General features: G+C 34.2%; 53 protein-coding genes (1 of these 53 running past the window's edge). 23 read left to right on the plus strand and 30 right to left on the minus strand.

Annotated elements, in window-relative coordinates; translation table 11 throughout:
* Positions 1-298: 298 nt before the first annotated feature.
* Both ASG22_RS03275 and ASG22_RS03280 read right to left on the minus strand, forming a co-directional pair.
* The gene (locus ASG22_RS03275) at positions 299-910 is read right to left on the minus strand and encodes a DUF6705 family protein (RefSeq protein ID WP_055980538.1); all 612 of its coding nucleotides are present in this window, start codon (positions 908-910) and stop codon (positions 299-301) included.
* Positions 911-923: 13 nt separating this feature from the next.
* A complete protein-coding gene (locus ASG22_RS03280) occupies positions 924-2,525 on the minus strand; it encodes a hypothetical protein (protein ID WP_055980541.1) in 1,602 nt (533 codons plus the stop codon).
* Between the two features lie 215 nt (positions 2,526-2,740).
* Between ASG22_RS03280 and ASG22_RS03285 the strand changes: the two genes are divergently transcribed.
* On the plus strand, positions 2,741-3,124 hold the full coding sequence (locus ASG22_RS03285) for a helix-turn-helix domain-containing protein (RefSeq protein WP_055980544.1): 384 nt from the start codon (positions 2,741-2,743) through the stop codon (positions 3,122-3,124).
* Between the two features lie 95 nt (positions 3,125-3,219).
* On the opposite strand, the gene ASG22_RS03290 is transcribed toward ASG22_RS03285, so the two are convergent.
* The 9 genes from ASG22_RS03290 to ASG22_RS03330 all read right to left on the minus strand — a co-directional run bounded on the left by ASG22_RS03290 (position 3,220) and on the right by ASG22_RS03330 (position 10,574).
* The gene (locus tag ASG22_RS03290; RefSeq protein ID WP_055980547.1) at positions 3,220-4,095 is read right to left on the minus strand and encodes a pirin family protein; all 876 of its coding nucleotides are present in this window, start codon (positions 4,093-4,095) and stop codon (positions 3,220-3,222) included.
* Between the two features lie 361 nt (positions 4,096-4,456).
* A complete protein-coding gene (locus tag ASG22_RS03295) occupies positions 4,457-5,041 on the minus strand; it encodes a Crp/Fnr family transcriptional regulator (RefSeq protein ID WP_055980550.1) in 585 nt (194 codons plus the stop codon).
* A 10-nt stretch (positions 5,042-5,051) separates the two neighbouring features.
* Positions 5,052-5,363 carry a hypothetical protein gene (locus tag ASG22_RS03300; protein WP_055980553.1) on the minus strand — a complete coding sequence of 104 codons (312 nt, stop codon included), beginning with the start codon at positions 5,361-5,363 and terminating at the stop codon, positions 5,052-5,054.
* Positions 5,364-5,397: 34 nt separating this feature from the next.
* Positions 5,398-7,008 carry a Na+/H+ antiporter gene (locus tag ASG22_RS03305; protein ID WP_055980556.1) on the minus strand — a complete coding sequence of 537 codons (1,611 nt, stop codon included), beginning with the start codon at positions 7,006-7,008 and terminating at the stop codon, positions 5,398-5,400.
* 198 nt (positions 7,009-7,206) lie between these two features.
* The gene (locus ASG22_RS03310; RefSeq protein WP_055980560.1) at positions 7,207-7,584 is read right to left on the minus strand and encodes a hypothetical protein; all 378 of its coding nucleotides are present in this window, start codon (positions 7,582-7,584) and stop codon (positions 7,207-7,209) included.
* A gap of 64 nt (positions 7,585-7,648) precedes the next feature.
* Positions 7,649-8,269 carry an alpha/beta hydrolase gene (locus ASG22_RS03315; RefSeq protein WP_055980563.1) on the minus strand — a complete coding sequence of 207 codons (621 nt, stop codon included), beginning with the start codon at positions 8,267-8,269 and terminating at the stop codon, positions 7,649-7,651.
* Between the two features lie 3 nt (positions 8,270-8,272).
* Entirely contained in the window at positions 8,273-9,226 is a 954-nt protein-coding gene (locus ASG22_RS03320) for a VOC family protein (protein ID WP_055980565.1), read from the minus strand.
* Between the two features lie 59 nt (positions 9,227-9,285).
* Complete coding sequence (locus tag ASG22_RS03325; protein ID WP_055980568.1) at positions 9,286-9,582, minus strand: GNAT family N-acetyltransferase; 297 nt, start codon at positions 9,580-9,582, stop codon at positions 9,286-9,288.
* Positions 9,583-9,641: 59 nt separating this feature from the next.
* Positions 9,642-10,574, minus strand: coding sequence for a ring-cleaving dioxygenase (locus ASG22_RS03330; RefSeq protein WP_055980571.1), 933 nt, complete (start codon positions 10,572-10,574; stop codon positions 9,642-9,644).
* A gap of 661 nt (positions 10,575-11,235) precedes the next feature.
* On the opposite strand from ASG22_RS03330, the gene ASG22_RS03335 reads away from it, so the two are divergent.
* The 4 genes from ASG22_RS03335 to ASG22_RS03350 all read left to right on the plus strand — a co-directional run bounded on the left by ASG22_RS03335 (position 11,236) and on the right by ASG22_RS03350 (position 16,488).
* Positions 11,236-12,264 (plus strand): methionine ABC transporter ATP-binding protein, encoded by a 1,029-nt coding sequence (locus tag ASG22_RS03335; RefSeq protein WP_055980573.1) that lies wholly within the window; start codon positions 11,236-11,238, stop codon positions 12,262-12,264.
* Positions 12,257-12,913, plus strand: a complete 657-nt coding sequence (metI, locus tag ASG22_RS03340) for a methionine ABC transporter permease MetI (RefSeq protein ID WP_055980576.1) — start codon at positions 12,257-12,259, stop codon at positions 12,911-12,913. Before ASG22_RS03335 ends, metI begins: the two co-directional genes overlap by 8 nt.
* Positions 12,914-13,124: 211 nt before the next feature.
* On the plus strand, positions 13,125-13,937 hold the full coding sequence (metQ, locus tag ASG22_RS03345; RefSeq protein ID WP_055980579.1) for a methionine ABC transporter substrate-binding lipoprotein MetQ: 813 nt from the start codon (positions 13,125-13,127) through the stop codon (positions 13,935-13,937).
* A gap of 289 nt (positions 13,938-14,226) precedes the next feature.
* Complete coding sequence (locus ASG22_RS03350; protein ID WP_055980582.1) at positions 14,227-16,488, plus strand: glycoside hydrolase family 3 C-terminal domain-containing protein; 2,262 nt, start codon at positions 14,227-14,229, stop codon at positions 16,486-16,488.
* Between the two features lie 76 nt (positions 16,489-16,564).
* Here ASG22_RS03350 and ASG22_RS03355 read toward each other — a convergent pair whose 3' ends face one another.
* The 3 genes from ASG22_RS03355 to ASG22_RS03365 all read right to left on the minus strand — a co-directional run bounded on the left by ASG22_RS03355 (position 16,565) and on the right by ASG22_RS03365 (position 19,385).
* Positions 16,565-16,951 carry a hypothetical protein gene (locus tag ASG22_RS03355; RefSeq protein ID WP_055980585.1) on the minus strand — a complete coding sequence of 129 codons (387 nt, stop codon included), beginning with the start codon at positions 16,949-16,951 and terminating at the stop codon, positions 16,565-16,567.
* Between the two features lie 265 nt (positions 16,952-17,216).
* On the minus strand, positions 17,217-17,765 hold the full coding sequence (locus ASG22_RS03360) for a DUF2652 domain-containing protein (RefSeq protein WP_055980588.1): 549 nt from the start codon (positions 17,763-17,765) through the stop codon (positions 17,217-17,219).
* A gap of 234 nt (positions 17,766-17,999) precedes the next feature.
* A complete protein-coding gene (locus ASG22_RS03365) occupies positions 18,000-19,385 on the minus strand; it encodes an MFS transporter (protein WP_055980591.1) in 1,386 nt (461 codons plus the stop codon).
* Between the two features lie 143 nt (positions 19,386-19,528).
* Between ASG22_RS03365 and ASG22_RS03370 the strand changes: the two genes are divergently transcribed.
* From ASG22_RS03370 to ASG22_RS03380, 3 genes are all read left to right on the plus strand, one after another.
* On the plus strand, positions 19,529-19,999 hold the full coding sequence (locus ASG22_RS03370; protein ID WP_055980594.1) for an Lrp/AsnC family transcriptional regulator: 471 nt from the start codon (positions 19,529-19,531) through the stop codon (positions 19,997-19,999).
* A 169-nt stretch (positions 20,000-20,168) separates the two neighbouring features.
* Positions 20,169-21,152 carry an aldo/keto reductase gene (locus ASG22_RS03375; RefSeq protein WP_055980597.1) on the plus strand — a complete coding sequence of 328 codons (984 nt, stop codon included), beginning with the start codon at positions 20,169-20,171 and terminating at the stop codon, positions 21,150-21,152.
* A gap of 17 nt (positions 21,153-21,169) precedes the next feature.
* A complete protein-coding gene (locus ASG22_RS03380) occupies positions 21,170-22,018 on the plus strand; it encodes an NAD(P)-dependent oxidoreductase (RefSeq protein ID WP_055980600.1) in 849 nt (282 codons plus the stop codon).
* A gap of 425 nt (positions 22,019-22,443) precedes the next feature.
* Here the strand turns inward: ASG22_RS03380 and ASG22_RS03385 are convergent, their stop codons facing one another.
* A complete protein-coding gene (locus ASG22_RS03385; RefSeq protein WP_055980603.1) occupies positions 22,444-23,052 on the minus strand; it encodes a response regulator transcription factor in 609 nt (202 codons plus the stop codon).
* Entirely contained in the window at positions 23,045-26,026 is a 2,982-nt protein-coding gene (locus ASG22_RS03390) for a sensor histidine kinase (protein ID WP_185113783.1), read from the minus strand. Before ASG22_RS03390 ends, ASG22_RS03385 begins: the two co-directional genes overlap by 8 nt.
* Before the next feature lie 827 nt (positions 26,027-26,853).
* Between ASG22_RS03390 and ASG22_RS03395 the strand changes: the two genes are divergently transcribed.
* The 4 genes from ASG22_RS03395 (at position 26,854) to ASG22_RS03410 (ending at position 32,028) form a co-directional block, all read left to right on the plus strand.
* Positions 26,854-27,552, plus strand: coding sequence for a hypothetical protein (locus ASG22_RS03395; RefSeq protein WP_055980609.1), 699 nt, complete (start codon positions 26,854-26,856; stop codon positions 27,550-27,552).
* A gap of 105 nt (positions 27,553-27,657) precedes the next feature.
* Positions 27,658-28,788: a serine hydrolase domain-containing protein gene (locus ASG22_RS03400; RefSeq protein WP_055980612.1), complete on the plus strand. Its 1,131-nt coding sequence runs from the start codon at positions 27,658-27,660 to the stop codon at positions 28,786-28,788.
* A gap of 139 nt (positions 28,789-28,927) precedes the next feature.
* Complete coding sequence (locus ASG22_RS03405; RefSeq protein WP_055980615.1) at positions 28,928-30,652, plus strand: FAD/NAD(P)-binding protein; 1,725 nt, start codon at positions 28,928-28,930, stop codon at positions 30,650-30,652.
* 440 nt (positions 30,653-31,092) lie between these two features.
* Positions 31,093-32,028 carry a hypothetical protein gene (locus ASG22_RS03410; RefSeq protein WP_055980618.1) on the plus strand — a complete coding sequence of 312 codons (936 nt, stop codon included), beginning with the start codon at positions 31,093-31,095 and terminating at the stop codon, positions 32,026-32,028.
* 182 nt (positions 32,029-32,210) lie between these two features.
* On the opposite strand, the gene mnmE is transcribed toward ASG22_RS03410, so the two are convergent.
* Together mnmE and ASG22_RS03420 are read right to left on the minus strand one after the other, a co-directional pair.
* Positions 32,211-33,596: a tRNA uridine-5-carboxymethylaminomethyl(34) synthesis GTPase MnmE gene (gene mnmE, locus ASG22_RS03415; protein ID WP_055980621.1), complete on the minus strand. Its 1,386-nt coding sequence runs from the start codon at positions 33,594-33,596 to the stop codon at positions 32,211-32,213.
* A 392-nt stretch (positions 33,597-33,988) separates the two neighbouring features.
* On the minus strand, positions 33,989-35,758 hold the full coding sequence (locus tag ASG22_RS03420; RefSeq protein WP_055980624.1) for an aminopeptidase P family protein: 1,770 nt from the start codon (positions 35,756-35,758) through the stop codon (positions 33,989-33,991).
* 391 nt (positions 35,759-36,149) lie between these two features.
* Here ASG22_RS03420 and ASG22_RS03425 point away from each other — a divergent pair, with 391 nt between their 5' ends.
* Together ASG22_RS03425 and ASG22_RS03430 are read left to right on the plus strand one after the other, a co-directional pair.
* Complete coding sequence (locus ASG22_RS03425; protein ID WP_055980627.1) at positions 36,150-36,587, plus strand: DUF6526 family protein; 438 nt, start codon at positions 36,150-36,152, stop codon at positions 36,585-36,587.
* A 204-nt stretch (positions 36,588-36,791) separates the two neighbouring features.
* Positions 36,792-37,895, plus strand: coding sequence for a DNA topoisomerase IB (locus tag ASG22_RS03430; RefSeq protein WP_055980630.1), 1,104 nt, complete (start codon positions 36,792-36,794; stop codon positions 37,893-37,895).
* Positions 37,896-37,910: 15 nt separating this feature from the next.
* Here the strand turns inward: ASG22_RS03430 and ASG22_RS03435 are convergent, their stop codons facing one another.
* Positions 37,911-38,411 (minus strand): hypothetical protein, encoded by a 501-nt coding sequence (locus ASG22_RS03435; RefSeq protein ID WP_055980633.1) that lies wholly within the window; start codon positions 38,409-38,411, stop codon positions 37,911-37,913.
* A gap of 139 nt (positions 38,412-38,550) precedes the next feature.
* On the opposite strand from ASG22_RS03435, the gene pruA reads away from it, so the two are divergent.
* The 4 genes from pruA to ASG22_RS03455 all read left to right on the plus strand — a co-directional run bounded on the left by pruA (position 38,551) and on the right by ASG22_RS03455 (position 42,637).
* Positions 38,551-40,176: an L-glutamate gamma-semialdehyde dehydrogenase gene (gene pruA, locus ASG22_RS03440; RefSeq protein ID WP_055980637.1), complete on the plus strand. Its 1,626-nt coding sequence runs from the start codon at positions 38,551-38,553 to the stop codon at positions 40,174-40,176.
* Positions 40,177-40,371: 195 nt separating this feature from the next.
* Positions 40,372-40,587 (plus strand): cytochrome C551, encoded by a 216-nt coding sequence (locus ASG22_RS20670; protein ID WP_082504936.1) that lies wholly within the window; start codon positions 40,372-40,374, stop codon positions 40,585-40,587.
* A 138-nt stretch (positions 40,588-40,725) separates the two neighbouring features.
* Positions 40,726-40,983, plus strand: a complete 258-nt coding sequence (locus ASG22_RS03450; RefSeq protein ID WP_055980643.1) for a hypothetical protein — start codon at positions 40,726-40,728, stop codon at positions 40,981-40,983.
* A 484-nt stretch (positions 40,984-41,467) separates the two neighbouring features.
* On the plus strand, positions 41,468-42,637 hold the full coding sequence (locus ASG22_RS03455) for a thioredoxin family protein (RefSeq protein ID WP_055980646.1): 1,170 nt from the start codon (positions 41,468-41,470) through the stop codon (positions 42,635-42,637).
* A gap of 53 nt (positions 42,638-42,690) precedes the next feature.
* Here the strand turns inward: ASG22_RS03455 and ASG22_RS03460 are convergent, their stop codons facing one another.
* Together ASG22_RS03460 and ASG22_RS03465 are read right to left on the minus strand one after the other, a co-directional pair.
* Entirely contained in the window at positions 42,691-43,854 is a 1,164-nt protein-coding gene (locus ASG22_RS03460; protein WP_055980649.1) for a tail fiber domain-containing protein, read from the minus strand.
* 254 nt (positions 43,855-44,108) lie between these two features.
* Entirely contained in the window at positions 44,109-45,131 is a 1,023-nt protein-coding gene (locus ASG22_RS03465; protein ID WP_055980651.1) for a 3-oxoacyl-ACP synthase III family protein, read from the minus strand.
* Between the two features lie 71 nt (positions 45,132-45,202).
* On the opposite strand from ASG22_RS03465, the gene ASG22_RS03470 reads away from it, so the two are divergent.
* The 4 genes from ASG22_RS03470 to ASG22_RS03485 all read left to right on the plus strand — a co-directional run bounded on the left by ASG22_RS03470 (position 45,203) and on the right by ASG22_RS03485 (position 48,853).
* Positions 45,203-46,102, plus strand: coding sequence for a CorA family divalent cation transporter (locus tag ASG22_RS03470; RefSeq protein WP_055980654.1), 900 nt, complete (start codon positions 45,203-45,205; stop codon positions 46,100-46,102).
* A gap of 208 nt (positions 46,103-46,310) precedes the next feature.
* Complete coding sequence (locus ASG22_RS03475) at positions 46,311-47,897, plus strand: patatin-like phospholipase family protein (RefSeq protein WP_055980657.1); 1,587 nt, start codon at positions 46,311-46,313, stop codon at positions 47,895-47,897.
* A gap of 29 nt (positions 47,898-47,926) precedes the next feature.
* Complete coding sequence (locus tag ASG22_RS03480; protein ID WP_055980660.1) at positions 47,927-48,304, plus strand: hypothetical protein; 378 nt, start codon at positions 47,927-47,929, stop codon at positions 48,302-48,304.
* Positions 48,305-48,355: 51 nt separating this feature from the next.
* Positions 48,356-48,853 carry a DUF2199 domain-containing protein gene (locus ASG22_RS03485; RefSeq protein ID WP_055980663.1) on the plus strand — a complete coding sequence of 166 codons (498 nt, stop codon included), beginning with the start codon at positions 48,356-48,358 and terminating at the stop codon, positions 48,851-48,853.
* Positions 48,854-48,964: 111 nt separating this feature from the next.
* On the opposite strand, the gene ASG22_RS03490 is transcribed toward ASG22_RS03485, so the two are convergent.
* The 4 genes from ASG22_RS03490 to ASG22_RS03505 all read right to left on the minus strand — a co-directional run bounded on the left by ASG22_RS03490 (position 48,965) and on the right by ASG22_RS03505 (position 52,122).
* Complete coding sequence (locus tag ASG22_RS03490) at positions 48,965-49,483, minus strand: antibiotic biosynthesis monooxygenase (protein ID WP_055980666.1); 519 nt, start codon at positions 49,481-49,483, stop codon at positions 48,965-48,967.
* A 77-nt stretch (positions 49,484-49,560) separates the two neighbouring features.
* Positions 49,561-50,112 (minus strand): DNA-3-methyladenine glycosylase I, encoded by a 552-nt coding sequence (locus ASG22_RS03495; protein WP_055980669.1) that lies wholly within the window; start codon positions 50,110-50,112, stop codon positions 49,561-49,563.
* A 129-nt stretch (positions 50,113-50,241) separates the two neighbouring features.
* A complete protein-coding gene (locus ASG22_RS03500) occupies positions 50,242-51,159 on the minus strand; it encodes a helix-turn-helix domain-containing protein (RefSeq protein ID WP_055980671.1) in 918 nt (305 codons plus the stop codon).
* Positions 51,160-51,315: 156 nt separating this feature from the next.
* Positions 51,316-52,122: an SDR family oxidoreductase gene (locus ASG22_RS03505; RefSeq protein ID WP_055980673.1), complete on the minus strand. Its 807-nt coding sequence runs from the start codon at positions 52,120-52,122 to the stop codon at positions 51,316-51,318.
* 164 nt (positions 52,123-52,286) lie between these two features.
* Here ASG22_RS03505 and ASG22_RS03510 point away from each other — a divergent pair, with 164 nt between their 5' ends.
* Positions 52,287-52,796, plus strand: coding sequence for a hypothetical protein (locus tag ASG22_RS03510; protein WP_055980676.1), 510 nt, complete (start codon positions 52,287-52,289; stop codon positions 52,794-52,796).
* A 52-nt stretch (positions 52,797-52,848) separates the two neighbouring features.
* On the opposite strand, the gene ASG22_RS03515 is transcribed toward ASG22_RS03510, so the two are convergent.
* The 5 genes from ASG22_RS03515 to ASG22_RS03530 form a co-directional block, all read right to left on the minus strand.
* Complete coding sequence (locus tag ASG22_RS03515) at positions 52,849-54,426, minus strand: DHA2 family efflux MFS transporter permease subunit (protein WP_055980679.1); 1,578 nt, start codon at positions 54,424-54,426, stop codon at positions 52,849-52,851.
* A gap of 302 nt (positions 54,427-54,728) precedes the next feature.
* Entirely contained in the window at positions 54,729-54,863 is a 135-nt protein-coding gene (locus tag ASG22_RS21445) for a hypothetical protein (protein WP_262483941.1), read from the minus strand.
* Between the two features lie 82 nt (positions 54,864-54,945).
* The gene (locus ASG22_RS03520; RefSeq protein ID WP_055980682.1) at positions 54,946-56,049 is read right to left on the minus strand and encodes an HlyD family secretion protein; all 1,104 of its coding nucleotides are present in this window, start codon (positions 56,047-56,049) and stop codon (positions 54,946-54,948) included.
* A gap of 18 nt (positions 56,050-56,067) precedes the next feature.
* Positions 56,068-57,381 (minus strand): TolC family protein, encoded by a 1,314-nt coding sequence (locus ASG22_RS03525; protein ID WP_055980684.1) that lies wholly within the window; start codon positions 57,379-57,381, stop codon positions 56,068-56,070.
* Positions 57,365-57,671: the 3' end of a TetR/AcrR family transcriptional regulator gene (locus tag ASG22_RS03530; RefSeq protein WP_055980686.1), read on the minus strand. It continues 320 nt past the right edge of the window; 307 of the gene's 627 nt are visible here — the last part of the coding sequence; the start codon falls outside the window, past its right edge — the gene reads right to left on this strand; it ends in the stop codon at positions 57,365-57,367. Before ASG22_RS03530 ends, ASG22_RS03525 begins: the two co-directional genes overlap by 17 nt.

Genomic DNA, 57,671 nt, shown 5'->3' on the forward strand with positions numbered 1-57,671 from the left:
ATATATATATATATATGCCTTGAAATGGATCTAACAAATTATTTGTATCTTGTTGATAGTAGCCATTTGGCTTTCCAAAGCCAGGTTCTTCAATATCTATTACAACACTTTGAGATTTTAACGATATAGATATTATTAATAGAAAAAAAATGATGTTTTTCATAATTTATGATTTTAATTACAATTAGTTGAGTTTACAATTGCTGTATCAGAGTCTTCATTAATAGAAAGTTTGCTCCAATTGGTTAAAAACATCAGTTTGTAAAAAATAAAGCGACTCATTTGTCGCCTTATTTTGTTATTGTTTTATCATTGTAAACTCTCCTATTGGCAAAGCAAAATCAGGTTGCGGAGGTTCTGGATTATTTACGTTTATTGATTTGCTGCTAATGCCTTGGATGTTCGCCTGCATTACTTCTTGTCCGTTAACAACAGTTCTTCTCATGAAAAAATCGGCACTTCTACCTGAGGTTTTATCTCTTATTAAAACCCCAATCCTTTTTTCGTTGGAACTACATTGTGGGCATGGCCATAATCTACTGGTTATTTTTGTTATAATACGATTTCCTGCAATAGAGTGTTTAAGAAATTGATTAGGATATAATATATTAATATTAGCAAGAGTATTTACCTTTTCTATACCATTTTCAATATATTGATATTCACCGATAATTATATCCTCATAGTTGTTCCCATCTGGTTGCATTATCATTTTTTTTAATAAGATTTTAAAGATTTTATTACCATTTGTATAAATATAAGTTCCTTCAAATGGGTTTAATAAGTTATTTAAATCTTTTCTATAATACCCATCAGGCTCTCCCAATCCAGATTTAGTGATATCAATAGTTACGCTTTGTGATTTTATTAAGGTTGAAAATAGTATTATTAACAAGAAGATATTTTTCATTATTTTTTATTTTTTAATTACAATTAACTGAATTTACAATTGCCGTATCGGAGTCTTCATTAATAGAAAGTTTACTCCAATTGGTTAAATCACTATTAGCTTTGTATAAACCAATATTAGTACCGAAATTAAATTGGAGAAAAACTCTTTCATAATTAGGGTTATCTTTATCAATTTCTTCATCATATGCGATTTTTAATTTTTTATCCATATCTTCTCTAATTTCATCAATAGAACATCCTGCGTATTTAGGATTATTTAAAATATCTTCCATCATAGTTCCTAAATTTTCAAAAGCAATGGCATAGGTTTGTTTAACTCCGTTTGCATCTTCACATACCAGCAGAAAAGTTGCGCCATGGTTAAAATAAGTAGCATTTTCTTCCAACTGATAAAGATTATAGATGTCTGTCCAGGAAAACATAGGATAAGCATTATTAGGATGTGTATGGACAGCAGAATAATATAACGCACTAGACTTTACAGGAACTTCTTTTTTATCTGTGAATGGAGCAATTTCCGTAGTAATGTTCCCTGCACTGTCTTTTTGAAGATAGATGCCTGTTTCTCCTATGCTGCTGTTATTAATATAGCTATACATTCCGCCTGTAATAAGAGGTTTTAAATTGGCTTTTGTAGGATCTAAAAGATCTTTTAATTTTCTACATGGATTAGGTGGGAGATCTATTCCTCCTCCTGTTCCCAAACATCCTGTATTCAGTCTGTAGAAAGCTGAGGCAGAAGCACAGGGATCTTTAGGCTGTCCCGGCCCCGGATTTGTTGGGCCTTCTCCTGTACCCGTACCTGTACCACCCCCTCCCGTACCGGGAGTATCATTACCGGTAGGAAAATCAGTGCCTTCATCAATAAATATCGGAATTGAGTTAGTTGTACACGTCGTCGTTTCACATACACTGCAATGATCGCAACTTCCTTCCCCATGATGCGTACAGTGGTAAACAGTAGTACAGGTAGTAGCATCTATAACCATCATTTTACTATTCTCATCCTGTACTAATGTACCGGTATAGTCACCCCGATTCCCTCCGTAGGCAAGTCTGTCCGAATCTTCAATCTTATGACCTATATATAAATCTCCAGGAATGTTTCCAAACAGTGTATTTCCAAAAACTTCATAATCCATCGTTATAAAATTGTTCATTAGTTTTTCTCTCAAGCTCTTAGAATAATCAGCATTATAAACAATTGCTTCCAGACGTGTATTCGTAATATTGTTAGTTCCTTTAACTTCGTTTTTAGAATCTAAAATTACAAAAAGTAATGAGCTCAGCTCTTCACTATTAAAAGAAAGAGGAATGATAAGACCTGTAGCATCTTTGGCATCAACAATTTTCATCTTTTCCCAGATTGGCATCCCCTGTTGGTCAGGCATCTGCACAAGAAAATCTTTTTCTTTGTTATAAGCTTCTAAAATGTCAACATAATCAACTCCCGCTCGTGCGTTCGAATTGTTGTTTTTCGTGTGCTTAAAGAAATTCTGATTGTTCCGTAACGGATTTTTATCAGATTGTAAAAAGTCTTCATTCCTGCAGGACCATAATAAGGTGAGGGAGACTATCAGAAACGATAGCCGGAGAATCATTTTTTTTCTCATGTACGTTTGTTGTTTTATGGGTTAAATATACTTGTTTTTTATTATAGATGCATTATTTTATGTTTTGGTTGGAAAGGAGGTGAAAAAAATTCTTTTTAGTGATTTTTATTACTCAACAAAAGTGTGAAAAATAAATTAGTTTGCAATGCCCTATTTTTGATGCACATTTATTTTTAGAAAAAAATTATATTTGCTCTGTTCAAATTGATAAGACTATGAACTCAACTATTGGGAAAAGAATAAGAAAGTACAGAGAAGAAAAAGGATTCTCTCAGGAAGAGCTTGCAGAAAAACTGCATATCTCCCGCTCCACCTATCAGAGGATAGAAAACGGAGAAACCAATTCTTGGATTAACCATATTGAAAATATCTGTACTTCTTTGGAGGTCAATATGGATGACATTTTAAAACCGGAAGAAGGATATACACAAATCAATAAGGAAAATACTTCTAATGAAAATTCCAGCAATAACATGATTCAAAATCAAACCAATAATTATAATTCTTCAGAAAAACTCATCGAGCAATACGAAGAACGCATTCAAGAACTGAAAGACCAGGTAGAATTCTGGAAAAATAAATCGGAAGGCAGTAAGTAGTCTTTGCTCTTTTGCCAGTAAAGAAAAAGCCCTCTTTTTTAAGAGGGCTCACCAACAATATTAATGAAACAAGTTTCATTCACTAACTTAATTTATTACATCGTCATTGGAACTTCCATGAGAAGAATTTCCGTGTTGTCTGCCGTTGTTTTGATATTCAGATCTGCAATATCCCAAACTCCGAAACCGTCTCTGGTCTCTAATTGCTGTCCTTCAATTTCTGCGCCTCCTTTCAAGATAAATGCATAGACTCCGTTTCCTTTTTTCTTAATCTGATAATTGGTTTCTGTAGTATTTTCAAAATTACCTAAGTGAAACCATGCGTCCTGATGAATCCATACGCCTTCATCGTCGGCATTCGGGGAAAGGATCTGCTGAAATCTGTTTTTACTTTTTGTTTTGTCGAGCGTGATCTGATCATATCTTGGCGTAACGTTTCTTTTATTCGGATACACCCAGATTTGCAAAAATTTGGCTAAACTATCCTGATTTTTGTTGAATTCGCTGTGCATAATTCCTGTTCCGGCGCTCATCACCTGAATATCTCCACTTCTAATGATGGCAGAATTCCCCATGCTATCTTTGTGCTCCAGATCTCCTTCCAACGGAATACTGATGATTTCCATATTGTCGTGCGGATGGGTTCCGAAACCTCTTCCACCTTCTACTTTATCGTCGTTTAAAACTCTCAATATGCCAAAGTGCATTCTTTCAGGATTGTGATAGTTGGCAAAACTGAAGGTATGATTGCTCACCAACCAGCCGTGATCTGCCTTACCTCTGGAATCTGCTTTATGAATCACAGAATTGTCTTTAATTTTTGAATCTGTATTGGGTAAATGATTGTATCCGATGGGTTCTAATGGTTCGATTTCGTCGATGTCATTTTTCATGGTATTGCCCAATGAAGCAGATGCCACAAACATTCCTGTTCCCAATAATCCTTTCTTTAAAAAATCTTTTCTGTCCATATCTATTTGTTATTTATTCGTTTTGATAGGACAAATTTCGGAAGATTGGAATTGATGTGCATTTAACTAGTTTAATAAATTCTTTTTTTGATTAAAAATAATTAAGTCCTTTTGTCTTGAAACAAAAGGACCAAAAATTCAAGACTTGGAAACTTCCGCTAAAAATATATTTATTAACGCTTCATTTTCCGAGATTACTTTGTTATGTGAAGAAGTTCTCCTTCTCCGAAGGGGTGGATTTTTGTGAAACAAAAAGACGGGGTAGTTTTTAATGCTAATAAACCACCCCGACAAAAATTCTTTGAATTTTCGCCACCCCTCCGATGGAGGGGAATTTTGTGTATGTTTTCTTTTTGGGAATTTATTTTTCTTTGGAAGCAAGGCGTTTTCGGATCGTGCTTACGAATTCTTTGGAGACACCAAGATAAGACGCAATGTAATATTGCGGAACTCTTTGCGGAATGGATGGATATACTTTTACAAATTCTAAATATCGGTCGGATGCTGCTTTGGAAATGGTGTTGACCAAACGGTTTTGTAATGTCGAAAGATTTCTTTGCACCAGCATTCTGAACACTCTTTCGAATTTTGGAATTTCGGTTAATAATTTTTCTTTTGTGGTAGGATTCAGCATATAAATTTCTGAATCTTCCAGTGTTTCGATATACAATCGGGACGGTTTCTGATCCTGAAATGATGCAATATCACTAATCCACCAGTCTTCGATAGCGAATAAGATCGTGACTTCAAAACCGTTATCATCGAGATAATATACTCTTACACATCCTTTTTGGATATAGCCTTCAAACTGGCAGATTTCACCTTCTCTCAACAGAACCGTTTTTTTGGGAAAGGTCTGAAATGTTAAAGAATCCGTGAAAAATTTCTCTTCTTCTTCGCTGAGGTTGATAAATCGTGTTACATTTTCAATTATATTGTCAGACATAGATTGCAGTTTAAGGCTGCAAATTAGGGAAAAGTGCGTAAACTTCGTTCTTTAATAATCCACTTCCTCCTCCGTAATGGTCGATAACCTTTACTTCTTTATCTAAATTCTCGCAAAAAACTTTAATTTCTTTTTCAAACTGTTCTTCCAATCCTGAACTCAGCAGTACAATATCTACCTGATTTTCTTTGATATAATCATAACAGCCATTTTCATCATTTTGGATTTCGGCGTTCCAGCCTTCGTTGTTTTCGATGATTCTTTTTAACGTGTCTAATATTTCCTTATTTTTTCCTATGACTAAGAAATTTAATGTGTTCATCTTGTTTTATTTTTAAGTTGTGATTTTATTGACATTACAGATATTTGTTGCCTGTAATCTTTAGTTCGTTTAAGTCTAATTGAGATTCTGCTTTCCTTATTTCATCGTCTGAAAAGTGTTTTTCTCTTTTCATTGTAAACAATTCTTTCCTTTGCATTGCAAAAATATCAAGCATAATTTTATGATATTCTTTGAGGTCATCCTGCCTGTTGGAGCACATTTCCAAAGAACTTAAATGGCTTTTATTCAATTTAATATCATTTTCAATACTATGTTTCAAATTTTCAACCAAACTGTTGCTTTGTAAATCTGATGTATATTTTTCATTCAATCTGTTAATTGCCAGATTATCCAGTCTGATCTGAATGCCTGCCTGCTGTTCGTGAGACGGTAAAATATTATCTATTTCTCCAATTTTAGTTAATTTAATAATCAAAGGAAGTGTCAACCCCTGAAAAACCAACGTCACAAAAATCACAATAAACGTAATAAAAATAATTAAATTCCTGTGCGGAAAAGCCGATTCCTCATTCATCATTACCGGAATAGAAAGTGCTGTTGCCAGAGAAACTACGCCACGCATTCCTGCCCAACCGATAATTAAAGGGTTTTTCCATCCCGGACTTGGGTCTTGGCGTATTCTTTTACTCAGCCATCTTGGAATATGCGCCACCGGATAAATCCACAACAGACGAACAAGAATAATAATTAAACTGATAATTAAGCCATATTTAATTCCATCAATTAATGATGTTTCACCCAAACCGTCGATAATATCCGGAAGTGCAAGTCCTATTAATACGAAGACTAAGGCGTTCATCACAAAAATTAATGTGTTCCATACCCCCGTCATGTTCACTCTCGTTGTTCCGGTTTTGAAAATTTCATGCGAACGAAAAGACATAAATAAGCCACCGCTGACTACTGCCATCACCCCCGAAAAGTGAAAATGTTCTGCCACTAAGAATAAAATATAGGGCGTCATTACGGTTAACGCTGCATCTATCGCCGGTGTGGTGGGCAAAAATTTATGTATAAGATAAAAAATATGAGCTCCAACAATTCCTACTACAATTCCCATTCCTGCCACCAGAAAAAATTGCCCCGCTGCTTCCTGCATTGAGAAAACTCCGGTCATTACAGCCGCCAGAGCAAATCTGAAAACAATTAATGATGATGCATCGTTAATTAAACTCTCGCCTTCCAGCATGGTAATGGTTCTTTTTGGAACTTTTAATCCCTTTAAAACAGTTGTTGCTGCAACAGCATCCGGTGGTGAAACAATTCCTCCCAACAAAAATCCCATTGCCAATGTGAATCCCGGCATCAAAGCTTGTGAGGCAAATGCCACGACAATAGACGTTAAAAATACCAATCCGAAAGCCATTAATCCAATGGTTCTTTTCCATTTCCAAAAGGCATTCCACGAGGTGTACCAAGCGGCATCGTACAATAATGGTGGCAAAAAAATTAAAAATATAATTTCAGGATCGAGCTTTAAAACGGGAACTCCCGGAATTAAACTGATTCCCAATCCCGCCAATACCAAAAATATGGGGTAAGCGATTTTAATGCGTTGCGCCAGCATGACCAACATCATGACGATGAGTAATAATCCTAATATTAAAAGTAGTTGTTCGTGCATAGTTTATATTTTTCTTTTGTCTTGACACAAAAGAAACAAAAAGTCAAGACTTGGAATCTGAATGCTAAAAATAAATTTTATTCTCTAAAAATTCTAAAACTTGCGCAAATTTGTAATGAGTTCTTCGATTCTAAATTTGTCTTGCGCTTCAAACAGTAATTTTTTTTTAACGTTCACAAAATTGATTTTCTTAACGCTTCAGCTTCCTATGTCGATTAATTCTTTACTATATAAATGAATGAAAATTGAAGTACGTTCTCTCTTTTCAAGATTTTTGGTTTTGTGACCTTTTCCTGAAGTATCTTCGACTAAAAGAATTTCTCCAGCTTGAAACTGTCGGATTTCTCCTAATGAAGTTTCGATCTCGACACCGCCATCCAATAATACAATATATTGTTTTTGTGGTGCGTGATGAAAATCGTAATCGTAATCCGCAGAAACCTTCCTGAACTGTAATTTTCTGACGTTAATGTCCTCTGACAGAAATCCTATTTCACCTTGGTCTATCAAAGGAATTTCTACATCTTCGAAATGAGATTCGCCTTTTTCGTCGCTGAATATTTTTGTGATTTTCATTATACTTTTATTTTTTGCCACGAATTCAAAAATAAATTATTAATGGATTCGTGGCTATAAATTATTACTTAAAAACAATCGAATTCGCAAGTTCAATTTCTTGCTGATTAATGGAATGTCCGAAATTCGGATATACTTTTTCGGTAACATCAGCATTCATTTCCTTTAAAATATTTGCCGTTGCGTACACTCTCTCTACCGGAACATGAAAATCCGGATTGCTTGTTCCTAAAAAAATTGGAGTTTGGACAAAATCGCCTTTATAATTTTCACGATTTATTTTTTCACCGATTACTCCGCCGATAATTGCTGCTGCACCACCGAACTTCTGAGCATTTCGGGCTAAAAATTCCAAGGTGAGACAAGCGCCCTGCGAAAATCCGAAAAAGTAAATATTTTCTACTTTAATTCCTGCATCTAAAGCAGTTTGAACAGTTTTACCAATTGTTTCAATGGCGGACGATAACCACGGTTCGTTTTGCTCAACCGGAGCAATGAAAGAGACAGGATACCAGGTTCCGTTGGTCGCTTGTGGAGCCAACAAAGCATAATCTTCTACATTTAAATGTTGTGATAAGCTCAAAATATCCTGCGCACTTCCGCCACGCCCGTGAATCATGATTAATGCTTTTTCGGCTTCATTCACTGATTTTCCTCCTGTTTTTATATCTAAAATATGACTCATTATTTATCTGTATTTTTCTGTTGGATAGTTAATTTCTGAAAGAACTTCATCCAAATGTTCTCTCTTTTCTTCAAATTGTGATGGTAAACTTAAACTTTCGCCTAAAGATGCCAATTCCTCATCGATATCGAACCCCGGACCTGAAGTTGCAATTTCAAACAAAACACCACCCGGTTCTTTGAAATATACGGAAGTGAAATATTTCCTGTCTTTCACTTCAGTATGTTCCAAGCCGAATTTGTTGAGTTTTTCAATCATTTCAAGCTGAGTTTCGGCATTTGGTGTTGCAAAAGCGACGTGGTGAACTGTTCCTCTTCCTGCCAATCCTTTTAAGGCATTTGGTGTACACAGCAAATCGACATATTTTCCCGGAGCATCTTCTACACCAAGTCTAATTCTGTCGGAACTTTCGGCAATTAATTTGTGATCCATCTGAGTCGTCAACAAAGCAGCTGTTCTTTCATAAGCATCCAGCCAGATTTCAACATGATGAATTCCTTTGATGGCATAATCTTTTGGAATAAATCCGTTGTAATACCCTTTTCTATCGTCTTTATCATTAAAAACCAACTCTAATCCCAATCCATCAAAATCTTCCAGATAAATAAAAGCTTCACCCGAAAATCTTTGCTGAGGTTGCTTGAAAGGAATATTAAACTGCTCCAAACGGTTCGTCCAGTAATCCAGTGCATCCATAGATACTGAAAAAGCGGTTGTATTCAGCATACCTTTTCCATGTCGTCCATTTACCAGACCTTTTCCATACGGGAAAGTCGTCATAATGGTTCCCGGAGTTCCAAATTCATCCCCGAAATAAAAGTGATATACATCTGAATAATCAAAATTGACGGTTTTCTTTACCAATCGAAGCCCTAAAACTCCTGTGTAAAAGTCTATGTTTTCCTGTGCATCGCCCGTGATGGCGGTTACGTGGTGAAGTCCTGTTATTAATGACATTTTTGGTTGTTGGTATTGGGTTAATTGTTGATAGTTTTTGGTATTTAGTTTTCAGCTAATTAAGCTTCTTCTTTAAACCAAACATCCTTATATTCTTCCGGATTACGTTTGAATTGTGCGTGAACATAAGGACACAACGGTACAATTTTCAAATCGTTTTCTCTTGCATAAGAAACCAGTTTTTCAAGTAATATTTTAGCAAAACCTTTTCCTGCATATTCTTCATCAACTTCGGTATGGTAGACGGTTAATTTGTCTTTAATGACAGAAATATCCATTTTTCCTGCTTTTTTATCGTCTGAGAAAAGTTGAATTTCTCCTCTTGCGTTTCCTAAAATTACTTTTGTAGTTTCCATTGTTTTGATTTTTAATTGATTATTTAAATTTATGAACTTTCTGAAAATTGAGTAATACCCTATGATAATTTCGGTAATACTTCTTCGATTTTCTCACGTAATCCTTCGTGTTGTTTTGGAAGTTTTAAATTAGTTCCCAATTCGTTCAAAGGCTCATCGACTGTAAATCCTGGATTATCGGTAGCAATTTCAAATAAAACGCCGCCCGGTTCACGGAAATACAATGAGTAGAAATAATCTCTGTCAATTTTCGGAGTGATACTTAATCCTGCAGACATTACTTTTTCACGGAATTCCATTAAAACGTTGTCATCTTTTACCCTGAATGCTACGTGGTGATTGGTTCCTGCTGCGTTTCTTCCCGCTACGATTTTATCGTTTTCAATAATATCAACAAGATTTGCTGTTTCAATCGCATCGGTTGCAAAACGGTATCTTTCGCCTTCATGTTTTTGCAAATCATAACCGAAAATATCAGTTAAAACTTTAATTGTCGGATCTGCTTTCTTCAACGTTAACGTAATATTGTGGAAACCTTTCAAAGCATTTTCATCTTTAATATCATCTGTTGTCCAAACTTTTCTGTCGTCCGGCGTTGATGATTCAATAAACTGTAACTGTAAACCATCAGGATCATTGAATGAAATTAATTTTTCACCAAAAATTTCGCTTTCTTCAACATTTACACTAAAATTTTTCAATCTGTTTTTCCAGAATTCCAAGCTTCCTTTCGGAACGGAATATCCGATGTGTGTTGCCAAACCTGAACCGTTTGTACCTTTACCAATGCCTTCCCAAGGAAAGAAAGTTAAGATCGTTCCCGGTGTTCCTTCTTCGTTTCCGAAATAAAAGTGATACGTTCCCGGATCATCAAAGTTCACGGTTTTCTTTACTAATCTTACGCCTAAAACCTGAGTATAAAAATCTAAATTTCTTTTTGCGTTGTCTGCAATCGCTGTGATATGGTGCAGTCCTAATATTCTATTTTCCATTTTGTCTGTTTGTTTAATTTTGATATGACAAATGTATGGCGATTGAGAATCCTGTACATTTAACTAGTTTAATAAATGATGTTTTCGCATTAAAAATAACCTTAAGGTAAAATTTTGTAAAACCCACTGTAATCCTAATCTCGATTCCAGCTTTGTTTGAGCTCATTTCTTGATTTTTGGCTGCGGCGGCTTTGCCGCCGCAGCCAAAAATCAAGAAACAGTGAGTGCAGAAAACAAGAAATAGCTTCTTATAAAATGTTTGTGATTGAAAATAAATATCTATTTGTTGGAATAATTGATTCTTTTTTCTTCAGAATGACAATTAATTGTTTTTATTTTCTACGATATTTTTTTTAAATTAATCATATAAAAATCAAACACTTAAACACCCATTTTAAAAACAATACATAAAAAGTCTACTTTTTTAGTGGACTAATAAAAATTTATGCTTTATATTTGCAAACGTATTCAGGACATAAAATAAAATGAAAACAGAATTTACATACAACTCTACAAGAAAACATACCATCAATACCATGATGATGTATTGCTGTATGCCTGTATTTAGTTCCTGCTGTGGTTGACCTTACTTTTATTATGACATATTTATAAAGGCTTTACCACTCGGTAGAGTCTTTTTTATTAACAGAATTTCAAAATAATGATAGAAATAAAGAATATTTCAAAAACCTTTCATCAGAAAAAACAGTCTTTCAAAGCACTTGACGATGTAAGTCTGAATATCGAAAAAGGTGATATTGTCGGAATTATCGGATTTTCAGGAGCAGGGAAAAGTACTTTGATCCGAACGGTGAATCTTCTTGAAAAACCTGACAACGGTGAAATTATTATTAACGGAAAAGATTTTACGAAATTAAATTCCAAACAATTAGCCAGCGAAAGAAAAAAAATCGGAATGATTTTCCAGCATTTCAATCTTCTTTCTTCAAGAACGGTTTTTGAAAATATTGCGCTTCCATTGGAATTGGACAACATAAACAAAACCGAAATCAATAAAAAGGTTAATGAATTATTGAAAATAGTAGGGCTGGAAGAAAAAGCTAATGATTATCCTAAAAGCCTTTCGGGCGGACAAAAACAAAGGGTTGCAATTGCAAGAGCTTTGGCAAGTGATCCTTATCTCCTGCTTTGTGATGAAGCGACAAGTGCGCTCGATCCGGCAACCACTCAATCGATTTTACAGTTATTGAAAGATATAAACCAAAGATTGGGAATTACCATTTTGCTGATTACCCACGAAATGGAAGTCATCAAAACAGTCTGCAACCACGTTGCGGTGATCGACAAGGGAAAACTATTAATTAAAGGAACTTTAAGCGAGATTGTCTCCAACAAAGAGAATCCTATTATCAAACAATTTTTAAAATCTGGTGTTATGACTATACCACAGGAACTGAATAAAAAACTACAAAAAGAACCACAAGATGGATTATTTCCATTGGTTGAAGTTGAAATCGATGAACATATTTCTGTTGAAGAATTACTTTCAATAGTTTATGATAAATATAAAATTCCTTACAAACTTTTAAAAGCCGATGTTGAATATCTTGGAGATTCCAATTTTGGAAAATTACTTTTGCAGCTTCAGGGTGAAGAGGAGGAAAACCAGCAGGCTATCTATTATTTTAATCAGAATAAAATTCAAAATACAGTAAGAGGATATGCTTAGTGATACGGTAATTTCTCTTTTGTCGAAGGGGATTTGGGAAACAGTTTACATGACATTCGTGTCAGGATTTTTTGGATTTGTTTTGGGTTTGCCTGTCGGAATTTTATTGTTTTTTACAAGAAAAGGTCAGCTTTTGGAAAATATAATATATAACAGGATTTTATCTGTTTTGGTTAATATTTTTCGTTCCATTCCTTTTATTATTTTAATTGTCTGGATGATTCCTTTTACAAGAAGTCTGGTCGGAACATCGATCGGAATGAATGCAGCTTTAGTTCCGTTAAGCATCGGTGCGGCACCTTTTATCGCAAGATTAGTCGAAAACAGTTTACTGGAAGTTCCTTACGGACTGATTGAAACTGCAAGAGCATTGGGAGCAAGTCCGTTTCAGATTATCAGAAAAGTTTTATTACCCGAAGCACTTCCTTCATTAATTAATAATGCAACAATTACCTTGATCACATTAGTTGGATATTCTGCAATGGGTGGCGCTGTCGGAGCCGGTGGATTGGGACAAATTGGGTATCAATACGGCTATATCGGTTATGATGCGGTGATTATGAATCTGGTGTTAGGATTGTTAGTTGCGATCGTTTTTATCATTCAGTTTTCTGGAGACAGATTGGCAAAGAGATTTGATCATCGCTAATTTCTACTATTGAACAATAAGAGAGTTTTAGCGTGTAGTGCTTTAAAATATAATTATAATGTGAATGTGAAATAGTGTGGTGGTATGAAAATTTTCAGCCATCGATTCGGCGAAAAAATAGCAAAAAGGTGTATGCCATATTTTATTTATTAAAGAACTTTAGAATGTAACCTTTTTGCTTTTTCGCCCTTTTAAAAGAAAATAATTTACAATGAAAAAAATAAAGATTTTAGGTTTGTTAACGGCTGGTTTATTAGTATTCACCGCTTGTAATTCGTCGAAAAAAGAAGATCCGAACTATATTAAAGTTGGCATCACTTCCGGTCCGGAACAAGAAATTGCAGAAACAGCCAAAAAAGTAGCGAAAGAAAAATATAATCTTGATGTAGAACTGGTTTCTTTCAATGATTATGTCGTTCCAAACGAGGCTTTGAATAACGGAGATATTGATGCCAATGCTTTTCAGCACGTTCCTTATTTGAATGAGCAGTCGAAACAGAGAGGTTACAAACTCGCGGTTGTCGGAAATACTTTTGTCTATCCGATTGTCGCATATTCAAAAAAGATTAAGAATATCAGTGAACTTCAAAACGGAAGCACAATTGTTATCCCAAATGATCCGACAAATGGTGGTCGTTCCTTATTACTTTTACAGAAAAATGGTTTATTAAAATTAAAGGACGGCATCGGATTATTACCCAAAGTGACCGACATTGCTGATAATCCGAAACAGTTAAAAATCCTTGAAATCGAAGCTCCACAATTGCCAAGAGTATTGGATGATAAAGAAGTGGTAATTGCCATCATCAATAATAATTTTGCGGCACAAGCCGGATTGGATGCTGAAAAACAGGGGATTTTCAAAGAAGATAAAGATTCGCCTTATGTGAATGTAGTGGTTTCAAGAGAGGATAATAAAAATGATGAAAAAGTAAAGAACTTTTTAAAAGCTTATCAATCTGATGAAGTTGTGAAAAAAGCCGAAGAAATTTTCAAAGGTGGCGCTGTGAAAGGCTGGAAATGATTGGATGAATGAGTGAATTGTCCATAGTTAATTCCTAAATACGTCTGAAAATTCCCCTTCCGTGAAGGGGTGGATTTTTGCGAAAGCAAAAAGACGGGGTAGTTATAAAAATTCTATTATTATATATTTAGACATCCTTTCATTTTTTTGAAATGGTGTCTTTTTTATTTTTTTACTTACTATAAAAAAGCTGGTTATAATTAACCATTTATTTAAATTTTACATTTTCTCAATTTGAGATAATAAATATTTTTGCTATTTTTGTTACCAATCAATAAAAAGGCTTTTTATGTTTAAGAAAACCGCCATTGTAAGTTTATTTACTCTTATTTCTGCTTCGTATATGGCTCAAAATACTACTCTACCCGTTTATTTAGATGAATCAAAACCTGTGGAACAGCGTGTGAAAGATGCACTTTCAAGAATGACGCTGGAAGAAAAGGTGGCGATGCTTCATGCACAGTCAAAATTCAGTTCGCCGGGCGTTCCAAGATTGGGAATTCCTGAATTCTGGACGACAGATGGTCCTCACGGCGTTCGTTCGGAAGTAAAATGGGACGAATGGGATCAGGCAGGTTGGACAAACGACTCCATTATTGCTTATCCTGCATTAACAGCTCTTTCCGCAACCTGGAACAAAAAAATGTCATGGAATTACGGAAAAGCGCTTGGTGAAGAAGCTCGTTACAGAAAAAAAGATATCCTTTTGGGACCTGGAGTGAATATCTACAGAACCCCACTCAACGGAAGAAACTTCGAATACATGGGTGAAGATCCTTATTTAACATCGAAAATGGTCGTTCCTTACATCAAAGGCGTTCAATCAAACGGTGTGGCAACTTCAGTAAAACATTTTGCCTTAAATAATCAGGAAATGTTTCGTCATACAAGCAATGTAAAAGTAGATGACAGAACGTTGTATGAAATTTATCTTCCGCCGTTCAAAGCTGCCGTAACCGAAGCAGATTCATGGACGATTATGGGAGCTTACGATATGTACAAAGGTCAGTATGCAAGTCAGAATCAATATCTCTTGAATGATATTTTGAAAGGCGAATGGAAATACAAAGGTGTTGTCGTTTCCGACTGGGGTGCGGTAAATAATACCGAACAGGCTATCCACAACGGGTTGGATCTTGAATTCGGAAGCTGGACCAACGGACTTTCGGCAGGAACAAAGAATGCATATGACAATTATTATTTGGCAAAACCTTATTTAGATTTAATTAAATCTGGAAAAGTGGGGACAAAAGAGCTCGATGATAAAGTTTCAAGGCTTTTAAATCTAGCTTATAAAACAACGATGAACAGAAATAAGCCTTTCGGAAACATTGCCTCTGAAGAGCATAAAGCTGTGGCTAAAGAAATTGGTGAAGAAGCAATCGTTTTGTTGAAAAACCAAGGAAATGTACTTCCGATCGACATTAACAAAGCTAAGAAAATCGCTGTAATCGGTGAAAACGCCATCAAAATCATGACTGTTGGTGGTGGTTCTTCTTCATTAAAAGTAAAATACGAAACGCTTCCTTTAGACGGAATTAAAGCAAGATTCGGTAAACAGTCTGATGTACAATATGCAAGAGGTTATGTAGGAGACATTGGTGGAGAATATAACGGGGTACAATCTGGACAAGATCTGAAAGAAACCCGTTCTGCAGAAGAATTATTGAATGAAGCCGTGGAATTGGCAAAAAAATCTGATTATATCATTTTCGTTGGAGGTTTAAACAAATCTGATTTCCAAGATAGTGAAGGAAACGATAGAAAAAGCTACGGATTGCCTTACAATCAGGATCAAGTGATTGTTGCGTTGGCAAAAGTGAATAAAAATCTTGCGGTTGTTTTGGTATCAGGGAATGCAGTAGCAATGCCTTGGATTAAAGAAGTTCCAACGGTTTTACAATCTTGGTATTTAGGTTCGGAAGCTGGAAATTCTATCGCTTCTATTCTAGCAGGAGACGCAAATCCATCAGGAAAATTGCCGTTCACTTTCCCCGTGAAACTGGAAGATAATGCTGCCCATCAATTGGGAGAATATCCCGGACAAAAAGACGAACTGGCAGCAGGAAAAGGAAAAGATCAGAAAAACCCGATCAATATTACCTATAACGAAGGAATTTTTGTGGGATACAGATGGCATGACACTAAAAAAATTAAGCCGTTATTCAGTTTCGGACATGGGTTGAGCTATACGACTTTTGAATTCGGAAAAGCTAAGGCGGATAAAACAACAATGTCTCAGGACGATAAAATTACCTTTACTGTTTCTGTAAAAAATACAGGTAAAAAAGCAGGTGCAGAAGTTGCTCAGCTTTATATTTCTGATTTAAAATCTTCTGTGGAAAGACCTACGAAAGAATTGAAAGGTTTTGAAAAAGTATTTTTAAATCCTGGTGAGGAAAAAGAAGTGACTTTCACAGTTGATAAGTCAGCTTTAAGTTATTTCGATGCTCAGAAGCATGACTGGGTAGCCGAATCAGGAGATTTTGAAGCACAAATCGGAAATTCTTCTGATGCCATTAAAACAAAAGTGAAGTTTACTTTGAAGTAATCTTACTTATATTTCTAAAACGAAATGCCCGAATTTTATTCGGGCATTTTTATTTTCGAAGCTTATCAAACTAAACTTATTTTTTACGGATAAAGCTCAATTCTGAACCTAAAATAGTATACGTTAAAGTTGTTTTTGTGACTTTATACGGACAACATTGAAAATCATCTTCCACTTCATTTACGCAAAGTTTTCCACTTTCCATTTTCCATTTCGTTTTTTTCGTAGAACGTCCTTGCTTACTAATTAATACACCGCCAGGAACAAATGTTTTTGTTAAATCATTATCTACAACATTACCATCTATCTTATGGATTTTCCAAGTACCTTCCACACCGGTTCCCACATTTGTTTCCGTTAAAGAAATTGGAGTAATTGTAATAAAAGATTTTTGTCCAAATAAGGCAGCCGTTCCTAAAACTAATCCGACACCAACAATTAAATTGAATGTTACTTTTTTCATGGTTATTTTTAAAATTTAAATAAGTGTAAATATATGTCGAAAAATAATACTTGTAAAGATTTATTTCCAAGTAAAAAATATTTGAACTGAGATCTCTACCGGATGACAAATTGTTTGGAAATATAAATGATTGAGATTGCTTCGCCACTTCGTTCCTCGCAATGACCTAAGCCCTAGCCACGATTGCAACGACATCCTTTTGTGTAGCGAAGCGGAACAAAAGATATAGTGGAAAGCGGGGAAAAGCTTCAAAAAAAATATAAATTTAAGTCTCGAAATAATGAATCACTCCAACTTCCGGATGATGTTTTTTCTCTGAATTAAAATCATTCTCATCGTTCCGACTGTTTTCCAGAAAAGAATTGCTGAACAAAACGTATGACGGATTTTCTGCAAGTCCGTTTTTCAACATCTGATGCGCTTCCACAATTGTTTTTCCATATAATTTCTTGAAATTTCCGATCTTGTATTGCGAAAATTTACCATAATGAACGATAAATTTTAATGATAAATCGATCGCTGTGCTTAATGATGTGCTCAATTCTTTAACTTTACGGGTGAACGCACTCTGCATATTCCTCATCATTTTTGATATTTTTTGGTACGATGGTTTCTCATCATATCGGTAAAATAAAATGGCATCGCCTTCTATTTCTGAGATCTCAAAATACTCATCATTCAAATCAATAAGTGTAGAAAGTAGTTGTCTTACAATATATTCTCCTGTATAAAGTTTAGTATTGAATACAAATTCCGTAAACCCGCTGAAATCGGGAATAAGGATAATGCCATCTTTAATGTCTGTATTCTCCATAATATTTTGTGCTAAAAAAAACCTGTTACATCCTTAGACGTAAAAGGTTTTATTTTACTTTATAGATTTCGCAAAATTAATTTTATTATTTCTTGCTCGTTTAAATCTCAATAATTAATTCTTTATCGTATCCATTATGCTTTTCATCAATCTTTTGGGAGTATGAATAAAAAAAGAATCGACAAATTAGATGTCGATTCCTTTAAATATTGATTTATATGAATTTCTTCAATATTATGAAACAATTATTTCTGCCTGTTTTGACTTTAAATTTTTAATGATAAACCATAATAACATGGCTAATGCAAATACGGCGTATCCTATTAAAATGATTAAACTTAAATTTCCAACTGCAAATTCTGACGGGAAAATCTGGCTCATTAAAGTCATAAAAGACAATCCAATTCCGGCTCCTAAAAAGTAACTTGTAGACCCAAGACTTGAAGCGACACCGTAATCAGAAGCTTTAGCATCCCGAATTCCCAAAACAGATAATGCGGTAAAACAAAACGTCATCCCAATTCCAGAAATACAAGCCGATCCAATTAAAACTAAGGTTAAAGGATGCCCGATATACACTGAAATTAATAGCGAAACAGCTCCCGACAACATAAAAATCCAGCCAAAAATACCCATCTGAGCAGAATTTAGCCTTTTAGAAATATGAGGTAAAACAAATTTCGCCACCAAGGCAGACATTATGCTGAACGGAACCAATAATAATCCCGCTGAAGCCGCCGATTGTCCCATATCTTTCTGTAGCATTAAAGAAATTAAGAATAAAAATCCGATAAAAAATGCACCCAACGCTACAAAAGCAAAGCTGGAAATCACTAATGACCGATGTTGAAATAATTGTAAATCAATCAAAGGTTTTGACATTGATTTTAATCTGTAAAATACTGATGTTAAAAGTAAAACAGCCAAAATGAATGATGCGACTACCATGAAGGTTTGCTCTTTGATATGAATTAATTCGTGCGTTCCGTAGGTTAAACTTAATAATCCTAATACCAATAAAATTCCTGATGTGATGTCGGTTTTTGGCGATTTTTCAGAGATTTCATCTTTTGGTAAATATTGATAGGCAACAATGAGTGTTACTAAAAGAATAGGAACATTTATCAGGAAAACCCAATGCCAGCTAAGATAGGTACTAATAATTCCACCTAATGAAAGTCCGCTTCCTGAACCAATCGCTGCAAATGAACTGAAAATCCCGATTGCACGGTTTCTCTCCTGATCTTTTTGAAAAGTATGGGTAACAATCGACATCGCAGAAGGCATAATAAATGCAGCTCCTAATCCCTGCAAAGCACGGAATACAGCTAAAGATTCGAAAGTTGTCGCCAACCCAGCGCCCAAGGAAGTCAACATAAAAATAAGTGAACCTAAAAGGAACATTTTTTTGCGTCCGATCTGATCTGAAAGTTTTCCGCCAATAATAAGAAAACCTCCGAAAAACAACACATATAATGTCTGTAACCACTGAACTGTTTCGGCTCCAATAGTAAATTGCTTTTGAATAGAAGGAATCGTCAGATTAATGATGGCAATATCCAAAGCCTCTACAAATGTTCCCACCGATGCTACAATTAATATCAAATTTCTCTTATCCATAAATTTTAATTACACTGCAAAATTAAAATTTATAGAACATTTGTGAAAATTACTCATTAAATTTGGAACAATATTTATATTAATTAATAAAATAAAGAACATTTATTCTTCTATTTAAAATTAAACCCTCACAAACAGAACAAATGGCAACAGAAAATTACATTCCCGACGAAAAAGATCTTTCTATTTTACGTTTACTTCAGAAAGATTCTAAGTTGAGCATACGTGATATTGCAACGAGAATCAATCTGAGCGCAACACCTACACACGAACGAATAAAGCGTATGGAGAAATTGGGAATTATTAAAGAATACACAACCGTTGTCGACCGTAAAAAGGTGAATAAAGGCATGATGGTAATCTGTATGATCGCTCTGAATGTTCACAATAAAAAAACTGCCGGAAAATTCATTGAAGAAGTCAGTAAATTAAAAGAAGTCGTAGAATTCTACAACATAAGCGGAGATTTTGATTTTATGCTGAAAATTCTTGCTCCCAATATGGATGAATTCCATGAGTTTTTCATCAACAAATTATCCGAAATCGAAGGTATTGGGCAGACCAAGAGTATTTTTGTAATGAACAGTATTAAGGAAAGTGCGCAGATTTTGTGATTTTAGGATAAATGCATAAACTAATATTTTACTTTAAATTAACTGTTTTTTATATGTAATAAAACAATATCTGGTTAAATTTTTGATGTAAAATAGGTCGAAAAGAAACGAAGTAATTTCAGAAAATAGTACTCAATACTGAAATAAAAAAACATTTACAAAATAAATTATGGAATATAGAAAATTAGGAAACAGTGAATTAGAGGTTTCGGCAATTACATTTGGAGCATGGGCAGCCGGTGGCTGGATGTGGGGAAGTACAGACAGAAATGACGCTATTGAAGCCATAAAAGCATCTTACGATGTCGGGGTAACTTCTATTGACACCGCTCCTATTTACGGACAGGGAACAAGTGAAGAAATTGTAGGTGAGGCAATTAAAGGAATTTCACGGAATAAAGTTCAGATTTTGACAAAATTTGGAATGCGATGGGATCTCGCTAAAGGAAATCTCGCCATGCACAGCAAAAATAATGATGGAGAAGATATTGATGTTTATAAATACGCTGGTAAAGACAGCATTATTTACGAATGTGAGCAAAGTTTGAAAAGATTAGGAACAGATTATATTGATTTGTACCAAATTCACTGGCCGGATCTTGCTACTCCGATTGATGAAACTTTTGAAGCCGTTTCAAGGTTAATCGAACAGGGAAAAGTTCGTTTTGCAGGAGTTTGTAATTATGATGCCGAGCAAATGGCAGAAGCCGATAAAACAATCAAATTAGTTTCTAATCAGATTCCGTTCAGTATGGTAAACCGTGGAATTGAAGAAAAAACGGTTCCTTACTGCATTGAAAATCACAAATCTATTTTAGCATATAGCCCTTTGGAAAGAGGTTTATTAACTGGAAAGATTACTTCTGACTATAAATTTCAGGATGGTGATCACAGAGCAAGTCACAAACATTTTCAGCCTGAATTCATTGAAAGAACAAATACACTTTTAAACAAAATCAAACCGATTGCAGAGAAACACAATGCAACTCTGGGACAATTGGTTTTACGATGGACAATCGAAAGACCTGGAATTACTATTGCCTTAGCCGGAGCCAGAAATTCAGAACAGGCGGTTCAGAATGCAAAAGCAATTGACATCAATCTTTCAACAGAAGAAATTGAAGCCATTAACGAATTGGTTAATCATTTTTAATTACAATCAATAAAAAAATGAACGAAGAAAAAATAGGATTTATTGGTCTCGGAAATATGGGACATCCGATGGCAAAGAATCTCGAAAAAGCAGGATTTCAACTATCCGTTTACAACCGAAGTATTGATAAAGCGGAAGATTTTAAAGAAAAATCAACAGTTTACGATAATGTTTCAGAATTGGTGGAAAACAGTGATATTATTTTCACAATGCTTACAAACGATGATGCTGTTAAATCCGTCTATGAAGAAGTTTTTACTCTAAATATCGCCGAAAAACTATTCGTCGATATGAGCACTATCTCTCCCGAACAAAGTGCTAAAATTGCCAATGCTGTTAAGATAAAAGAAGCTTCTTTTATTGACGCCCCTGTTGCAGGAAGTACAAAACCCGCTGCCGACGGAACTTTGATTATTATGGCAGGAGCAGAAGAAAATGATCTGAAGAGAGCACTTCCCTATCTTGAAAAATTAGGAAAACAGATTAAACATCTGGGCGAAAACGGAAAAGGAATTGCAGCTAAACTGTCGGTTAATTATTTCATTTCCATCATTTATCAGGGGTTGGCAGAAACGATTTTACTTTCCGACAAACTGGGAATAGATCGTAAAGATATGCTTGAAATCATCAATGAAAGTGCAAGCGGAAGCGGCGCCACAAAAGTAAAAACACCACTCTTAACTGAAGATAATTACAAACCGGCATTCGCACTAGATCTTATGCTGAAAGATATTTTATTAGCTAAAAATGCAGGTGCAGATTTTCCTTTATCGCAAATATTAATTGAAACCTATCAGGAAGCTCATAACGAAGGATTTGGTAAGGATGATGTGATGGGTATCATTAATTATTTAAAGAACAGATAAATAATCAACATCGAAATCCCGTAATGATATTATCAAAAATTTAAAAAAGCGATTTCAAAAATATTCTATTTATAATTACTTTGTAATAAAAACCTGTCATATAAATATTACAACTCTATAATATTTATATGACAGGTTTTACAGTAGAAAAACAAATCAAGTTGTATACTTTTGCATTAAAGTTTTAAAACACTGAGGTCGCAAAACATACAGACACTTAGTTAATAATTGTTTTTATTCATCCCTGGATCTGTCAGGAGTAGTTACCTGACAGATCATTTTAAAAATTAATAAAAAGTCAATACCATAACTATTCTAAAAATAGATTTAGAACATTTTTAAACTGAAGATATTTACTTTTTGTAAGTATCTTTATATTTAGCAATCAGGTTTGCAGATCTGGTATTTATACATCATTAAAGATTCTAATTACGGTAATCTTTCAGAAGATCAACGAGATTAGATACATTCAGCTTTGTAAAAATTCTTCTTTTATACGTGCTGGCAGTTGCTATGTGAATATTCAGAATGTTGGCAATTTCAAGATTTCCATTGCCTTCCGATAAAAGTTTAAAAACCTGAAATTCTCTTTCCGATAAAATATCTCTTACTTGTTTTTTAGAAGAGCTGCTGGCAAGCTCATAAGCCAACTTGGGAGAATAATAATATCCGTCTTCAAAAATAGCTTTTACGGCTTTAATGATATTTTTTTCACTCCCCAATTTATTCAGATACCCTTCTGCTCCCTCACGAATATAATCGACGGCCTCAGATTCGTCTGAAGAAGAAAACACCAAAATCATTAGATCCCGTTGAATTTTTTTCAGTTCTTTAACCATATATTTGAAAAGGCTTCCTTCCATATCGATATCAAGAATGATAAGGTCGAATTTTTCAGATTTAAGTTTAGATTCTACTTCATCATAGCTTTCAGCGTAATCGATTACAATGTTTTTAAAATGGTTTTCTAAAACGATTGCAGTTCCGAATCTCACTACAAAATGATCATCGGCAATTAAAATTTTTTTATTCATTATTTGTGGTTTTTAAGAAAATTTTTACAATTGTTCCTGTAGGTTTATGAACCTGAAAACTGATTTTTGCATTAATTTTTTGGCTCAGTTGGATCACCATGTGTAATCCCAAACCATAATTTTTAAATACAAAATTTTCAGTTTCTATTTTTTCACAAACCTCAGAATAATAGTCAAGCTGTCTTTGAGACATTCCTTTTCCGGTATCAAAAATACCAATTTCTATTTTATCATTTTCTTCATCGACTTTTATCAGGATTTCTCCTGAGTGGGTATATTTCACCGCATTGTCGATAAGATTATGTAAAATTGTTGAAAGTATTTTTTTATTAGCTTTTATTTTTAATTCAGGGTCACAAAGATTTTTTATTGTGGTATCATTATTTGTCGCTATCGGCTCAAAAAGAAGCCTTTTAGTTTCTATAATTTCGTGCAAATAATACTCTTCTTCCTCTACAATCTTCTCTTCTTTGTACAATTCGCTATACCCTTTCAGACCTAAAGTGAATTTATATAACTGTTCGGATGCTTTATAGAGTCCGTCGAAATATTTCTTCTGAGACAGCGGATCTTCTACTTCCGTAAGTTTCTGAGATAATAGGGTAATAAATTTTACAGGAGTTGTAATATCATGACTGATGCTTTCCATCATTTTCTGCTGATATTCAGATTCGTTTTTGAATTTATTTTTTGCCATCTCAAGATTATCAGCAGTTTCTTTCAATTGTTGGTTTCTGCTGTTGAGATTTGTTTTTAATGTTTTAACTGTTCTTTTAAGAAAATTAGTCCGCATCTGAATGACAAGGAGGATCAACATAATTACTAAAAGAACTCCCAAAGTTTTAAACCACATCGTCTCATAAAAGAAAGGTTCAATTTCAATAAAAATCTTTTTATAGGCAAAATCTCCGTTTTCGGAAATTAAAAATCTTACAGTAAGCGTATAATTACCGGGAGAAACATGGCTTAATATATATTTTCGGTCGCTTTTAGCATCTTCCCATTTGCTGTTTTCTCCATTTTCAAGCTTAGTCCCGACATAAATATTTTCAATATTGTGGTAGTAAGGAATATCAAAGTAAATCTCCACATCTTTATAATCACTTCTTAATCGAAGGGTATCTTTAAAACTAATAGTATTTTTAACATTTTTGGCCCTTTCAATAAATATCTGGTTCGGCTTTGGATAATGGGTTTTAATTTCTTTTGGCTTGAAAAATACAAAACCTTCCATAGATGGAAATACAAAATCTCCGTTTTCAAGAATATTTCCCGAAGGATTGGCACTTCCGTTAAATTCATTATTCAGAAAACCGTCGTCTGTTGTATATCGGTAATAAGTAACTTTAGAATTTCTGTCTTTAACATAATTCAAAAGCATTTTTTTAGAAACTTTGAAAAGTCCGTTGTTAGATGAAATCCACAGAGAACCGCCAGAATCTTCCAACATATGATGAGCATTAGCAATTTCCCCTGTTTTATCATATGGCATTTTAATAATTTCCGTATTTTTAAGAAAGTAAATACCATTATTATAGGTGGTGAACCAAAATGTTCCATCATCTAACTTCTGAATTTCTTTAATAATTAAATCTTTTGCAAAATGTTTTATTACTTTTTTCTTAGATAAAGACAAAAGATATATCCCTTCGCTGGTTCCTACATACAGAAGATCGTCTGTGTATTGTTTAACGAAATTAATACTGTTGCTAAACTTAAAAATATTTTCAGCTTTTTTAAATCGATCATCAGAAAATACATACAGAAAATAATTTTTGAAATTAAGATCGGTTACCCCTACAATAAAATTTTTATCTGTTTTAAATATATTTTGAACCTGTTTTTGATGAAATTCTACAGACTCATTTTTTTTATATTGTGAAGATTTTAATTTTCGCTGTACTTTATTGAATTCTGTATAGAGTATATTATCTGAATTATCGTATAGTAAAAACCGTCGGTCGTTCCTAACACTTGTGGGAAAATTTTTCTTTACTTTATCTCTGGAATATTCAAAACCAAACTTTGTAATCACTGAATTTTCGCTAAATGGCATAGCTTCATACGTAACCTCTCCCATATAAGGAATGTTTTTTTGAGGAATATAAAAGTTGGAGAGGTTAATAACATTCAAGCCTTTTACTACATTTCCGAAATACAGCTTCTGGTTTTCTTCATCATAGAATATACAGTACAAAAATTCTTTTTCAATTTCTTTATATTCTATAAGAAAAGTAAGTGTAGGAATGCCATTTACTACTTTACTTATATAAATACTCCCATTATTGATTACAAAAACCTGTTTGTTTCCTTGATGCCAATATATCCTAGATTTAGGATCATTATATAAAGATGTATCATTCAGATAAGATTTCAATCCCTTGTTGAGAGCTATTATTCTTTTATTTTGAATATCAGCTATATAAATAATACCATCATGTTCAAAAACATTTCTCAGGTTTTTTACCTTAAAATTTGAAGTTATTATTTTTTCAAATCCCTTTTTATCCTTATAAATAATTTTTTTATCTCCAAAAAAATATATTCCTGAATTGGTTTCTATGAAATAGCCATAAACTTCTGGAGAGAAATAATAATCGAAACTGTTTTTATAGAATCTTTTATAAACATTCTTATTAAATATTGTATAATTTTTGAATGCACCTTCAGAAGGTAAAACTTTTACATTGCGACCTACAATTAGAACACTATTTTCATCATTATTATTAAATGAAATAAAATCATTATTCTCATTACGTAAAAAATCTTTAAAACTTACATTCTTTACTTTAAAATCATTAAATAATAAAAAATTTTTTCCATCATACCTTAAAATACCATTATCTGTCGTCATCCATAAAAAGCCGTACTTATCTTTGATGATGTCTTTAATGCTATTTTGAGGTAAACCTTCATTCATCCCATATCGCTGAGAGGTGTAATGTTGCGCATGGAACATTAGTGAACAGAGCATAAAAAGGACGGAAAATAACCTCATTAATCTCGATTGTTAGTTTTTATTGTAGCAAATATATTACAAGTTTGTAGAATTTATTCTATAGAGATGTCAAATTCCTATTACATTTTAATAAATATTTATTTTAAATTATCTATTATACATTATGTTAAATGCATAAAATCATTAGAAATAATAAAAACAAAGATTAATTTCATTAAATTATTGATAATAAAAAAATAACATATTACATAATTCACAAAACGCTTATTAATTTTTTTAACAAATTTTTAGCAAAATCTTTCATTGTAATTAAAATACTACAGCTTTGTAATATTAATATTACAAACTTTATTCTTTCAATCAATAATAAATCGAATATATTTGAAACAAGAAAATGAATACTATTTAACTAATAAAAACCATGAAAAACAAATTATTTCTCTTAACCATAACAGGATGTTACTAACAACCATTTTCCCAGGTTGGAATTAGCACCAATAATGTACTTTCAAATACTTAAAAATTATCTCTTCCAATTTGTAATGATCTTTATTTTCATTCAAAATTATTTAGAGTTTCAAAAAAATTTAAAATATTAATTAGTTAGTAGTTTATTTAATTTGACCTGCAGAGTTTGACTTTGTAGATCGTTTATCAGGCAAAAGATCCTAAGACACAAATTTATGATGATGACTATCACATTAGATTTTTTCTAATGTGATTTTTGCAATAGATTATCAGGCAACAATCACAACAATGCTGAAATAAAAGTTTTAATAAATTAAAAGAATGATATTTGTTCATTATTTTTGCAACAAATCACTAATCTGGCATTTGTAAATATGACTGGTAAATTTTCTGAAAGCAATCAAATTGAAGTAGTTTCTAGCTTTTATGAGCTTATTAATACTGCTTTTCAAAGCACAAAGAACACCATATGCTGGGAGAGAAATTTGGCTGGGGATTTTGAAGAAATTGTATCACAACTTCAATTAAAAGAGAATATTACAGAAGTTTTGATTGAAGATCTTTTAGTTCTGAAACTATCAGAAAAAGGTAATATGGCACGGGAAATTATCTTAAATGATTTACAGTTACTAACTGATTTTGGGGCTTTACCTTCCCTTAATTTACTCAAAAATTACGACCGAGACAATGAGTTTGATTTCATTTCTACCGATGTTTATTCATACCATGTGGATCGTTCCCCCGTTGGAACGGATACTTTTTTATGTACTTATCATGGTGCTGCAAGTGATATTCTCCCCAATGACCAGGTCACACAAAAAATTTTGATTCCTGAAATCAGGGAAAAGCTGAGGGCATTACATGACGGTCCTGAAATAGAATTTGAAGGATTTTTAAAAGAATATTTTTTCGATTTACATTACCAACCCAAACCCAATGCAAAACCTGTTAACTTAGGATTAGGTCATCTTTGGCGTCTGGCGGTCGATCATCCTACACAGAAAGTTTTACCTTGTGTTCATCGGGCACCAAGAGAAAATGATGGTGAATATCGGTTGCTATTAATATGTTAATTTTAAAATTTGATTAACGCTTTTTAGGTGTTGACATCATACAAAAGAGTTGAAATTTTTATTTAGTTTTATATATTAATCAAAGATTGGCAATCATAACATCATATGAAAAAGATATTAACGGCATTTACAGTAGGAACATCAGCAATAGTTGCTGCTATTTATCTTTCAGGATACGGATATATTTTTAAAGCGGCAGCCCTCAATTTAAAAAAAGGTCCTGCAACCCCTTCTACTGATGATGAAGAAAAATTTCCATCCCGTTTAGTTTCTAATTTTAAACCCAAACTCTGGGAAAAAGACATTGCTTATAATAGGAATACCCTATCAGAAACAATTATCAAAGACCTAAAAAAAACCAGAACATCTTCTCTGCTTATTATTCGTGATGGGAAGCTATTACATGAACAATATTGGAAAAACCATACTTCTTCTTCTCTTACGAATTCATTTTCCATGGCAAAAGGTATCCTGTCAATGCTTGTAGGTTGCGCTATCGACGACGGTTATTTAAGTTCTGAAGACCAACTCATATCAACTGTACTTCCCGAATACTCTGAGAATCGTTATGGAAAACATCTTACCTTTCGACATTTAATGACGATGCAGGCAGGATTGGATTGGAATGAAGAATACCGTCATCCTTTTGAGGAAAACTCTAAACAATACTTCACAGACGATCTTACCGCACAACTTGCCGAGGTTGATTTTAAAGAAATGCCAGGAGAAAAATATGAATACCAAAGTGCCGCCGCACAGCTTTTGGGGTTGGCTTTAAAAAAAACAATCCGTACACATCTTGCCACTTACCTATCCGATAAAATCTGGAAGCATCTTGGAATGGAGCATCCTGCTAAATGGAGTACCGACGAAAAAGGAATGGAAAAAGCTTTTTGCTGTATTCACGCAACCCCCAGAGATTTTGCAAAAATAGGACAGCTCATCTTACAGAATGGCTACTGGGAAGGTAAACAGCTCATCAATGAAAGCTATTGTAAAAGAATGCTTACTCCAACAAAGGCAAATGATGCCTTCTGTTTCACCGTATGGGCTGATGACGAAAGCGAAATAAAATACCGCTTCTTCTACGGGTTTCTGGGACAGTTTATCATAATTATTCCTGAAAAGAAGATGGTTATCGTAAAAACAGGATTATATAACGGACTTGATGTTGACAAGAAAAAAAGACCTCTCCAAGTAAAATTACTGGTTGAAGAACTTTCTGTTATAAGCTAATTAATATCTTTAGAGTGTTTTTGAAGATGTAATTTTTTTTTCAGTAAACAGGCATACTTATTGCAAATTGTGAGGTAGACTAAATGAGATGAACAAAATAGGCATTTGATTTAGTTTCACATCACAAAATATTCATTACATGAAAAAAATCGACAGCATCGCTATTATCGGAGGAGGACCGGCTGCTTTGTTCCTAATTAAACATTTGATCTCCGAGCAGGTATTTCCTGATAAACTTTTTATATTCGAAAAAAGCAACAGACTTGGAGCAGGAATGCCTTACAGTGAAAGAGGGGCTAATATTGAACATGTAGCCAACGTCTCTGCCAACGAACTTCCTGAGTTACCAGAAACTTTTTTATCATATTTACAACGTAAACCTGATGAGGATGAAACACATTTTATGTATCAAGGAAACATTAATGCTTTTAAAGTCATGCCAAGACTTCTTCTGGGAAATTATCTTGAAGAACAATTCAATATTTTACTGAATCAGGCAATAAAGCTTGGTATTACTGTAAAAGTGTATAAAGAAACTGCTGTGACGGATATTCGAAAGAAAGACGATATTTTCGTCATCATTACAGAGAGCGGAGAGGAAATAAAGTGCTCAAAAACCATTATCTGCACAGGACATCACTGGCCAAAAAATCATGAGGAAAAAGTAAAAGGCTGGTATGATTCACCCTATCCACCTTCGAAGTTCACACATTCGACAAATTATCCGGTTGCCATTCGTGGAACTTCATTGACGGCCATTGATGCCGTAAAAACGCTGGCAAGACTCAACGGAAGTTTTACAGAAAAAAACAATGAACTGATCTATACCTTGAAAGACACGAGTGAAAATTTTTCAATGACTCTTTTTTCAAAGAACAGTTATTTACCTGCTTTAAGATTTCACTCTGAGGGAAGTCCCTATTCGGAAGGATGGATCATGTCACAAGAAGAAATTTTTGAATACAAACAAAATAATGGTGGTTTTGTAGATCTCGATTACATCTTCGAACGTAACTTTAAAAAACCGCTTCAGAAAAAAAACGAGAAATTTTATCATGAAATAAAAGATCTCACTATTGAGCAGTTTGTAGAAAAAATGTTGAGTATAAGGAATGAATTAGACAGCTTCGAATTATTTAAAGCAGAATATTATGAAGCTAAGAAATCCATAGAAAGACACCAAACAATTGCATGGAAAGAAACACTTTCAGCTTTCAGCTATGCCATTAATTATCCCGCAAAACATTTTTCAGCAGAAGATATGCTGAGAATGCGAAAAACACTCCTTCCGCTTATTTCAGTTATTATTGCCTCTCTTCCGCAATCTTCTTACAAGGAAATTATTGCATTATACAATGCGGGAATAATAACACTCACCAGTGTGGATGAGCAAAGCTATATCCAACCAGATGAAAAACAAGGCATTACCTATCATTACACCGACACCAGCGGAAACAAAAAATCTGAATACTTTAAATTATATATCGATGCCATCGGTCAGCAGCCCATTCAATTTAATGAGATTCCTTTTGAAGGTCTTCGTTCAGCAGGAAGCATAAGTTCAGGTTACTTAAAATTTAGAGATAAAAATGAAGCAGAAGTTGCCCTAAAAAAAGGTAATGACAATATTCTGAAATTGGAACCCGATTATTTTTATCTGAGAGTAAATGGTCTCAATATCAATGACAATTTCCAGGCGTTGGATTATTACGGTGAAGCAACAGACAGCCTATTTATCATGTCCGTTCCCTTCATTGCAGGTCTAAACCCCGATTATTCCGGACTTGATTTCTGCGATACTGCTGGTAAGAGAATTGCTCTTGCATTAAAACAAAATTCCGGTGAAGATCAGTTGGTATCATAAAATAATAATGAAAGTAGGAATAAAGTGTTTTTATTCCCTCTGTGATTGAGCTAAACTAATTGAAGTTAATATTAAACCCGTTTAAACTTTTTTAGAAAAGAGTTTAAACAGGTTTTTAGTTTGTTTTGTACTGATTAATTTCTCTTATTAATATTAAAAAAATGCCGATTGTTATCACCCTCTGATTCACCAAAACTGGAAGATAAAATATATAACAATTTGTAATTTTATCTCCTTCCCCTGCAAAAGATTTGACAGTCTAACATGATCTTTAAGTTCAGTTTGATAGAGCTGGGATTATGATTAATCTATTCAATATAGCTCCATTATCAAATTTAATAACGTTTATATGAAATCATTAAGTAAAGTAAACTATTATAAAAAAATTTAATATAAATATTTTTCATAAAATGAGTATTTTGCAGAATTAAAATTAAATTATGCTACTTAGAACATTTATTTCGTTCTGTGTGTTTGTCTCTATGATCACAGTTAATGCCCAAGATATAGAATGGATTCCATTTAAATGGACTGGGGATACAATTTCTGGAAAATATTTTGAAAAGTCTGCAATAGTTATTCCTTTAAAAATAGACAATATTCCTGCCAGCTTTAATATGCAGTTTGATTTAGGTGCTGTTCGAACTGTCATTTACGGAAATTCAATCCAGCCTTATTTAGATGCATATCCTGACCTGAAAAGCAAAATTGACACCTCCAAAACGTTTCTAATTCAAGGTGTAAACAATCCTATGTTTGTCAATACAACACTAAAAATGGGTACTACTTCTTTTAAGGGGGTTGATGTAGGTTACTATAAAAATTACGGTAGCACCATAAGCAAAGAATCGATGCTAGTCGATACTGAAAAACATATTGGGACACTCGGGCCCGATATGTTCCAAAATAAAATCCTTATTATTGATTATCCAAACAAAAGAATTGGGGTCTGCGAAGTTTTGCCAAAACAATATGAATCGGCAACTTTTCAACCATTTAAGAGCGATGACGGAAGACCAAAAATCCCACTCAATATCAATGGTAAAAGCCAAGATGTTATGTTCGACACCGGTTCAAGTCTTTTTACATTGACAGCCACTAAAAAAGACGCGCTTGAAGCATCTACCCCTAAAATAGTTGATTCTTTAAGCGTATCTAGTTGGGGTAAAATGCTTACATACTATGGAGTGAAGACTAAAAAGCCTATAAAATTTGGCAATAAGGTTTTAAACGGTTCGCTGGTCTACTATGATGAAAAGGAGACCTTTCAGGATTTTTATAAATTTGCTAAAATTTGGGGTCTTACAGGTAATGTTTTTTTCCTTAATAATACCGTTATCATTGATTATAAGAAGAAAATTTTTGGAGTGCTGTAGATATTATAGGTCTTACAATTAGTGCAATTTAGAAGATGTCATTAGAATCTTAAAATTTACTTTCGAAGAAATTTACAGTTTTGAAATCTGAACCAAACAACACAAAATATTTATTAATATCAAGGTATAAAAAAAGGCTTTTAATATCTTTTATAGTTTATTACTGATTTGTTTTGTGCTGATTACTTTCCGATACAAAACTTAGAAAAAATATTCCCCAAAACTTCATCATTTGTTACTTCACCAGAAATCTCACCAAGATGTTCTAAAGCATTTCTCAACTCATAAGCTAATAATTCAGTAGAAATCTGAACTGTAATTGCTTCTTTCACTTTATGAATTGCGTCTAAAGACTTGTGTAAAGCTTCGAAGTGACGTTGATTTGTGATGATAACATTATTCTCAGCTGATTTTAACTGTTCGACATAAGAGGACAATTCGTTTTTAAGATCCTGAATATTTTGATTTTCGACAGCAGAAATTTTAATAAAATCAAATTCATGAGCAATTTCAGCTCTGAAAACATCTTCTACTTTTTCATATTGAGTGGGTACAACTTCGTCGATTTTTGTAGCACAGATAATTAATTTTAAATCATTCCTCAACAAAGACTTGATCATTTCAATATCTTCAGAAAAATCCTCAGTTGCAGAATCTGCCAGGTAAACGAGAATGTTAGCATTCTCAACTTTTTCTTTCGCTTTTCTTACTCCAATAGCTTCAATTTCGTCGACCGTTTCACGCAAACCTGCTGTATCAATTAAACGGAAGGCATGACCTTTAATATGCAAAACCTCTTCAATCGTATCCCTCGTCGTTCCGGCAATGCTGCTTACAATTGCTCTTTCTTCTTTTAATAAAGCATTCAAAAGGGTTGATTTTCCGGCATTTGGTTTTCCAATGATGGCAACGGCGGTTCCGTTTTTAATAGCATTTCCGTATTGGAAACTTTCAATCAAAGAATTTAATTTGGTTTCAATTTTATTCAACAATTGATTTAGAGCTGATCTATCCGCAAATTCTACATCTTCTTCTGCGAAGTCCAGTTCCAGCTCAATTAATGAAACAAAATTCAGCAAATCAGTTCTTAAAAATGATATTTCATTGGTAATTCCGCCTTTCAGTTGATTGATGGCAACTTTTCTGGAAGCTTCATTTTCAGACGCAATAACATCCGCAATTGCCTCTGCCTGAGAAAGATCGATTCTTCCATTAATAAAAGCACGAAGCGTAAATTCTCCGGCTTTTGCCATTCTCGCTCCGTTTTTAATAAGGGTTTCGAGAATACGTTTTCCAATGTGTGGTGAACCGTGAAATGCAATTTCCACAGAATTTTCGGTTGTAAAACTTTTTGGAGCAAGAAAAATAGAAAGCATCACCTCATCAATTGCCTCTTCTCCATCCACAAAATATCCGTAATGAATTGTATGAGATTTCTGTTTTTCCAGATTTTTTGTCGGAAAACTCTTCTGAACTACTGGTAGAGCATCGTTTCCGGAAACTCGGATAATCCCCAAAGCTCCCACTCCATTGGCAGTAGCCAGCGCACAAATGGTATCATTATTCATGTTGCAAATTTACGTTTTTTAATCACAAACTATCATATACACTGTCTATTCTCATTATTTTTCAAAACAAATTTTATCATAAACCATGAGTAATGATTCATTTTTTGAGGAGCTGTTTCCTGCTCTTCGCAGTCGATATTTTGAATAAAAAAATCACCTCAAGAAATGAGATGATTTACTGCTTTGAATTTACTAAGTATATAAAGAAAGTGATTAGTGTTATTTGTTGTTGATACAAAGATAGATTCAATCGCTTTTAAAAATTTCAGGAGAAACCCTACAATTTTCTCCGTAAAAATACGGTTGTACAATAAGAAAAGCCTTGTAATGAGACTTACAAGGCTTTCATTTATATGAAACTCAAACTTGAGTTAATTGATTTTTAAATTGATTTACAGCGGGCTCACCAGTTCCAGGAACCAGTCTTTAACTTCTCCTTCCAAAAACGGAGCAATTTTTTCTTCGCACGTTTTATGATAACTGTTCAACCAATCGATTTCTACTTCAGAAAGAATTTCTTTAACAATGGTATCCTTAAAGAACGGACAGAAAGTTAATGTTTCAAACTCATAAAAAGTACCGTGAATAGTCTCTTCTGATTCCTTTACTGCAATCAAATTTTCATGACGGATTCCATATTCTCCTTCCAAATAATAACCCGGCTCGTTGGAACAAACCATTCCAACCAATAATTCCTGCGGATTAAGATCTTTTCTGATATTTTGCGGACCTTCATGAACATTCATGAAACTTCCCACGCCATGCCCGGTTCCGTGGTTATAGTCTTTTCCCTCCATCCACAAAGGCAATCTTGCAATAGCATCAAGCTGAACACCCCTCGTCCCTTTTGGGAATTTCACCATCGATAAACGGATCAAACCTTGTAAAACTAAAGTAGAGTTTCTTTTAAAATCATCCGAAACCGCTCCCAAAGCCAAAGTTCTCGTAATATCGGTCGTTCCTTCAAGATACTGTCCTCCTGAATCAACTAAAATACTCGCGTCGTTAGTAACTTCTTTGCTTCCTTCGCTTTTTGCAGAATAATGCATGATCGCACCATTATCTTTATATCCAACGATGCTTCCGAAACTTTCTCCTACAAAATTTTCACCTTCCGCACGAAAAGCTTTTAATTTTTGACCGATAGAATATTCGTTCATGGTTTCTTTTCCAGCATTGTGTGTTAACCAATACAGGAATTTCACCATCGCAACACCGTCTCTCACCATTACTGTTCTAAAGCCTTCCAACTCAGTTTCGTTTTTCTGAGCTTTCATTAAATTACCAGGAACAGCCGCTTTTAAAAATTGGTTATTCTCTTTTAAAGTTTCAAAAATAGATTGGTTACTGTTCGGTGAAATTAAAATTCTTTCATTTTTGCAAGTCGACAAATGATTGTAAAATTCTTCATAAGGCATCATTTTTACCCACGCTTCATCCATTTGCTTTCTAGCTTCAACTTCCATTTTTTCAAGATCTGTGAACAGAATTGCATCATTTTTAGTGATGATAATGTATCCTAAAAACACAGGATTACTCTCCACATCGCTTCCTCTCAGATTCAGTGTCCATGCAACATCATCCAGACTTGAAATAATATGAACCGTTACTTCCAGTCCTTCCATTTTCTGACGGATTGCAGCAACTTTATCAATCACAGATTTCCCCGCTCTTTCTACCGGATGTACATATATTGGATTTTTTGATGGAGTTCCTCTGTCTTTCCAGATTTCCTTCAAAAGAGGAAGATCTACTAAACTTATGTCTTTAGGAGTTAATTTCTGAGAAAGTAGTTCCCAGTTGGCATTAGACGTTGCAATACCGTTTACCGCTACTTTCCCGTTTGCCGGAATTTCAGAGATAATCCAGTCGATATAATCCGGAGTTCCCTCCATTCCGTCTTTGAAAAGATCGATTCCTGATCCTGCCAATTCGATAGGAGCCTGAGTAAAATACCGTCCGTCTGTCCAAAGTCCGGCTTTATCTTTTGTGACTACCACAAAACCCGCAGAACCTAAAAATCCCGAAAGCCAAGCTCTTTCCTGCCATTCCTGAGGCAGATATTCACTCATGTGCGGATCTGCAGAATATACTATAAATGCATCAACATTATTTTTCTGCATTTCTTCACGAAGCGCAGCTACTTTTTCCTTTGAAGTCATTTTTTAATGATTTTTAAAGACGGGAAGTTACGAATTTTTAAGACTTAATATTTTGAATCGGTTTAAATTTTTCTTAGTCCTAATCTTCCCATGAATTCATTTTATTAATAATTAATACGCATTGTGCATTTTGAAAAATTTTAACGTTAGATAAGTCAATTCGAGTGTTTTTTCGTAATGAAGTGGAGAAAAAATGTATCGAGAATAGATTTGTCTTCAAAATTACAAACTTCTCGATACGATTTTTTTCAAAAATCTACTCGAAGTGACGAAAGTACATCAAAATGCACAACGGGTTAATTAATAGAAAATATAACATCATTCAGATACCACAAAGTTGAATTATTATTAAAATTTAACATTTTGGAAAGATTATTGCAATGTACAATAAATGGAAAGTCAGAATTATAAAAATCACAGGAAATTTTATGCTCCTCATCATTTCATTTTTCTTCCATTACTGTTGATTTTAGAAGGGATTGGAATTTATAAAATTTTTAATGATGAACAAAACCAACTTTTATGGATTTTGTTTTCTGTTATCATTTTTCTGATTTTTTATCTGGCAATTATGGTTCGGCAACATTATGCACTCGGACTTCAAAACAGAATGGTAAGATTGGAGTTTAAACAAAGATATTTTGAAATATTCAATCTCAGGTCTGATGAGGCGGAAGCAAAATTAACATTCAGCCAAATTGCAGCTTTGAGGTTTGCGTATGATGATGAATTTAAAATTATTCTGGAAAAAGCGTTGAAAGAAAACATTTCCGGAGATGAAATTAAAAAATCAATCACCAAATGGAAAGCAGACCGACACAGAATTTAAAATAATAAACATCAAAAAATATTTACTATGAAAAAAATAACCTTATACAGTCTTACAATATTCAGTTTATTATTGTTGACTAGTTGTGAAGCAGTAGAAACAATTTTCAAAGCAGGAATGTGGTGGGGAATCATATTAGTAGTAGGCGTATTAGCCGTTATCTTATGGCTATTTTCAAGGGGTAAGAACTCTTAACCAGATTTTATGGACAATTCAGATTTAGAAATCATCTCACACCTGAAACCTTCAAAAATTGTTAAAATTATGAAAGATCCGGTAGCATCTGCAAAGGCGGTACATCTCGTATATACTTCCGATGCAGAAACTTCCGGAATTATCCGTAAGAAAAAGGGTAAAAAGTTTTCCTATTTTAAAGACGGAGAAAAAATTAAGGATAAGGAAGAAATTAAAAGAATCAATGGATTGGTCATTCCTCCCGCTTGGGAAAACGTGTGGATCTGTACATTAGACAACGGACATCTTCAGGCAACCGGATTTGATATTAGAAGAAGAAAACAGTACCGATATCATCCGCTTTGGAGCGCATTGAGAAATCATACAAAATTTTACAGAATGCTACAGTTTGGGTATGCTTTACCTGAAATTCGTCTGCATTTGGAAAAAGATTTAGCATTAAGAAATTTCGAGAAAAGAAAAATTCTGGCACTTGTTGTAAGTTTGATGCAGAGAACTAATATCAGAATCGGAAATAGCATTTATGAGAAACTATATGGCTCTTTTGGTTTAACGACTTTAAAAGATAAGCACGTTAAAATTCAGGGGCAAAAAATTACCTTTAATTTTAAAGGAAAAAAAGGAGTTATGCATAATGTTGATCTTAAGAGCAAAAGACTTTCAAGATTGGTTCAGAAATGCAAAGAAATTCCGGGGAAAGAACTTTTTCAGTTTTACGATGATGAAGGAAACCGTCACTCGATTGATTCTGGAATGGTGAATGATTATATTAAAGAAATCAGCGGTGAAAATTTTACGGCAAAAGATTTCAGAACATGGTCGGGAACCGTGAATGCATTAATTGCTTTTAAAGAAATAGGTTACGCCGAAAACAATTCTCAATACAAGAAAAAAGTAAAAGAAGCCTTGGAAATGGTGGCTTCTCATCTTGGAAATACAAGTACAGTTTGCAGAAAATATTACGTTCATCCTTTAGTCATTAATCTTTACGAAAATAATACCATCAAAAAATATCTTGATGAATTGGAAGAAATAGAAAAAAATGACGGCGAAGCAGATCTAACTCATGAAGAAAAATTAGTACTGAAAATTCTTGAAACCGAAAAAATGTAAGGTTAATATAAAACCTCAATGCCCAGGAACAGTTGGTGGAAAATTTTCACCTTCTACCATCTCTATTATCTGTGCGTTTTCATCAAAAGAAACATCAACAGCTCCTGACAGAAAATTAGATAAATCTGCAGCACATTTTTGTACAGGTGATGTAATTTTAAAAGGATGATACCCCATGGGCATAGTTGTACTTCCATCATTTTTCAAGATCTCATAAGTACCTTTTATTAAACTTTTACAGTTTTTCTGATTGATATTAATCTGGAATTTATTATTATCAACAAAATTTAATACATCAGGCTTCGTATTGTCTTTATCTAAATACAGCTTGCCTTCTCTATAATTTTTCATGTCAAAATACCACTTTGAATCTTTCAAAGTACCATTCAGCAATTGATCATCAGGAGTTTTATATTCTTCTATTGGTTGCTTTACAGGAATTTTCACAATTTTTTTCTTATGCTGTGCAAAGACAGTTTGCGAAAAGCATAAAAGAATAAAGATTATTTTTTTCATTTTATAAATGTTTAATAACAAATCAAATATATCATTATTATAACAATAAAATTGAAATAGTCTCTATCGATTTTTTGTCAGAATTAAATGTTGTAAATTTGTATCATTAGCAAATTAAAAAATAATACAACTTAATAATATGTCTAAAGCAATTTCGCAAGTACCATTTGCAGTAAATGAACCGGTAAATTCTTATGCACCGGGAACTCCGGAAGTAAAAAGCCTTATCGCTCAATACAAAAAAATGTGGGCTGAAAAGATAGAAATTCCAATGATAATTGATGGTAAAGAAGTAAAAACAGGTAATACTGTTCAGCTTCAGTCGCCTCAGGATCATGCTCATGATTTCGGTTTCTATCATAGAGGAACAATGCAACACGTAGACGATGCAATTAATTCTGCATTGGCTGCAAAAAAAGAATGGAACGAGCTTGGCTGGGAACACCGTGCGGCTATTTTCTTAAAAGCTGCTGATCTTCTGGCGGGACCTTACAGAGATGTTATCAACGCAGCGACGATGATCGGACAGTCTAAAAATGTTCATCAGGCTGAAATTGATGCTGCTTGTGAGTTCATTGATTTCTTAAGATTCAATGTAGAATTTATGACGGAAATGTATTCTGAACAGCCGATTTCTGACACAGGAATCTGGAACAGAGTTGAATACAGACCTTTAGAAGGATTTGTTTTTGCAGTAACACCATTCAACTTTACAGCAATTTCAGGAAACTTGCCGGCATGTATGGCAATGCTTGGAAATGTGGTGGTTTGGAAGCCATCTGACAAGCAAATTTATTCTGCAAAAGTAATCATGGACGTTCTTATAGAAGCTGGTCTTCCAAAAGGAGTTATCAACATGATTTTTACAGATGGAAAAGAAACTGCTGAAAAAGTATTGGCACACAGAGATTTTGCAGGTCTTCACTTTACAGGATCTACTAAAGTTTTCCAGGGAATGTGGAAAATGATCGGTGATAATATTCATAATTACAGAACGTACCCTAGAATCGTTGGAGAAACGGGTGGAAAAGACTTCGTGATCGCTCACCCTTCTGCAAATGTAGAGGCAGTTGCAACCGGTTTGGTAAGAGGTTCTTTTGAATATCAGGGGCAGAAATGTTCAGCTGCTTCAAGAGCGTATATCCCTAAATCTCTTTGGGCTGAGGTGAAAAAAGTAATGGAAACTCAGATTAATTCAATAAAAATCGGTTCTCCGGAAGATCCATCCAACTTTGTAAATGCGGTTATTGATAAAAATTCTTTTGAAAAATGTAAAGGATATATCGACAGAGCCAATGCATCAAGCGAAGCAAACGTTGTAATAGGCGGAAAAACCGATGACTCTAAAGGTTGGTTTGTATACCCAACAGTAATTGAAACCACAAATCCTCAATACGAAAGTATGGTTGAAGAAATCTTCGGACCAATTTTATCTGTTTTTGTTTACGAAGATAAAGACTGGGCAGAAACTTTGAAAGTAGTTGATTCGTCTTCTCCTTATTCATTGACTGGTTCTGTTTTCGCACAAGACCGTTATGCAATTAATGAAGCTTTCAAAGCATTGGAAAATGCATCAGGAAACTTTTATATCAACGACAAACCAACAGGTGCCGTTGTTGGTCAGCAACCTTTCGGAGGTGGTAGAGCGTCTGGAACGAATGATAAAGCAGGTTCTAAAATGAATTTATTAAGATGGACGTCTGTAAGAAGTATTAAAGAAACTTTTGTTTCCCCTAAAGATTATAAATATCCATATCTTGGTTAATAACCTATAATTGATTATTGATACATAATTAATAAAGCCTCGGAATTTTGATTTCGGGGCTTTTTTATTCCTATTTTTTACCTTAAACCTTAATAATTAACAAAATTTAAACTACTTTATCAATACTTTAATAATAAATTCTCTATTTCGGAATAATTATTGAAGACTAAATGATTCACACTAAATCAAAATATTATGAAAAAGTTATTGTTAATTGCGGCAGTCGGAATATTCGCAGTAAGCTGCGGAACGAAAGAATCGTCGATGTCAACGAGTAACGCGGACTCTACTGTGGTAGATACTTCAAGCAATGTATCAACTTCCACAACAGACAGTACGACCACAAAAATGGCAAATCCTGACAGCATGAATGTCAAAACAGATTCTGCCGCTACGCCACCTGTTAAATAGATATAAAATTTAACTTGAAAAATAAAATCCATAGAAGAAAATTCTGTGGATTTTTTATTAAATATTGAAAAAAAGAATTTTTAATATTTTAATTAAATCATTATATTTGAGTAAGACTAACATCAAAAAAATATTATTATGAAAAAATTATGGACAGCAGCAGTTTTAGGATTGTTATTTTTAGGAAGCTGTGCCGACAAAAAGGAGAATCGTGAAGAGTTTAAAGAGGAGCACAACAAAGATTCTATAAGAAACAGGATGGGAGATTCTGCCGTTGCTAATTCCGAACGAGCTCCTATTTCAAAAGATACTCCTGAAGTAGCAAAAGACACCGCAGAAACGCCTACAAATTATCATAAAACAAAACCCAACACTGAGGTTGGAGGCTCAAGATAAGCATAAAACTGTGGAAAAATTGTTCAGTTTTTCACTTAAAAAAATTTGACTAACATTACCCCAATTATATAAATAAAATGAAACCGTGGCACAAAAGCTACGGTTTCTACACCAAATAAACCTGAATAATTAGAAAAACGAATCCCCTAATCCTTAATTACTTTATAATTATTCTCCTAAATAGATATAAGTATTCGCAACTAATATTATCTAAAGATTTTGCAAGCACCAATAGCTGTTCTTAATACAGTATGCATTCAGCATTCTAAATACCACTCCATGTAAACTTGGCGAAAAATAATTTTTAAAAAAATTTTCTACCAAATATTCATTTTTAATTTTATATCGTATTAAAGCGTTTTTCTATTAAAATCAATTTAACTATCAAGGATAAAAATAATCTTTATAATGTCGTAACTATTTTTATTTTAACGAGACTAATTTATTAACATATTTGTTACATTTGCAATCAACAAAAAGTACTATGAAAAAATTATCAATATTCTCTGCCTTGTTTATCGGAGCAATTGCTTTCGCACAAGGAATAAAATTTGAAGACACCAATTTCGCAACAGTTTTAGCGAAGGCTAAAAAAGAAAACAAACTTGTATTTATAGACGCTTATGCTTCATGGTGCGGACCTTGTAAGCTGATGGTGAAAAATGTCTTCCCGCTTCAGTCTGTGGGAGATTACTACAATTCGCATTTTGTAAGTGCAAAAATCGACATGGAAAAAGGTGAAGGAATAGACCTTGCCAAAAAATATAACGTAAAAGCATTCCCGACTTATCTTTTTGTAGACGGAAATGGTGAAGTGGTACACAGAACACTAGGTTATGTTGAAGAAAATGATTTCATTCAATTTGCTAAAGATGCAGGAGACCCAAGCAAAAGACTGGCAACTTTAAAGCAAAAATTTGAAGACGGCGAAAAAAATCCTGAGTTTTTGAAAAATCTTGCAGGACTTACTTTATATAACGATGCAACATTTGCTGCCAGAGTTTTAGAACGTTATTTTGCCGGAAAAACTGAATATAACAGAGAGGATATCCAAATGTTGCTTACAGGAGCACAGAATATGGATAGCCCGTTATATAAAGTTTTCCAAGCTAAAAAAACAGAAATTTCAAAAGTTGTCACTCCTGAAAAATATGCTGAAATCGATAAAGGTATAAAAATCAGCAGCATCTTTAAAAAGTCATACAATGCTGATTCAAAAACGTGGAATGACAATTATTTCCTTGCAGAAGCTCAGAAATTTTTAACAAAAGATGAGGCTGAAAAAATATTGAAAAGAGCACAGGCGAGCAGAGCACTAAGAGCTAAAGATATTGCAACCTATGAAAAATTGACTTTAGAATTAAACAAAGATACGTCTGCGGCAAGTTCAGAAGAATTAAATTCATTAGCTTGGAATTTCTTTGAAAATGTAACGACAAAATCATCTTTGGAAAAAGCAGTTGTCTGGGCACAGGAATCTGTGAAGAAAAATGAAAACTACGCCAATACAGATACGTTGGCAAATCTTTATAACAAAGTTGGTGATAAGAAAAATGCCAAACTTTGGGCTGAAAAATCGATTGCGCTTGGAAAAGCAGCCGGTGAAGACACCGGAGATACTGAAAAATTACTGAAAACACTTACAGTACAATAAACTAAAAAAACCGCAGAAAGTTCTGCGGTTTTTTTAGTTTATTATTTTAACTTTTACTTATCAATATGGCTATTGACGATAGCATTCAGCTTCTTAATTTCAGATTTTAATATTTCGATTTCAGACTGCTGCTCTTGAATTGCTTTTGTAAGTACCGGAATAACAGCCGAATAATTAACACTATAGATTTCTTTTGATTCATCTTTAGGAACGCCAACAGCTTCTGGTAAAACCTTTACTAATTCCTGTGCTAAAAAACCGATTGAGTGAACCGTTTTATCATTTTCACCAAAAGTAATTTTACCATTATCCATTGATTTTCTGTCTGTGTGCATATCATACGTCACCGGCCTCATTGCCATTACTTTATCAATACCGTTATTTACATCAACAATATTGTTTTTCAACCTCATATCTGAGTTTTGGTGATAAGCACCTAAAATATCAATTAATGCAACACCGTTAACATCACCTGGCGTTCCCGAAGTTAATGTATAAAAGCGAAATCCGCCACCGCCTGTTCCACGATAATTTATAAATTCTGATTCTCCGAATCCCAGTTTAACTGAATTCCACGAAAGAATCCCTGAATTCGTTGTATTTGGAATACTTATATTACTGGTAGTATAGCGAATTGCCCCGTTTACATCAAAAATAGTTTCAGGAACATTAGTACCAACTCCCACTCTTCCACTATGATAAATTGTTTGGTTAACACTTGTAGCTCCGGTTGAGGTATTAGAATTATACCAAGGTTCGGTAGCTATAGGACTTTGTGTAATTTTATGACCTTTTACCTCCCATGTCACTCCTGAAATAGCATTAACATTCGTTTTTATAAGTTCCACAGATTCGGTTGGCTGTAAAGTAATCGTAGCCACACCCGTTGCATTAATACTGTTGATGAGCTCTCCTGCCGGTGCTGCAATAGTAAGAGTAAATACAGTACTATTATTTTTAATTTCATAAATACGGCCGTCAAACGCAGGAGTTGTAGAATTAAATGCAGGCAATGTTATGGTTGTCGCTGCTGAAGCATTACTGCTCACAAAATAATCACCAATTGTCATTGTGTATGCCGTAGTTACCTTTTTGTATGGTGCAGCAACTGAACCCGCAACAGTTAATGTACTACCTGGAATATCAGTAGCGATGCCAACTTGAGATAACAGAAAATTGGAGACTAATATCCCTAAGAATAATAATTTTTTTTTCACCTTAAATGTTTTTAATTTTTGTAATTAATTTAAATGCCAATTCTAATTCCAGAAATTTTATTAAAAAAAATCCATCAAGATTAGCTTTTAATTTAAACTCTATAAAAGTAAAAAATAAAAAAATATCTATAAAATAAACTCTGTAATATTTATATGACAAACACACCATATTAATATTACAAATATGTAAACTAATAAATATGGGCAAATGAAAAAGAGATCATAAGATCTCCTTTCATTTTCTTAAATACTTTCTAATACTCAAACAAAATACTTCCCCAAGTAAAACCGCTTCCGAAAGCTGAAAGAAGAACTAAATCTCCTCTTTTAACTTTTCCCAATTCAATCGCTTCATTTAATGCAATCGGAATAGAAGCTGCCGTTGTATTTCCATATTTCTGTATATTATTATGAATTTTTTCATCCGGCAATCCGAATTTCTGCTGAACAAACTGAGCAATTCTCAAATTCGCCTGATGTGGAATAAACATATCTACGTCATTAATAGTTTTCCCTGCTTTATCCAAAGCTTCCTGCATCGTTTCAGGAAATCTTGTTACCGCATGTTTGAAAACAAAATTTCCATTCATGATCGGATACACTTCTTTGTTGGTAACATTCTCCGGTTCTTTTCTCATCCTGTCGCTCCAGCCATATTTTGAACCCGGAAACTGCGTACACAATTCGTCGGCATACTTTCCTTCAGAGTGCATATTCATAGCTAAAATATCTCCTGCATTTTCATCTTCTGTCGCAGAAAGCACAATCGCTCCTGCCCCATCCCCGAAAATTACAGAAACGCCTCTCCCTTCATCAGAAAAATCCAGTCCGAAAGAATGAACTTCTGCTCCTACCACCAAAATATTTTTATACGTTCCGGATTTTATAAAAGCATTAGCAACACTCATCGCATAGACAAATCCCGAACATTGATTTCTGACATCCAAAGCTCCTATCGTATCGCAGCCCAACATATCCTGAAGCAAAACGCCACATCCGGGAAAGTAATAATCCGGAGAAAGTGTTGCAAAAACAATATAATCAATATCTTTAGGCGTTAAACCCGCATTGGCTATTGCTTTTTCAGAAGCTTTAAAGCCTAAATAAGCGGTCGTTTCCTGTGCATCATTTCGGTTTTCACGGTGTCTTCTTTCTTTGATACCGGTTCTTTCAGTGATCCATTCATCATTAGTGGTCATTAATTTAGCTAAATCATCATTGGTGACAACATGATCGGGCACATGAAACCCGATTCCTTTTATTGTACTTTTAATCATAGAGTTTTTTAATTTTGATAAAGATAAACTTATTTAAAACATCGTATTCTAAATATTGTTATTTTTACTGTATGCCAATTGATACGATATACCGAGACTCCCAATGCGAATGGGTAGACGTGGAAGAACCTACAGCAGAAGACTTGAAATTTCTTCATGAACGATACGAAATCAACAATTTACTTCTGGAAGATACTTTAGACCCCAATCATTTACCAAAATATGAGGAAGATGGAAATGTGAAATTCTTCTTATTGCGTGAAAATACAGAACTTGAGCGGAAGAACCTCAATACCATCAGCGACATCAGTACAAAAATCGGAATTTTTCTTCTGAATAAAACCATTATTACGATTCACAGGATGAAAACCAAAAGTATTGCCCAGACCAGAAAACAACTGTCTTGCGCACAAGGAGAAACGACAGCAGAAAATATTGCGTTGATGATCAGTTTATTGATCATGAAAAGTTTCGATGACGAGTCGATAAGCCTTATGGAGACCATGGATAATATTGAAAACGAAATTTTCCTTAAAAATACCAACCATACCACCCAAATCAGAAGATTATATAAATTGAAAAGAAAGTCAGGACTCAATTCCAGAGTATTAACAATTTCTACCGATGCAATTGATAAATTTAAACTGTTGGGATTACAGGATTCCGAAGTAGTAGATTTAAAGGATAAACATAAAGATGTGGTCGGCGATTTTGACCATTTAAATATTCAGATTACGAACTTAATAGGGATGTTTCTAGCACTTTCGGATCAAAAAGCAAATCAGGTGATGAAAATATTGGCAATCTACTCAGTTTACTTTTTACCAATCACCTTTATTGCCGGAGTCTACGGAATGAATTTTGACAATATGCCGGAACTGCATACAAAACATGGTTATTTTTATACATTAGGACTAATGGCATTGGTGGTAATCTGCACTTTTATTTATGCGAGGAGGAAACAGTGGTAATTTCACAATAAAATATCATTAAAATATGGTGGTGAATATTTTAAATAGAATTAATTTTAAAATATAAAATTTATATGAATTTCGGTATTTTTATGATACTGAAACATTAATATTAGAAATTCATTTAAAAAAATGAATTTTATATTTAGATGAGATTGCTTCGTCGCTTCGCTCCTCGCAATGACAAAACCCAAACACCATACTAATCATGAAACCTGAAATCTTACAAAAAATTCTTGAAGAAGATATTCTTTCAGCAGCATCAAAAGAGAAACTTTCTGCTTTGCATGATCGTATTTCGTCCAAAGAATTTTCGGATCTTCTGGATGCGGAAGGCAATCAATACATAGAATTTGTGCAGGAAGGCGGAGGAGTTTGGGGAAGCGCACTGGTTGGTTATTTGTACGGTCTCGAAATTTTCGGAATCCGATTTCTGAAAGTAGCAGGAACAAGTGCCGGTGCAATAAATACCATGCTGATTGCCGCCTGCAAAACAAAAGAAGAAATGAAAAGTGAAGTCATTAAAGACATTCTTTTCAAATGGAATTTTGCTGATTTTATGGATGGTAAATCGTATGTGAAAACTACCATTCATTCGATGCTGAATAATAAAAATTTCATAAAAACCAATGCCATTATTGCGGGTATTGTTATGTTAATTCTTGTCATCATGCCTTTTGTTATTTCTTCCGAAACGACATTGAACGCAAAACTGCTTTTTTTAGTGCCAATCATTCCTATTATCATTGCATTTTTTTATTTCAGAAAATTATACAATGACCTGAAGAAAGCCAACTCAGGACTAAATCCCGGAAATACTTTTCTGAATCAAATGAAAGAAGTGTTAGAAAGTTTTGAAGTAAAAACGGTTGCCGGACTCAACAAAAAATTTGTGCAATCGGGAAAAGATCTCAATCTGAATTACCGTTACGGAAACGAAATGCAGTATTATAACAATGCTTTAAGCAGTATCGAAGAAATCAGAGCAAACAATTCTGAGCATATTGACAAAATCAGATATAAAATTTTCTACGACAGTGCCGTAAACAACGAATATTATAAACAAGATCCTTTTTATTTATTGCAATCAGAATACATTGTCATCACAACAGATATTAATGCGAAAATAAAAGTTGAACTTCCGACAATGGCCAATTTATACTGGTCTGAAGAAGAGCTGAAACACATCAGTCCGGCAGAATTTGTTCGTGCTTCGATGTCTGTTCCTTTCTTTTTTGAGCCTTTCCAAAAGAGAATTGATAAAGATGATACTTCTGTAAAATATGCGTGGAAATTCTGGATGAATACGAAGCAGGAAGACATCAATCCTGTCGGAATTTTTATTGATGGCGGGAGTATTTCAAACTTCCCGATTGACCTTTTCCATTCGGCAGATATATTTTATCCGAGAATGCCCTTGTTTGGGGTACAGCTTACCAGCGATTCCGATATTCTTTCAGAAAAAGGAAAAACAAGTGAAGAAATTCTGAAATCACCTTTATCTTTTGCCGGAAATATCATCAGCACATTGAAAGGTTTCAACGATAAAACTTTTCTCACCAAACATACTTTTTATCACCTCTTCAGCATCCAAACCGTCAATTGCGGAACGAGCAGCTGGCTGAATTTCTTCATGAAAAAAGAGGAAAAAGAAGAACTTTTCAACCGAGGTTTTTCGGCTGCATTAGATTTCCTCAATAATTTTGAATGGGATAAATATAAGTGCGAAAGAATGATGCTGTCGATGAAAGAGAAAAAGATTTTGAAGGAAGAAGACACGCCAACGGTGGGGTAATAATAAAATTTTAAATTAATCAACAAAAAATGATCAATAAATTAGAGTTAAGAGCATCGCTAGAAATCCCAATTTTAGAAGCAAGCACTGCAGAAGAGAATTTTCAAAACCAAACTTTGCGTCCCATTTTAAAACTACAGAACGACCTGTATTGGGAACTATTTATTAATTATGCTGTTCGTCAAAATGCAGATTTCAATTCTTTATCAGCAACGAAAAAAAGCAACTTTATAGAACAAAGCCTTCAGAAAGACAACGTATTAAAAAACACATGCATCGGAATAACTATCGGGATGTTTACACTGTCAGAGCTTGAAATATATAATTCTGAAAGCAAAGTATTTAACAAAAGGATTATCACGATGTTGATTGAAAGATTGAAGAGCCAGATTAATAATAATTTGTAATTTAATATATTGAAAATAAATTTTTATCTTCAATATAAATAAAAACTACTTATGAAATATATCTGCCAATGCTGCGGTGGAGAAAAAGAGGATTGGCCTGCAATAGCTTACTCTGCACCCTACCCTTATTTTCACTTAACTGAAGAAGAATTGAAAAATTCTGAACTGACTTCGGATTTATGTATAATTAGATATTCAGATGAAACATGCTATTTCGTCCGCACCGTTCTCGTTCAGGAAGTAAATGAAAGTTGTCAGGATCTTGATTATGGAATTTGGGTTTCATTAAGCGAAAAAAGTTTTAATGAATATGTTGAAAATTATGATAATAAAGAGTTTGAAGGTGAATGTTTTGGATGGCTTGCGAGTTATTTCCATAATTATGATTTTAATGAAAATATTCCGACAGATGTTTTTATCAATAATAAAATAGGAAGACCTTTTGTTTACCCTCACGAAAGCTGCGACCATCCTTTTGTAAAAGATTTTTATAATGGAATTTCAAAAGAAGAAGCAGAAAAGAGAATTAATAAAGTTTTAAATAAATAATATGAACTGGATCATATCTAAAATATGAATTTCATACCAATTTACATGAGATTTTAAAACCAATTTGGGAAGATCTTTCTGAATATAATTGGGTTATAGCAGACTTAGATTTTATTTCCTCAGCCACCCCTTAAAAACCTTCGTCAGAAAAGGCATCACAATCCATGTTAGAATACCGACCATAGAAGTGGCAACAATAAAAATTCTTAGAAATACATTCCAGTCTTTCATCCAATGGGCGATGGTGAAATTAAGGAAAATACTTGTTGGAAAAACACCGCATAGTGTTACCAGAGCCATTTTCCAGCGTGGCGGTGCAGATGGTGAACGAAACCACGCTTCCAGTCCTGTAAGATCACGATAAACAGTATCTTCAGTAAGCATACTTGCGTATTCCTCCCATTTCCTGAAAAGTTCAGAATTGTAAAAATCGTTCTTTTCTTTTTCATCTTTGAATGTTCTCAGAATTCCGATTTCATTTTTACCGTCTTCTTTCAGCGAGGTAATCATCATTGCACCATGAACACCGTCACGGGTAAATGATTTTCCTAAAAATTGCTGTAAAGCAGCTTCAAATTCCTTTTCTTTTCCGGGAAGTACTTTTCTGGTAATGGCAACGTGAATCGGCATAGATCTTAATTTTCCAATAAAATTAATTATTTAAAATATAATTACAAATGTATCGTTGATCAGAAAATCAAAATTCATCAAACCTTCATCCACATCGGATCATGTTTTAAAACCTCATCAAAAACAGGACAATTTTCATCGTGACAGCCTTTCAAGTAGCCGATGCTCATTAAAAACTCATTCACGATTTCTCCACCTGTAAACTTGAAGGTTTTCTTAAAAAGTTTCATCCACTCGGGCAAGGTTTTCGGATGATGATGTTCCAGCCATTTTTCAAACGAGCCGAATTCCTGTTGCAAACCGATGATGGTTTTGGCGTTTTCGATGGCAGCATTAACCTTTAATTTATTTCTGATAATTCCGGGATCTGCCAATAATCTTTCACGCTCGGTTTCTGTGTAAGACGCTACTTTTTGAATGTCAAAATTATCGTATGCTTTTCTGAAACTCTCTTCTTTCTTTAGAATCGTTTCCCAGCTCAAACCCGCCTGATTAATTTCCATAATCAGTCTTCCGAACAATTCATTATCATCATGAATCGGAAATCCATAATAATTGTCGTGATAGTTCTTATGAAGCTCTATCCTACTTTCGGGCTGCATTCCTTTGATGGCTGAACAATAACTCATTTCAGTATATTTTCTGTTTTGGTTAAAAATTTTTCTAAGGTTTCTTTACCTCAATTCCGGTTCGTTCTGCTAAGATAATGAGCCACCGGATATTTTCGGCTATTTTAGGTTCTAATATATTATCCTGTTTTATTTATTTTGAAATGATTGTCTGAACTCATTAGGAGTTAATTCAGTTTTCTTTTTAAATAATTTACTGAAAGACTGCGGATGTTCAAAACCCAGTTGATACGCCGTTTCTGAGACAGAGAACTGCTCATTCGACAAATATTCCTTTGCCTTTGCTATCAGTTTATCATGAATATGATGCTGTGCATTTTGTCCTGTGTGCAAACGGAGCATATCACTTAAATATCTTGCGGTAAGATTTAGTTCTGTGGCCAGATATTCTACTGAGGGAAGGCCCTGAAGGCTTTTTTCCTGATCAAAATAATCATCAAGAATTTTTTCCATTTTTGAAACTAAATCATTATTCACTGCTTTTCTGGTGATAAATTGCCGGTTGTAAAAACGATTGCTGTATGTCAACAATAGTTCAATCTGGGAAATAATCACATCCTGACTGAACTGGTCTATTCTCTCATTCAATTCATTTTGAATAGTACCGAAAATACCGACAACAGTTTTCTTCTCTTTTTCAGAAAGATAAAGCGCTTCTGCCGCCGAGTAAGAAAAGAATCCGTACTTTTTTATTTTCTGAGTTAAAGAATATGGCTGTAGAAAATCGGGGTGAATGTGTAATGACATTCCGCTGTAATCAGCTTCTTCCTGATCCATTTTTAAAATCTGCCCGGGCGAAACAAAAGACATTCCGCCTTCCTGAAAATCATAATATCCCTGTCCGTATTTTATCTTTCCATTGAATTTGGTCTTCAATGAAATTTTATAAAAATCAAGCTTTATTCCGTTTTCAAAGTCTTTAGGATCGAAAACAGCTTCTCCATAATTAATCAGACCAATCAAAGGATGCAACGGTGGAGATTGCCCCATCGCTTCATGCAATGCCGACAAAGATTTGAAATGAACCGGTGACTTTACTGTTTTCATAAGACAAAGATACTATGTGTTGCTGACAACTATCTGTCAGGAGAGAATTTTATGATGAATTTTGCTGTGCAAATGAATGTTGAATTCATTAATTCGTTAATTTTTCTGATATTATTTAAAAATTCAGAGGTACGAATTCACTATTAACCATTCACTCTAAAATATAAATCCTTCTTTTGTTTTTTGAACCTGGTTTTCTACTCCGTTCGCCATTCTATCATTATATAATGCATTGGCATCTTTCCCGGCAATATATCGTAACTGCCCTTTCCCATCTGTGGCCGCTTCATAAATAATCTGCGCAATATCTTCCGGTTTTGAATAATTGGCAATCTGTTCCGGGCTGTATCCTTCCTGAACTTTTGAAATTAATTTCCCATACGATTCATGAAAAGCACCATCCAGAGAACGTCCTGCAAAATCAGTCTGAATACCGCCCGGAGCAACTACTTTTACCTTGATATTAAACTGAGCCAATTCGTAAGCAAGAGATTCCGAAAAACCGTCAACAGCAAATTTTGTGGCACTGTAAACCGAACAGGTCGGAAAACCCATCAGCCCAAAAGTGGAGGTAACATTAATTAAAACTCCGTCTTTTTTGTCTCTGAAATATGGCGTGAATGCTTTTGTTAAACGGATCACTCCCATTAAATTGGTTTCAATCTGTTTGTGAATCTGCTCATCCGTAAAAGCTTCCAACGGTCCGATTAAACCATATCCCGCATTGTTTAAAACCACATCAATGGAATGATTTTCCAGCGCTTCGGCAATGGTGTATTCCAATTCATTTTTTTTTGAAACATCAAGTTTTAGAATCGTAACATTTTCCAATTGGTTCAATTCCGTTTCTTTTTCCGGATTTCTCATGGTGGCAATAACGTTCCAGCCTTTTGACTGAAATAATTTTGCGGTTGTTTTTCCTAATCCTGATGATGCGCCTGTAATAAAAATTGTTTTTTGCATTTCTAATTTTGTTTAAAATTGATACTGCAAATGTCTTTATAAACGCCCATCCTGATGTAGCCGAATTGAGTTTGTTTGTAGTTGTTTTGACGAATCTTAATTATAATTAGTATCTGAATTTCTTTATTTTCCGTAATTTAGTTTTATTAAAAACCAATCACACCATGAAAAATCCTATTCTTTTTATTATTGTTTTGTTATTTACAAATCTTGGAAATCACCTACACGCACAGAAAATATCAGACGGTGAAACCGTTGATATTAACGGGATGAAAGTGAGTTTTAACATCACGAATAAAGAAAGCATCCAGGTGAGCGGAAAATCTTTTGACCGCTACAAAGTTTCTGCTTCTGTAAAAAATACATCCGATAAATCGTATAACATCCGGCTTTCTTCGTATCCTCAGATTGTGACGAATATTGACATCGCCGAACTTGACTGCATTAATGCTACGGGAGCAAAACTCACTTCAAAAAAGATTCAGCTGAAAATGAAAGCGCAGATGATTAATGTATCATATTCCGCTTATGACAAATCAGGAAAATACACAACCAATATAATCCCAATCATCGGAAGTTATTATTTTGATTCCGGAGATACGATAAGTGATGATGCTATCTTTATTGTTCCGCAAGGTGAGAAACCTGATGTGAATGTAAGAAGCCTTAGATAAAAAAATAATCCTCCAAATATTTTTCGGAGGATTTTTTTTATTTCAATAAGATTTAGTGCATTGCTTCACTCAGATCTATTTTTTCTTTGCTTTTTCGTTCTTTTACAAACAGAATAAACGGAATACAGATAAGAAACGCTATTCCCAGATAAAGGAAAACATCCATATAGGAAAGTACCGTTGCCTGTTTCGTTACCGACAGATCGAGCATTTTGTAAGCCGCATTCAGTGCAGCATCGGGAGTCATTCCTTTTGCCATGAAACTTCCTTTTAAAGCCTGTAATCTCTGCTGAACTGCAAAATCGGTTTCATCGAGGTGAGAAATTAAATTTACCCTGTATCTCTGGCTCGCATTGGCAATAAATGTGGTAATTGCTGCAATTCCGAAAGAACCTCCCAACTGTCTCATCATTCCTGTGAAAGCCGCACCTTGTCCGATTTCCTGCCCTTTTAAGGTACTCAATGACAATGACGTAATCGGGATGAATAATAATCCAAGACCTGCTCCCCTTACCATCAACATCCAGAAAAAGGCTTCCTTACTTGTATCGGGAGTCAAAATTTTGTATCCCCAGAAACTATAGATAAAGAATACAAATAGTCCTAAAGCTACCAAAATCTGCTGTTTGGCTCCTTTTGAAAGCAATCGACCGATAATCGGCATCATGAAAGCAGTCGTTAATGCCGCCGGAATCATCAAAGCTCCCGATTGCAAAGCCGTCCAACCCAAAATACTCTGCGTATATAAAGGAACGATAAATGTAGAACCATATAAACCAAATCCGAGTACAAAGGACATGGCGGTACCAATCCGTAGATTACTGTTCTTTAAAACCCTTAGCTCCACAATCGGGTATTTAAAGGTAAGTTCTCGCCACAGGAACAAAATAAACCCTAAAACTGCTGAAGCGGTAAATAATACAATCCATCCACTTGCAAACCAGTCTTCTTCATGACCCCTTTCCAAGATATATTGTAATGAACCAACGGTGATTGCCAGCAATCCAATACCAATCCAGTCGACATCAGAAGCTTTACGTTTTTCGGCATATTTCGGGCTTTTCACAAATTGAAGCGTCATCAAAGTCGCAGCAATCCCGATGGGAATATTAATATAGAAAATATACGGCCAGCTGAAATTATCAACGATATATCCTCCCAATGGCGGACCTAATGTTGGTCCGATAATTACTCCCAGACCATAAATCGCCTGTGCCATACTTCGTTTTTCAACAGGATATGATTCTGTAATAATCGTCTGCGAAGTTACCAATAGTGCTCCCCCGCCGATACCCTGGCATAGTCTGAAAAATACCAGTTCCCAAATATTTGTTGCGTTTCCACATAAAAATGAAAATATGGTAAATATAATAATGGAAGCTGCGAAATAATTTCTTCGTCCAAACTGCTGAGACAACCAGCTCGTCATGGGTACAACAATTACGTTACCAATGGCATACGCAGTGATTACCCAGCCAACTTCAGAAAGTGTAGCTCCCAGGTTCCCCTTCATTTCATTCAGGGCAACATTTACAATCGTGGAATCTACAATTTCCAGCAAAGCACAAAGAATGGCTGTAATCGTGATGATTACTCTTCGGGCTCCATATTCTACTAATGAATCTTGCATAGTTTTTTATAGGTATTAAAAAATCAAGAGATTATGAGATTCGGAATTTCAACAATCAGAACAGGTATTTTTACGAACTAACTTTGTTCTTGGTAATCGTTGAGTTTCTCTATTAATAGGGTTAAAAAAATTCAGGTTTTTAGCAAAGCCGATAAAGAAATTACTTTTTAATGTTTAAATTATACATTTACTCATTAAAAATCCCTTTAATACAGATTTCCAAATCTCTTAATTTCTTAATATTTTAATTATTTTTTAAAAGTGAATTGTCAGTTATCTTTCTACAAGTAGTCTTTACTTCTTCATTTCCAACCCATCATTGATTTCATCTTCACATCCGACATCAACTTCATCGTCAGTTTCTTCAGCATTAATTCCATCTTCAACATCAACTCCATTTTTTCTTCTGCATTACTGAATCCTCTGCAAATCGGCATCAATTCCATTATCAATTGTACAACATCATTTCAGTCACATTTGACTTTCCTCTGCAAAACTGACAATTCACTTATTATTTTATTATTTCAAAGAAACCTCTGCTTTCACATTCATTCCGGTTCTTAATCTTTTTGCAATGTTCTTATCAAGATTCACAAAATCGATTTTTACAGGAAGTCTTTGAACCACTTTTACGAAGTTCCCACTTGCGTTATCCGGAGGAAGAATGGAGAATGTAGAACCAGTTGCAGGAGAAAATGAACTTACAACCCCTTCAAAATCCTGATCAGGGAAGGCATCAATTTCAATTTTCACTTTCTGTCCTTCTACCATTTTATCAACCTGAGTTTCTTTAAAGTTTGCCACCACCCATTTCTGATCGTTTTTAACTAAAGAAAACAACTGCGAACCTGCCTGTAAATATTGTCCTGCCTGGATTGGAACTTTACCCACAAAACCATCTTCAGGAGCAACAATTACTGTATATGATAAGTTTAATTTTGCATTTTCTACATCCACTTCTCTTTGTTTAGCTACAGAACCTGCAACACTGATCTGTTGAGAACTCGCCGCCGTTTGAGAAGAAGCAATATTTGTTTGCTGAGCAATCTGATTTCTTTGATCAATTAAAACCTGTAACTGTCTGTCAGCCGTTTGTTTTGCTGCCAATGCCTGCTCATATTGCTGTTCTGTAATCGAATGATCTTTTACCAATACAGAATATCTTTTTAAATCCTGTGCCGTTTTCCAAACATTTACTTTTGCTGCTTCGATCTGTGCATTTGCCGTTGTCACCGCAGCTTGAGATGAACCTATATTTTTTGAAGTTGCCGTTGTAGAAGCTTCTGCATTTGAGATATTGCTCTTCGCCGTTGTTAACGCTGCCTGAGCTTGTTCCAAAGCCATTTTCTGGTCTCTGTTATCTAAAACAACCAATGTATCTCCTTTCTTTACCATTTGGTTATCCTTCACTTTCACCTGAGTTACATATCCTGAAATTTTAGAAATTACAGGTGACATATTGGAAGTAATCTGGGCATCATCAGTCTCTTCGTGAACCTGCCCGTAAGAGTAAGTTCTATATCCGTAAATTCCTCCACCGATTAAAACAACCGCTAAAATGATAGGGAACACTAAACTTTTTTTCTTTTTAGGTTCAGTTGCTTGTGTAGTATTATTTTCCATTATTGGTATCGTTCTTAATTATTTAATTGTTAAAGTTCCTGTAGTCTGTAATAGTTTTCTATATGCCAGTGCAGCATCTGCTTTTGCATTAATTACTCCGACATTTGCAGCAATCTGAGCGGCATCTGCATCCAGCAATTCCGTCATGGTTGCCAATCCGTTGTCATATTTATTTTTTGTAATTCTGTAATTTTCGTTAGCCTGTTCTGCAGATTTTTCAAAAACCGAGATTCTCTTTTTCGAGTAATCGGTGTTCTGATATTCTCTGTTTACATCAAGCTTAATATTGTCATTTAATAGTTCATTGGTCGCCGACAATTGCATTTCTCTTGCTTTTGACTGCTTTAATGATGAATTCTGTTTCCAGATATTAGATAAATTGTAAGAAATCCCGACTCCGACATTTACCGCATTATAAATCGTTAAAAACTTAGGAATATCTGCAGCAACATAACCACCTGTAAATGCTATAGAAGGAAGATTCTCAGCTTTTGCCGACTTTGTTCCCAATGCTGCCGCCTGTCTCTGTTTGTCTAAAGACTGAAGATCCTTACGGTTTTCTCTTGCTTCATTCAAATAAAAATCAACTGCTTTTACTTCTGAACCCTCTTCGATATAATTTTGGTCAACTTCAATTTCTGTAGTTTCAGGAATTCCAAGCAACAAATCCATATTAATGTTGGCGATATTGTAATTATTTTTGGCTTCCAATAATTGCAATTCGATGTTTGAAGTCTGAAGATTTGCCTTTAAACGGTCGTTTCTCGCAATTACGCCGTTATTTTCAAGCTTTAAGAAAGTCTCATCTCTCTTTTGAGAAGCGGTAAGATTTTCCTCTAAAACTTTGATAGATTGATTGGCTTTAAATAAATTGTTATAAGCCTGAGCAACGTTATAAGCAATTGCAACTTTATCGTTTTCTGTATTTAATTTTGATGCTTCTACTAAATATTTTGCAGATTCAATTCCGTATTTTATTTTTCCGCCACTATAGATGGGAACACTAAGATTAGCAGAACCAAATGCTACCTGATGAACTTCGGGACCTCCATCTCCGGAAACACCAGGAAGTTTTATATTAACGTTCGGTTTTAATGGAAGATACAGGTAGCTTGCTGAAACTTTAAGTTCCGGTAGTTGTCTGTTTTTGGCTTCCAAAAGATCTGCAGTAGCCTCTTCAATTTTTGCGGCATCAATCTTCAGATTCTTGCTGTTTTGAATACCCAACTGCACGGCTTCATCAAGAGTGAGTGTTTTTTTCTCCTGAGCATTTGCGTTTGCAAACCCTACGAATAGAGCTAATGCAAGGACTGAGTTATTTATTTTCTTCATAACCTAGAAGGTCTTTTAGTAAATATTTAATATGTTTATTAAGTTCTGTGTAATATTTTTCGTCGAAAACATCTTCCTCATCAGTATCATTCAAAAATTCCTTATACATTTCCTTTGCATTTGATGCGTAAAATAACGTTCCGCTCACTGTAGAATGAAGCAGATAAATAGGCGGATTTTTGGTAAAAATTCCTTTTTCAAGTCCGCTTTCCAGTATTTTGGAATACATTCCGATAAATCCCATTTTCGTCTGTTTCAGGTATTCAACGATTTGTGGGTTTTCTGCGTGA

The organism is Chryseobacterium sp. Leaf405 (assembly GCF_001425355.1).
Classification (GTDB): Bacteria; Bacteroidota; Bacteroidia; order Flavobacteriales; family Weeksellaceae; genus Chryseobacterium.

What these genes read in the sequence shown, in the direction of transcription:
- ASG22_RS03385 (WP_055980603.1), bottom strand. Translation starts at nt 23,052, where the DNA reads ATGAATAAAAAAATTTTAATTGCCGATGATCATTTTGTAGTGAGATTC.
- ASG22_RS20670 (WP_082504936.1), top strand. Translation starts at nt 40,372, where the DNA reads ATGAAAAAGTTATTGTTAATTGCGGCAGTCGGAATATTCGCAGTAAGC.
- ASG22_RS03365 (WP_055980591.1), bottom strand. Translation starts at nt 19,385, where the DNA reads ATGGATAAGAGAAATTTGATATTAATTGTAGCATCGGTGGGAACATTT.
- ASG22_RS03310 (WP_055980560.1), bottom strand. Translation starts at nt 7,584, where the DNA reads ATGAAAATCACAAAAATATTCAGCGACGAAAAAGGCGAATCTCATTTC.
- ASG22_RS03495 (WP_055980669.1), bottom strand. Translation starts at nt 50,112, where the DNA reads ATGAGTTATTGTTCAGCCATCAAAGGAATGCAGCCCGAAAGTAGGATA.
- metQ (WP_055980579.1), top strand. Translation starts at nt 13,125, where the DNA reads ATGAAAAAAATAAAGATTTTAGGTTTGTTAACGGCTGGTTTATTAGTA.
- ASG22_RS03335 (WP_055980573.1), top strand. Translation starts at nt 11,236, where the DNA reads ATGATAGAAATAAAGAATATTTCAAAAACCTTTCATCAGAAAAAACAG.
- ASG22_RS03330 (WP_055980571.1), bottom strand. Translation starts at nt 10,574, where the DNA reads ATGGAAAATAGAATATTAGGACTGCACCATATCACAGCGATTGCAGAC.
- ASG22_RS03480 (WP_055980660.1), top strand. Translation starts at nt 47,927, where the DNA reads ATGATCAATAAATTAGAGTTAAGAGCATCGCTAGAAATCCCAATTTTA.
- ASG22_RS03375 (WP_055980597.1), top strand. Translation starts at nt 20,169, where the DNA reads ATGGAATATAGAAAATTAGGAAACAGTGAATTAGAGGTTTCGGCAATT.
- ASG22_RS03360 (WP_055980588.1), bottom strand. Translation starts at nt 17,765, where the DNA reads ATGGAGAATACAGACATTAAAGATGGCATTATCCTTATTCCCGATTTC.
- ASG22_RS03490 (WP_055980666.1), bottom strand. Translation starts at nt 49,483, where the DNA reads ATGCCGATTCACGTTGCCATTACCAGAAAAGTACTTCCCGGAAAAGAA.
- ASG22_RS03520 (WP_055980682.1), bottom strand. Translation starts at nt 56,049, where the DNA reads ATGGAAAATAATACTACACAAGCAACTGAACCTAAAAAGAAAAAAAGT.
- ASG22_RS03515 (WP_055980679.1), bottom strand. Translation starts at nt 54,426, where the DNA reads ATGCAAGATTCATTAGTAGAATATGGAGCCCGAAGAGTAATCATCACG.
- pruA (WP_055980637.1), top strand. Translation starts at nt 38,551, where the DNA reads ATGTCTAAAGCAATTTCGCAAGTACCATTTGCAGTAAATGAACCGGTA.
- ASG22_RS03475 (WP_055980657.1), top strand. Translation starts at nt 46,311, where the DNA reads ATGAAACCTGAAATCTTACAAAAAATTCTTGAAGAAGATATTCTTTCA.
- ASG22_RS03405 (WP_055980615.1), top strand. Translation starts at nt 28,928, where the DNA reads ATGAAAAAAATCGACAGCATCGCTATTATCGGAGGAGGACCGGCTGCT.
- ASG22_RS03350 (WP_055980582.1), top strand. Translation starts at nt 14,227, where the DNA reads ATGTTTAAGAAAACCGCCATTGTAAGTTTATTTACTCTTATTTCTGCT.
- ASG22_RS03395 (WP_055980609.1), top strand. Translation starts at nt 26,854, where the DNA reads ATGACTGGTAAATTTTCTGAAAGCAATCAAATTGAAGTAGTTTCTAGC.
- ASG22_RS03455 (WP_055980646.1), top strand. Translation starts at nt 41,468, where the DNA reads ATGAAAAAATTATCAATATTCTCTGCCTTGTTTATCGGAGCAATTGCT.
- ASG22_RS03510 (WP_055980676.1), top strand. Translation starts at nt 52,287, where the DNA reads ATGAAAAATCCTATTCTTTTTATTATTGTTTTGTTATTTACAAATCTT.
- ASG22_RS03505 (WP_055980673.1), bottom strand. Translation starts at nt 52,122, where the DNA reads ATGCAAAAAACAATTTTTATTACAGGCGCATCATCAGGATTAGGAAAA.
- ASG22_RS03380 (WP_055980600.1), top strand. Translation starts at nt 21,170, where the DNA reads ATGAACGAAGAAAAAATAGGATTTATTGGTCTCGGAAATATGGGACAT.
- ASG22_RS03320 (WP_055980565.1), bottom strand. Translation starts at nt 9,226, where the DNA reads ATGTCATTAATAACAGGACTTCACCACGTAACCGCCATCACGGGCGAT.
- ASG22_RS03295 (WP_055980550.1), bottom strand. Translation starts at nt 5,041, where the DNA reads ATGTCTGACAATATAATTGAAAATGTAACACGATTTATCAACCTCAGC.
- ASG22_RS03500 (WP_055980671.1), bottom strand. Translation starts at nt 51,159, where the DNA reads ATGAAAACAGTAAAGTCACCGGTTCATTTCAAATCTTTGTCGGCATTG.
- ASG22_RS03305 (WP_055980556.1), bottom strand. Translation starts at nt 7,008, where the DNA reads ATGCACGAACAACTACTTTTAATATTAGGATTATTACTCATCGTCATG.
- ASG22_RS03300 (WP_055980553.1), bottom strand. Translation starts at nt 5,363, where the DNA reads ATGAACACATTAAATTTCTTAGTCATAGGAAAAAATAAGGAAATATTA.
- ASG22_RS03485 (WP_055980663.1), top strand. Translation starts at nt 48,356, where the DNA reads ATGAAATATATCTGCCAATGCTGCGGTGGAGAAAAAGAGGATTGGCCT.
- ASG22_RS03525 (WP_055980684.1), bottom strand. Translation starts at nt 57,381, where the DNA reads ATGAAGAAAATAAATAACTCAGTCCTTGCATTAGCTCTATTCGTAGGG.
- ASG22_RS03325 (WP_055980568.1), bottom strand. Translation starts at nt 9,582, where the DNA reads ATGGAAACTACAAAAGTAATTTTAGGAAACGCAAGAGGAGAAATTCAA.
- ASG22_RS03390 (WP_185113783.1), bottom strand. Translation starts at nt 26,026, where the DNA reads ATGCTCTGTTCACTAATGTTCCATGCGCAACATTACACCTCTCAGCGA.
- ASG22_RS03470 (WP_055980654.1), top strand. Translation starts at nt 45,203, where the DNA reads ATGCCAATTGATACGATATACCGAGACTCCCAATGCGAATGGGTAGAC.
- ASG22_RS03280 (WP_055980541.1), bottom strand. Translation starts at nt 2,525, where the DNA reads ATGAGAAAAAAAATGATTCTCCGGCTATCGTTTCTGATAGTCTCCCTC.
- ASG22_RS03450 (WP_055980643.1), top strand. Translation starts at nt 40,726, where the DNA reads ATGAAAAAATTATGGACAGCAGCAGTTTTAGGATTGTTATTTTTAGGA.
- ASG22_RS03315 (WP_055980563.1), bottom strand. Translation starts at nt 8,269, where the DNA reads ATGAGTCATATTTTAGATATAAAAACAGGAGGAAAATCAGTGAATGAA.
- metI (WP_055980576.1), top strand. Translation starts at nt 12,257, where the DNA reads ATGCTTAGTGATACGGTAATTTCTCTTTTGTCGAAGGGGATTTGGGAA.
- ASG22_RS03275 (WP_055980538.1), bottom strand. Translation starts at nt 910, where the DNA reads ATGAAAAATATCTTCTTGTTAATAATACTATTTTCAACCTTAATAAAA.
- ASG22_RS03435 (WP_055980633.1), bottom strand. Translation starts at nt 38,411, where the DNA reads ATGAAAAAAATAATCTTTATTCTTTTATGCTTTTCGCAAACTGTCTTT.
- ASG22_RS03430 (WP_055980630.1), top strand. Translation starts at nt 36,792, where the DNA reads ATGGACAATTCAGATTTAGAAATCATCTCACACCTGAAACCTTCAAAA.
- ASG22_RS03465 (WP_055980651.1), bottom strand. Translation starts at nt 45,131, where the DNA reads ATGATTAAAAGTACAATAAAAGGAATCGGGTTTCATGTGCCCGATCAT.
- ASG22_RS03420 (WP_055980624.1), bottom strand. Translation starts at nt 35,758, where the DNA reads ATGACTTCAAAGGAAAAAGTAGCTGCGCTTCGTGAAGAAATGCAGAAA.
- ASG22_RS03370 (WP_055980594.1), top strand. Translation starts at nt 19,529, where the DNA reads ATGGCAACAGAAAATTACATTCCCGACGAAAAAGATCTTTCTATTTTA.
- ASG22_RS03425 (WP_055980627.1), top strand. Translation starts at nt 36,150, where the DNA reads ATGGAAAGTCAGAATTATAAAAATCACAGGAAATTTTATGCTCCTCAT.
- ASG22_RS03285 (WP_055980544.1), top strand. Translation starts at nt 2,741, where the DNA reads ATGAACTCAACTATTGGGAAAAGAATAAGAAAGTACAGAGAAGAAAAA.
- ASG22_RS03400 (WP_055980612.1), top strand. Translation starts at nt 27,658, where the DNA reads ATGAAAAAGATATTAACGGCATTTACAGTAGGAACATCAGCAATAGTT.
- ASG22_RS03410 (WP_055980618.1), top strand. Translation starts at nt 31,093, where the DNA reads ATGCTACTTAGAACATTTATTTCGTTCTGTGTGTTTGTCTCTATGATC.
- ASG22_RS21445 (WP_262483941.1), bottom strand. Translation starts at nt 54,863, where the DNA reads ATGCCGATTTGCAGAGGATTCAGTAATGCAGAAGAAAAAATGGAGTTG.
- ASG22_RS03290 (WP_055980547.1), bottom strand. Translation starts at nt 4,095, where the DNA reads ATGGACAGAAAAGATTTTTTAAAGAAAGGATTATTGGGAACAGGAATG.
- mnmE (WP_055980621.1), bottom strand. Translation starts at nt 33,596, where the DNA reads ATGAATAATGATACCATTTGTGCGCTGGCTACTGCCAATGGAGTGGGA.
- ASG22_RS03355 (WP_055980585.1), bottom strand. Translation starts at nt 16,951, where the DNA reads ATGAAAAAAGTAACATTCAATTTAATTGTTGGTGTCGGATTAGTTTTA.